This is a genomic window from Micromonospora sp. WMMD975 (assembly GCF_029581215.1).
Taxonomy (GTDB): Bacteria; Actinomycetota; Actinomycetes; order Mycobacteriales; family Micromonosporaceae; genus Micromonospora.
The window spans coordinates 6,178,555-6,236,225 of sequence record NZ_CP120739.1; the positions used below are offsets into that span (position 1 = coordinate 6,178,555).

Genomic DNA, 57,671 nt, shown 5'->3' on the forward strand with positions numbered 1-57,671 from the left:
ATCACCGGCCCGGTGCTCCGCTCGGCCGGGCTCGCCTGGGACCTGCGCAAGACCATGCCCTACTGCGGGTACGAGACGTACGAGTTCGACGTGCCGACCCACACCGACGGTGACGTGTGGGGCCGCTACCTGGTCCGGCTGGCCGAGATGCGCGAGTCGTTGAAGCTTGTCGAGCAGGCGCTGGACCGGTTGAAGCCGGGCCCGGTGATGGTCTCCGACAAGAAGATCGCCTGGCCGGCGCAGCTCGCCATCGGCGTCGACGGCATGGGCAACTCGCTGGAGCACGTCGCCAAGATCATGGGTCAGTCGATGGAGTCGCTGATCCACCACTTCAAGCTCGTCACCGAGGGTTTCCGGGTCCCGCCGGGCCAGGTGTACGTCGGCATCGAGTCGCCCCGCGGCGAGCTGGGCGTGCACGCGGTGTCCGACGGCGGCACCCGGCCCTACCGGGTGCACTACCGGGAGCCGAGCTTCGTCAACCTCCAGGCGCTGCCGGCGATGGCCGAAGGCGGCCTGATCGCCGACGTGATCGCCGGTGGCGCCTCGCTGGACCCCGTGATGGGTGGTTGTGACCGATGAGCTTTACCGAAACGACCCGCGCCCGGGCGCGCGAGATCATCGCCCGGTACCCGGCGGACCGGTCCCGCTCGGCACTGCTGCCGCTGCTGCACCTGGTCCAGTCCGAGGAGGGTTACGTCTCCCCGGCCGGCGTCGAGTTCTGTGCCGAGGTGCTCGGGCTGAACAAGGCGCAGGTCGGCGCGGTCGCCACCTTCTACACCATGTACAAGCGCAAGCCCACCGGTGACTACCTGGTCAGCGTCTGCACCAACACCATGTGCGACGTGCTCGGCGGGCAGGTGGTCTACGACACGCTCGCCGAGCACCTGGGCGTCGGGCACGAGGAGACCACCGCCGACGGGAAGATCACCCTGGAGCACGCCGAGTGCCTGGCGGCGTGCGACTACGGCCCGGTGATGACCGTCAACTACGACTTCTTCGACAACGTCGAGCCGCAGGGCGCGCTCGGCGTGGTGCAGGAGTTGCAGGCAGGCGGCCGGCCGATGCCGACCCGGGGCGCCCGGCTCTGCACGCTGAAGGAGATGGCGGTCCAGCTCGCCGGGTTCGCCGACGAGCGGAACGACGCGGTCGCCGACGGCGGGCCGGGCGAGCCGAGCCTGCGCGGCCTGCGCCTGGCCGAGCAGCACGGCATCGCGGTGGCGGGCTACGACCCGAAGACGCCGATCCGCAGCAAGGCCGAGGCCGACCGGGCCGCCGCCGAAGCGAAGGCGAAGGCCGAGGCCGAGAAGCCGGCCCCCGCCCCGGAGAAGGCAGCCGAGCCGGCCAAGGCCGACCCGACCGCCAAGGCCGACACCGCCGGCAACGCGGGTGCGGCCGAGCCGGCGACGCCCGCGGCGGCCAGCGGCAGCACCGCCCCGGACGTGAAGGCGCCGGACGACAAGTCGCCGCAGCTGCGTACCGCCGAGACCCGGCAGCCGGACGCGCGGACCGCGGTGGCGGACGCACCGGGCACCAAGGTCCCGGTGGACGGCCCCGCACCGGCGCCCCGCGACGCGCGGGCGGCGGAGGCGGCCGGCGTGGCGGCCAACCCGCCGGCCGGCGACGGCAAGCCCGCCGGCGACGACGCCGGCGCGCAGGAGCGCAACCTCAAGGACGCCGAGGCCGGTACGGACGCCGACGGCGCCGACCCGGCGGACGCGAACGGAACGGGGGTCCGCAAGTGACCACGCCTCGGCCGGAGACGCTGGCCAAGCTCACGCCGGTGCTCACGAAGCGCTGGCTGTCGCCGGACGCCTGGCGGCTCGGCACCTACGAGAAGCTGGACGGCTACGCCGCCCTGCGCAAGGCGCTCAAGGCGCACCCGGACGACCTGATCCAGCTGATCAAGGACTCGGGGCTGCGCGGCCGGGGCGGCGCGGGCTTCCCGACCGGTCTCAAGTGGGGCTTCATCCCGCAGGGCGACGGGAAACCGCACTACCTGGTGGTGAACGCCGACGAGGGTGAGCCGGGCACCTGCAAGGACCTGCCGCTGATGACCCACGACCCGCACTCGCTCGTCGAGGGCGTCATCATCGCCTCGTACGCGATCCGGGCCAACCGGGCGTACATCTACATCCGCGGCGAGGCCGTGCACGCGGCCCGCCGGCTGCGCAGCGCGGTCGCCGAGGCGTACGCCAAGGGTTACCTCGGCCGCAACATCCTCGGCTCGAAGTTCGACCTGGAGCTGGTGGTGCACTCCGGCGCCGGGGCGTACATCTGCGGCGAGGAGACCGCGCTGCTGGACTCGCTTGAGGGCTTCCGGGGTCAGCCCCGGTTGCGCCCGCCGTTCCCGGCGACCCACGGCCTGTACGCCAGCCCGACGGTGGTGAACAACGTCGGCACCATCGCCAGCGTGCCGTACATCGTGCTCGGTGGCGTCGACTGGTGGAAGACCATGGGCACGGAGAAGTCGTCCGGTCCGATGATCTACTCGCTCTCCGGCCGGATCGCCGAGCCGGGGCAGTACGAGGCGTCGATGGGCATCACGCTGCGCGAGCTGATCGAGCTGGCCGGCGGGATGAAGCCCGGGCACGAGCTGAAGTTCTGGACCCCGGGCGGTTCCTCGACGCCGCTGCTCACCGCCGAGCACCTGGACGTGCCGCTGGACTTCGAGGGGGTGGCGGCGGCCGGCTCGATCCTGGGCACCACGGCCACCCAGATCTTCTCCGACCAGGACTGCCCGGTGTACGCGACCTACCGGTGGCTGGAGTTCTATCACCACGAGTCGTGCGGCAAGTGCACCCCGTGCCGGGAGGGCAACTACTGGATGGTCCGGGTCTACCGGCGCATCCTGGCCGGCCAGGGCACCCACGAGGACCTGGACACGCTGCTCGACACCTGCGACAACATCCTCGGCCGCTCGTTCTGCGGCCTGGGTGACGGTGCGACCAGCTCGGTGACCTCGTCGCTGAAGTACTTCAAGCAGGACTACCTCGACTACATCGAGGGACGTACCGCGCCGAAGCTGTCGGACAAGCAGCTGGTGGGAGCCCACTGATGACGGACGTAGCCAAGCAGACCGAGACCGTCACGCTGACCATCGACGGGGTCGAGGTCACCGCGCCCAAGGGAACGCTGCTGATCCGGGTCGCCGAGCAGATGGGCACCGAGATCCCGCGCTTCTGCGACCACCCGCTGCTGGCCCCGGCCGGTGCCTGCCGGCAGTGCCTGGTGGAGGTGGAGGGCCAGCGCAAGCCGGTCGCCTCCTGCACCCAGACCGTCGCCGACGGGATGGTGGTGCGGACCCAGCTCACCTCGCCGGTCGCGAAGAAGGCCCAGGAGGGGGTGATGGAGCTGCTGCTCCTCAACCACCCCCTGGACTGCCCGATGTGCGACAAGGGCGGCGAGTGCCCGCTCCAGAACCAGGCGATGTCCACCGGCCGGACGGACTCGCGGTTCCACGAGCACAAGCGGGAGTACCCGAAGCCGCTGCCGATCAGCACCCAGGTGCTGCTCGACCGCGAGCGGTGCGTGCTCTGCCAGCGGTGCACCCGGTTCTCCGAGGAGATCGCCGGCGACAAGTTCATCGACCTGATGGGACGCTCCTCGCACGAGGAGATCAACATCTACCGGGACGACGCGTACGGGGAGGAGGGCGACGAGGGGGACGTTCCCTTCAACTCGTACTTCTCCGGCAACACCGTGCAGATCTGCCCGGTCGGCGCGCTCACCGGCTCGCAGTACCGGTTCCGGTCCCGCCCGTTCGACCTGGTCTCCTCGCCGAGCGTCTGCGAGCACTGCTCGGCCGGGTGCGCCCAGCGCACCGACTGGCGGCGGGGCAAGGTGCTGCGCCGGCTGGCCGGCGACGACCCGGCGGTGAACGAGGAGTGGAACTGCGACAAGGGCCGCTGGGGCTTCCAGTACGCTCGCGCGTTCGACCGGCTCACCACCCCGCTGGTGCGGGACGAGAAGACCGGTGAGCTGCGCGAGGCGTCCTGGAGCGAGGCGTTCACCCGGGCCGCCGAGGGGCTGCGCGCGGCCCGCGACGGCGCGACCGGCACGGCGGTGCTCACCGGCGGCCGGCTCACCGTCGAGGACGCCTACGCCTACGCCAAGTTCGCCCGGGTCGCGCTGCACACCAACGACATCGACTTCCGGGCCCGCCCGGTCTCCCGCGAGGAGGCCGACTTCCTGGCCAGCAGCGTCGCCGGGGTCACCGACGTGACCTACGCCGACGTGGAGGACGCGCCCGCGGTGGTGCTCGTCGGCCTGGAGCCGGAGGAGGAGTGCCCGATCCTCTTCCTGCGGCTGCGCAAGGCGTACCTGAAGAAGAAGCTCACGGTGTACGCGATCGCGCCGTTCGCCACCCGCGGCCTGGAGAAGCTCGGGGCGAAGCTGGCCCGGGTCGTGCCCGGCGAGGAGGCGAGCGTGCTGGCCGAGCACGCCACCGTCGCCGAGGCGCTGGGCCAACCCGGCGCGATCCTGATCGTCGGCGAGCGGCTGGGCGCGGTGCCCGGCGGCTTGTCCGCCGCGGCGGACGTGGCCCGGCGTACCGGCGCCCGGCTGGCCTGGGTGCCGCGGCGCGCGGGTGACCGCGGCGCGGTCGACGCGGGCTGCCTGCCCAACCTGCTGCCCGGCGGCCGGGTGGTCACCGAGCCGGCGGCCCGCGCGGAGCTGGGCGAGGCGTGGGATCTGCCGGCCGGCGTGATCCCGAGCCAGGCCGGCCGCGACACCGACGGCATCCTCGCGGCGGCTGTCGACGGAAAACTCGGCGCCCTGGTGGTGGCCGGGGTGGACCCGGCCGACCTGGCCGACCCGCGCCGGGCCGAGGCGGCCCTGGACGCGGTGCCGTTCCTGGTCAGCCTGGAGCTGCGGATGAGCGCGGTGGCGCGGCGCGCCGACGTGGTCTTCCCGGTCGCCCCGGTGGTCGAGAAGGCCGGCAGCTTCCTCGACTGGGAGGGCCGGCTGCGCACGTTCGAGCGGGTGCTGGAGACCGGCGCGATGACGGACGGCCGGGTGCTCGACGCGATCGCCGCGCAGCTCGACGTGCGGCTCGGCGCCGGTGACGTGACGAGCGTGCGCCGGGAGTTGGGCGCGTTGCCGCGTACCCGGATGGATCGGCCGTCCGCGCCCTCGGTCGAGCCGGCGGCCGTGCCGCAGCCCGGCCCGGGCGAGGCCGTGCTGGCGACCTGGCACCAGCTCGTCGACCTGGGCAGCCTCACCGACGGCGACGAGCACCTCGCCGGCACCGCCCGCCCGCCGGTGGTCCGGCTGGGCAAGGGCACCGCCGAGGCGCTCGGCGTGGCCGACGGCGACCCGGTCACGGTCGGCACCGACCGCGGCGCGGTCACCCTGCCGGCGGCGATCACCGAGATGCCGGACGCCGTCGTCTGGCTGCCGACCAACTCACCCGGCTCGACCGTGCGGCGCAGCCTCGGCGCGACGTCCGGTCATGTCGTGACGGTGACCGCGGCGCCCGTCGCCGCGGACGCCGCCGCGCGGCCGGGTCCGCTCCTCAACGCAGGGGGTGCAACCCAGTGAACGCGGTCTACCTCGCGGCGCAGGACCCGACGCTTGCGGACTTCGGCAAGGACCCGTGGTGGCTGGTCCTCGGGAAGATCGTCTTCGCGTTCGCCTTCGGCCTGCTGGCCACGCTGCTCGGCGTCTGGTTCGAGCGGCGGGTGGTCGGCCGGATGGCGGTCCGGCCCGGCCCGAACCAGGTCGGCCCGTTCGGCCTGCTCCAGACGCTCGCCGACGGCCTGAAGATGGCGTTCAAGGAGGACATCCTCCCGCGCGCCGCCGACAAGGTGGTCTTCTTCTTCGCACCGACCATCTCGGTGATCTCCGCGGTCACCGCGCTGTCGGTGATCCCGTTCGGCCCGAGCGTGAGCATCTTCGGCCACTGGACGCCGCTCCAGGTCACCGACGTGCCGGTGGCGGTGCTGGTGATCCTGGCCTGCTCCTCGATGGGCGTCTACGGCGTCGTGCTCGGCGGCTGGGCATCCGGCTCGACGTACCCGCTGCTCGGCGGCCTCCGCTCCACCGCCCAGATGATCTCCTACGAGGTCGCCATGGGGCTCAGCATCGTGGCCGTGTTCATGACCGCCGGCACGATGTCGACGAGCGGGATCGTCGCCGCGCAGGGTGACGGCACCCGGCTGAGCCTCGGCGGGTTCGAGCTGCCCACCCCGGGCTGGTACGCGATCCTGCTGCTGCCCAGCTTCATCATCTTCTTCATCTCCATGGTCGGCGAGACCAACCGGGCGCCGTTCGACCTGCCGGAGGCGGAGTCGGAGCTGGTCGCCGGCTTCATGACCGAATACAGCTCGCTGAAGTTCGCGCTCTTCATGCTCTCCGAGTACGTGGCCATGGTGAGCATGTCCGCGGTCACCACCACGCTGTTCCTCGGCGGCTGGCGGGCCCCCTGGCCGATCACGCTGTGGGCGGGCGCCAACGACGGTTGGTGGCCGATGCTGTGGTTCTTCGGCAAGGTGATCCTGCTGGTCTTCGTGTTCGTCTGGCTGCGCGGCACGCTGCCCCGGCTCCGGTACGACCAGTTCATGCGCTTCGGCTGGAAGGTGCTGCTGCCGATCAACCTGGTCTGGATCCTGGTGCTCGCCGGGCTCCGCTCGATCGAGGACTGGCAGACGAAGGACCGGCTGCTCGTCACCGCCATCGGCGCGGGCGTGCTGCTGCTGGCCACGCTCTTCTGGCCGAGCCGGAAGAAGCAGCCGAAGCCGTCGCCGCAGGAACAGGCGGACAACCGGCCGTACGGCAGCTTCCCGCTGCCACCGATGGATCTTCAGGTTCCGCCGAGCCCGCGCACCAGGCGTGTGGTCGCCGAGCGGGAGCCGGCGAACGTCGTCGCCGGCTCCGAGTCCAGGGAGGTGTGACGTGGGCGCGATCACCGGAACGTTCAAGGGCTTCGGGGTCACCTTCTCGCACATGTTCAAGAAGGTCGTCACCACCGACTACCCGTTCAAGCCGCCGGTCTCGGCGCCGCGCTACCACGGGCGGCACATCCTCAACCGGCACCCGGACGGGCTGGAGAAGTGCATCGGCTGCGAGCTGTGCGCCTGGGCCTGCCCGGCCGACGCGATCTACGTGGAGGGCGGCGACAACACCGAGGAGGAGCGCTTCTCCCCGGGTGAGCGGTACGCCAGCACCTACCAGATCAACTACGCCCGGTGCATCTTCTGCGGGCTCTGCATCGAGGCCTGCCCGACCCGTTCGCTGACCATGAGCAACGAGTACGAGTTGGCCCGGGACAACCGGCAGGACCTGATCTTCACGAAGGAGCAGCTGCTCGCGCCGCTGCTCGAAGGCATGGAGCAGCCGCCGCACCCGATGCGGCTGGGCGACAGCGAGAAGGACTACTACGTCGGCGCGCTCACCAACCCGGGCACCTCGGCCGGCGCCGAGCACTCGCCGATGGGCCCGGGCCGGTACCAGGTGGAGGAGCACCCCGGCGTGACCTTCCCCGGCGCCGAGCAGGCCGCGCAGCGGTCCGAGGCGGGCAAGGGAGCAGGGGCATGACCAGTTCTACGGTGCTCGCCGCGGCGGGCCAGGTGTCCGGGGGCGAGGAGGTCACCTTCTGGATCCTCGCCCCGCTGGCCCTGATCGGGGCGCTCGGCATGGTGTGGGCCCGCAACGCGGTGCACTCCGCGCTCTGGCTGGTGCTGACCATGCTCTGCCTGGGCGTGTTCTACGTGCTCCAGGCCGGGCCGTTCATCGGCATGGTGCAGATCATCGTCTACACCGGCGCGATCATGATGCTCTTCCTGTTCGTGCTGATGCTCGTCGGCCGGGACGCGTCCGACTCGCTGATCGAGACGCTGCGCGGCCAGCGGGTCGCCGCGGTGGTGCTCGGCCTCGGCTTCGCCGGTCTGGTCGGCACCGGGCTCTACCGCGCGCTCGACGGCGTGCGGGCGGCCGGGCTCGACCAGGCCAACGCCGAGGGCAACGTGCAGGGCATCGCCCGGCTGCTCTTCACCAAGTACGTCTTCGCCTTCGAGCTGACCTCGGCGCTGCTGATCACGGCCGCGGTGGGCGCGATGGTGCTGGCGCACGTGGAGCGGCGCAGGGAGGACCGGATGGACCAGGTCGCCACCATGAAGGCGCGGTTCCGGCCGGGCAACTACCCCGGCCCGAAGCCGGGCCCGGGCGTCTTCGCCACCTCCTCCTCGGTGGCCACGCCGGCCCGCCTGCCGGACGGCCGGCTGACCGACCGTGGCATCTCGGAGATCATGCCGGTGCGCGAGATGACGGCCGAGGAGACCACGCTGAAGGGTACGGATCGGTGAGCACGAGGAGTGCAGCGAAGCGGAGCCCCGCAGTCGCGAACGAAAGGACAGCACGGTGACGCCGGACTACTACCTGATCCTCGCGGCGGTGCTGTTCACCATCGGCGCCGTCGGCGTGCTGGTCCGGCGCAACGCGATCGTGCTGTTCATGTGCGTCGAGCTGATGCTCAACGCGGCCAACCTGACCCTGGTCACGTTCAGCCGGATCAACGGTGACCTGAACGGCCAGATCATGGCGTTCTTCGTGATGGTGGTGGCGGCGGCTGAGGTCGTGGTCGGGCTGGCGATCATCATGGCGATCTTCCGGACCCGGCGCTCGGCCAGCGTCGACGACGCCAACCTGCTGAAGTACTGAGGGGTCTGCGGTGGAACAGACTGTGGAATTCGCTACTGCGGATGGCCTGCTGGGCAGCGTCTGGCTGCTGGTGGCGATCCCGCTGGTCAGCGCGGCGGTCCTGCTGCTGCTCGGCAGGCGGGCGGACCGTTGGGGTCACTGGCTGGGCGTGGCCGCCATCGGTGCCGCGTTCGTGCTCGGGCTGACCTACTTCTTCCAGCTGCGCGGCCTGGAGAACAAGCAGGTCCAGTCCAGCCTCTGGCAGTTCATCACCGTCGGCGACCTGAAGGTGGACTTCGGTCTGCTCTTCGACCCGCTGGCCGCGGTGTTCGTCCTGCTGATCACCGGGGTGGGTTTCCTGATCCACCTCTACGCCGTGGAGTACATGGCGCACGATGAGGGCCGGCGGCGGTTCTTCGGCTACTTCAACCTGTTCGTCGCCGCGATGCTGCTGCTGGTGCTCGGCAACAACTACGTGATGCTCTACTTCGGCTGGGAGGGCGTCGGCCTGGCGTCGTACCTGCTGATCTCCTTCTGGTACGGGCGGCCGAGCGCGGCCACCGCCGGCAAGAAGGCGTTCCTGATGAACCGGGTCGGCGACGCCGGCCTGGCCATCGGCATCTTCGTCCTCTTCGCCCAGCTCGGCACCACCCAGTACGACGAGGTGTTCAACGGGGTCGGCTCGCTGACCTCCACCACGGTGCTGGTGCTCGGCCTGCTGCTGCTCCTGGGCGCCGCCGGCAAGTCCGGCCAGTTCCCGCTCCAGGCGTGGCTGCCGGACGCGATGGAGGGCCCGACCCCGGTCTCCGCGCTCATCCACGCGGCCACCATGGTCACCGCCGGCGTCTACCTGATCGCCCGCTCCAACCCGATCTTCTCGGCCAACGAGACGCTCCAGCTCGTGGTGGTCAGCGTCGGCGCGCTCACCCTGCTGATGGGTTGCGTCATCGGCGCCGCCAAGGACGACATCAAGCGGGTGCTGGCCTGGTCCACGGTCAGCCAGATCGGCTACATGTTCCTCGGCGTCGGGCTCGGCGGGGCGGCGTACGCGCTCGCCATCGTGCACCTGCTGGCGCACGGCTTCTTCAAGGCCAACATGTTCCTCGGCGCCGGCTCGGTCATGCACGGCATGAACGACCAGGTGGACATCCGCCGCTTCGGCAACCTGTCGAAGTACATGAAGGTCACCTGGCTGACGTTCATGATGGGCTGGCTGGCCATCATCGGCATGTTCCCCTTCTCCGGTTTCTTCTCCAAGGAGCCGATCATCGTGGCCGCCTTCGAGCGGGAGGGCTGGACGGCCTGGCTGTTCGGCATGGCGGCGCTGATCGGCGCCGGGCTCACCGCGTTCTACATGACCCGGCTCTTCGTGCTCACCTTCCACGGGCCGGCCCGCTGGACCGAGGACATCGAGCACCCGCACGAGTCGCCGAAGCTGATGACGGTGCCGTTGATCCTGCTGGCGATCGGCTCGGTCGGGGCGGGCTTCCTGCTCTCCACGTCCGTGCCGGACTGGCTGGAGGCGACCGCCGGTCTGGGCGGCCAGGAGGAGGGCCACGAGGCGGTCCTCGCGCACTGGTTGATCACCACGCTCTCGCTCCTGGTGACGGTCCTCGGCGCCGGGCTGGCCTGGTTCCTGTTCCGGAACGGCACGGCCACCGAGCCGCAGCCGGCCGGCGTGGCGGTCACCGCCGCGCGCCGGAACCTCTACACGGACGCCTTCAACGAGGCGGTCTTCGAGAAGCCGGGCATCTTCCTCACCCGGGCGCTCGTGTTCCTCGACAACCGGGGCGTCGACGGGCTGGTCAACGGCCTCGCCGCCGCGGTGGGCGGGGGCTCGGGCCGGCTCCGGCGGCTCCAGACCGGCTTCGTGCGGTCGTACGCGACCTCGATCCTGACCGGCGCGCTGCTCGTGGTGGCGGCCTTCCTGGCGGTGCAGGCGGGGTGGCTGGCGTGATCGACCTCAACGCGGCCGCCCCCGCCGGCGGGCCACGCAGTCACGACGGAGGTAAGGCCGAATAATGTCCAACTTCCCGTTCCTCTCGGTGCTGACCGTGGCGCCGCTGGTCGGCGCCCTGGTGGTGGCACTGCTGCCACGTAAGCGGCCGGACCTGGCCAAGCTGGTGGCGTTCGGCTGGTCGCTGCTGGTGCTTGTGCTCTCGGTGGTGATGTGGTTCGCCTTCTCCGCCGGCGGTGACCGGTTCCAGTTCCGCGAGTCGTACGCGTGGATCCCGAACTGGGGCGTGCGGTTCACCTTCGAGGTCGACGGCATCGCGCTCGTCATGCTGATGCTGATCGCGATCCTGGTGCCGCTGGTGATCCTGGCGTCGTGGCACGACGCCGAGTCGTCGAAGCGTTCGGTGCCGGTCTACTTCGCGCTGCTGCTCGTCCTCGAGTGCACGATGATCGGCGTCTTCGCCGCGTCCGACGTCTTCCTGTTCTACGTGTTCTTCGAGGTCATGCTGGTCCCGATGTACTTCCTGATCGGCAGCTACGGCGGCCACCAGCGGCAGTACGCGGCGGTGAAGTTCTTCCTCTACTCGCTCGTCGGCGGTCTGTTCATGCTCGCCGCGGTGATCGGGCTCTGGGTGGTCGGCGGGAAGACCTTCGACTGGCAGGCGCTGAGCCAGGCGGAGTTCGCCACGAACACGGCCCGCTGGCTGTTCCTCGGCTTCTTCCTCGCCTTCGCGATCAAGGCACCGTTCTTCCCGTTCCACACCTGGCTGCCGGACGCCGGTGGCGCCGCTCCGGCCGGCGCGGCAGCGCTGCTCGTCGGCGTGCTGGACAAGGTCGGCACGTTCGGGATCCTGCGCTACTGCCTGCCGCTGTTCCCGGAGGCGTCGCGCTGGTTCGCGCCGTGGGCGCTGGCGCTCGGCGTGATCGGCATCATCTACGCCGCGTTGCTGGCGGTCGGGCAGAAGGACCTGAAGCGGCTGGTGTCGTACACCTCGATCGCGCACTTCGGCTTCATCGGCGTGGGCATCTTCGCCTTCACCACCCAGGCCGGCACCGGCGCGGTGCTCTACATGCTCAACCACGGGCTCGCGACCGGCCTGCTCTTCCTGGTGGTCGGCATGCTCATCGCCCGGCGCGGCTCGTCGCTGATCAGCGACTTCGGCGGGGCGGGCAAGCTGGTGCCGGTGCTTGCCGGCGTGCTCTTCTTCGCCGGTCTCGCCTCGCTGGCGCTGCCCGGCACCGCGCCGTTCGTGTCCGAGTTCCTGGTGCTGATCGGCACGTTCACCGTCAACAAGCCGGTCGCGGTGATCGCCACCGTCGGCATCATCCTGGCGGCGGCGTACGTGCTGTGGATGGTGCAGCGCACCACCCAGGGCACGCTGAACCCGGCGCTGGCCGAGTCCGAGGGCATGCGTCGGGACCTCAGCCTGCGCGAGAAGGTGGTGGTGGCGCCGTTGATCGCGCTGATCGTGCTGCTCGGCTTCTATCCCAAGCCGGTCACCGATGTCATCAACCCCGCCGTCCAGGCGACCATGCAGGACGTCGGCAAATCCGATCCCGCCCCTGAGGTCGGCAGCGTCCAGGAGGCCGCAAAATGACCGAGCTCAAGCTGCCGTCGATCGACTACGCGGCGCTCGCTCCCATTCTGATCATGTTGGGCGTCGCCCTGCTGGGCGTCCTGGTCGAGGCGTTCGTGCCGCGTCGCCTGCGCAACGCGGTGCAGCTCGCGCTCGCCCTGGTGGCGGTGCTCGGCGCGATCACCATGGTGATCCTGAACGCCGACGATCGGCTGATCACGGCCGGCGGGGCGCTCGCGGTGGACGGGCCGACGCTCTTCCTCCAGGGCGCCATCCTGGTCCTGGCCGCGATGGCGCTGCTGCTCGTCGGTGAGCGCACGGTGGAACGGGGCGGCGCGTTCGTGGCGCACGCCGCGGTCACCGCCGAGTCGCCGGAGGACCGGAAGCAGGCCGAGGGCGTCGGCGGGGCCACCGAGGTCTACCCGCTGATGACGTTCGCGATCGGCGGCATGCTGATCTTCGTGGCGGCGAACGACCTGCTGACCATGTTCATCTCGCTCGAGGTCTTCTCCCTGCCGCTCTACCTGCTCTGCGCGCTGGCCCGTCGCCGGCGGCTGCTGAGCCAGGAGGCGGCGATGAAGTACTTCCTGCTCGGCGCGTACGCCTCGGCGTTCTTCCTGTTCGGCGTCGCCCTGATCTACGGCTTCACGGCCGGGATCCCGGGTCGTGGCGCGGGCGTCGACTTCGCCACCGTGCACGCCGCGGTCGGTGAGTCCGCATCCAGCCAGGTGCTGCTCTTCGCCGGCATGGCGCTGCTCGCCATCGGCCTGCTGTTCAAGGCCGCCGCCGCGCCGTTCCACGTCTGGACGCCCGACGTCTACCAGGGCGCGCCGACGCCGGTGACCGGCTTCATGGCCGCCTGCACCAAGGTCGCCGCGTTCGGCGCGCTGCTGCGCGTGTTCCACGTCGCGTTCGCCGGGGCCTCCTGGGACTTCACGCCGGTGATCGGCGTGGTGGCGGTGCTGACCATGCTGGTCGGCGCCGTGCTGGCGGTGACCCAGACGGACATCAAGCGGCTGCTGGCATACTCGTCGATCGCGAACGCCGGCTACCTGCTCGTGGGCGTGCTGGCCCCGAGCAAGGAAGGGCTCTCCGGCACGATGTTCTACCTGGCCGCGTACGGCTTCTCGGTGCTCGCCGCGTTCGCCGTGGTGACGCTGGTGCGGGACGCCGACGGCGAGGCCACCCACCTGTCCCGCTGGGCCGGGCTGGGCCGACGCTCGCCGTTCTTCGCGGCGATCTTCACGTTCATCCTGCTGGCCTTCGCCGGTATCCCGCTCACCAGCGGGTTCACCAGCAAGTTCGCGGTCTTCGCTCCGGCGCTGGAGGCGAACCAGGCCTGGCTGGTGATCGCGGGCGTGCTCACCAGCATGGTGCTGGCCTTCCCGTACCTGCGGGTCGTGGTGATGATGTGGCTCTCCGAGCCGGGTGAGGCGACCCCGACGGTGACCGTGCCGGGCGCGCTCACCTCGGCGGCGCTCGTCATCGGCGTGCTCGCCACGCTTGTTCTCGGCGTGGTCCCCGGCCCGTTGCTCGACCTCACCACGGGCGCGGCCGAATTCGTCAGATGACAGAGGCGGTTCCACCCGGGGGCCGGCACGCCGTGGCGTGCCGGCCCCCGGTCCGTATCCCCCTCACCGGGCCTGTCGAACGGGTGTGGCATGGTTGAAGACGTGGTGAACCCGGCTGGCGAGCATTCAGGTCAGTTCGGCGCGCTCGGCCTGCACCTCGCCGACCCGCGCGTCGAAGCCTCCGTGCTGGGCGTGCTCGACCGGGTCGAGACGGAGCTGCGGGCGAGCGTGGCGAGCGCGGACCCGTTGGTGACCGACGCGGCCCGGCACCTGCTGGAGGCCGGCGGCAAACGGTTCCGCCCGCTGCTGGTGGCGTTGTGCGCCCAGTTCGGTGACCCGGACACCGCTCAGGTCGTGCCGGCGGCCGTGGTGATGGAGCTCACCCACCTGGCGACGCTCTACCACGACGACGTGATGGACGAGGCGGCCGTGCGGCGGGGCGCACCGAGCGCCAACTCCCGCTGGACCAACTCGGTGGCGATCCTGGTCGGTGACTATCTCTTCGCCCGGGCCGCGGACGTCGCGGCCGACCTGGGCCCGGAGGCGGTACGACTTCAGGCGCGCACCTTCGCCCGCCTGGTGCACGGCCAGATCGCCGAGACGGTCGGCCCGCGGGACACCGATCCGGTCGCCCACTATCTGCACGTGATCGCCGAGAAGACCGGCTCGCTGATCGCCACCTCGGCCCGCTTCGGCGGCATGTTCGGCGGTGCGCCCGCCGCGCACGTCGAGGCCCTGGCCGGTTATGGCGAGATCATCGGCGTCGCCTTCCAGCTCTCCGACGACCTGCTCGACATCGCCAGCGAGTCGATGCAGTCCGGCAAGACACCCGGCACGGACCTGCGGGAGGGCGTGCCCACCCTGCCGGTGCTCTACGCGCTGGCGAGCGACGACCTGGACGCGGCGAGCGTACGCCTGCGGGAGATCCTGGCCACCGGCCCGCTCGTCGACGACGCGCTGCACGCCGAGGCGCTCACCCTGCTCCGCGAGTCCCCGGCGCTGAAGCGGGCCCGGGAGACGGTCCGCAGCTACGCCGAGGACGCCCGCGCCCGTCTGGCCCCGCTCCCGGACACTCCCGCGCGCCGCGCCCTGGAGTCCCTCTGCGACTACATAGCCGACCGCACAAGCTGACCCCCACCCCACCCCCCACCCCCGGGCTCCGGCCCCGGTGATCATGAAGTTGGCGCTCTCGGGATCGGCGTGTCGCGCCGCTAACCTCATGATCGACGCGAGGTCGGGCCGGGCGGGGTCGGGCCGGGCGGGGTGGGTGAGAGGGTGCGGCGGGTGGTCAGGAGCATGAGCAGGGCGGCCAGGAGCATGGCTATCGCCGCCGTGAGCCACATCGTCGGGTAGCCGGCCGTGCCGGCAAGCGCGCCCAGGCCGAGCGGGCCGACGCAGCCGCCCGCGTACACGCCGGTCTGGGTGATCGAGGTGGCGGCGGCCGGGGCCTGTGGGTGGAGCCGGACCACGGCGAAGTTCAACAGCCCGGGCCACGACCAGCCCAGACCGAAGCCGAGCACCACGCCCACGACCAGCGGCGCGGTGCCGGCCACCGCGAGCAGGACCAGCCCCACCGAACCTGCCACCAGCAGCCCGGCGACCACCACGACGTGCCCGCCGGTCCGCCGGTCGGCGAGCCAGCCGACGCCCACCCGCGCCGCCACGCAGACCGCGCTGCCGAGCGTCAGGGTCAGGCCGGCGAGCCCGGGGGAGAGCCCGCGGGCGGCCGACGAGTCGACCAGGAACGTGCCGAGCGCGTTCGCCGCGCCGGCCGCGAGCGTCGCGGCCAGCCCGACCACCACGAGCGCGGCCGTGCCGCCGCCCCGTCCGGCGGAGGCGGTGCGGGTGCGGCGGTCCCGGCCGGATCGAGGTACGGCCGGGAGCGCGGCCAACGCGGCTGCGGCGGCGGCCACGAACGCCCAGCGCCAGCCGGCGGTCAGGGCGACGGTGGGCACCGCCGCGCCGGCCAGCAGCGTGGAGACCGGGATGGCGGCCTGCTTCACGCCGAAGGAGAGCCCCTGCCGGTGGGCGGGCACGTGCTCGGCCAGCACGGCGTTGCTGGCGAGTTGGCCGAGGGCGTTGGCTGCGGCGCTGAGCGCCAGCAGCGCCACCAGCACCGGGTACGACCGGGCGAGGCCCGCCACGGCCAGCAGCGAGCCGGCGGAGAGCCCGATGGCGGCGCGGGCGATCGGGGTCGGTCCGTACCGCTCGACCAGGGCGCCGGAGGGCACCGAGGCGAGCGCGCTGATGCCGAAGTAGACCGAGACGGCCAGGCCCAGCCCGGTCGGGCTGAAGCCGAGTTCGTCGCCGAGCTGCACGGCCAGGCCGCCGACCAGGAAGACCGGCAGGACGCAGGCGATCGTGGTGGCGGTGGCGCCGGCGCCGACCCGGACCGCGCGCCTCGGCACCGGAGGGCCGGATCGTGAAATTGTTTCGGTCATCGTCGGCAAACCTACGCCGGCCGAGTTTTCGCTGCTGATCGTGTCTGTCGGAGCACGTTCTGTGTCCGCCGATCTGGCATCCTCCACCCGAACAGGCATTTCGCACTCGGCCTCTTTTTCATATGGTGTATGTCCCCGGCGGCGGAGGTGGTTGTGCGCGACCCCTTGGCGGAACCTTCGGATCTGATCCGGAGCGTCTCTCGGGCGCTTCGAGTGCTCGAGTCGGTCGGCCGTGCGCCGAGGGGCCTGACCGTGAAGCAGATCGCCCGACGCTGCGAGCTGACCGTCGCCACCACCTACCACCTGGTGCGGACGCTGGCGTACGAGGGCTACGTGATCCGACGCGAGGACGGCACCTACATCGTCGGGCTGGAGATCGCCGACCGCTACCGCGAGCTGGTCACCGCGTTCCGGGGTCCGCCCGCCGTCGGTGAGGCGCTGCGCCGGGCCGCGGCGGACACCGGCTGGAGCCACTACCTCGGTCGCTTCGTGGGCGGGCAGGTGGCGGTGACCGCCTGCGCCGAGGGGCCGCGCTCGCCCTACTTGGAGGAGATGGTGCCGGGCTTCGACGAGGGCGCGCACGCCACCGCGCTCGGCAAGAGCCTGCTCGCCACGCTCACCGCCGAGCAACGCTTCCGCTACCTGCGCGAGTACGGGATGCGCCCGTTCACCACCGCCACCCTCACCTCGGTCGAGGCGTTCGAGGCCGACCTGGCCGCCGGTGACCGGCGCGGCATGCAGTTGGAGCTGGGCCAGTTCCGGCAGGGCGTGGCGTGCGCAGCGGTCCTCGTCGCCCCGGACAAGGACATCGAGCGCCGGGTGGTGCTTGCCTGCGCGCTGCCGGCCAGCGAGATGATGACCTCGGCCCGGGTGGTCCGGGCGAAGCTGCTCACCGCCGCCCGGGCGATCGCCGACGGGATCGCCACCGAACACTAGAACGGCCGCGGCGCGCGGGCTCGGCCCGACCTGCGGCTGAACCGTTCGGCGTCACCGCACGTATGGAAGGGCGGACGCAACGCCTGGAAGGGCGGACGTAACCCCCGGTCTCCCGCCGCCGGAAGCGAGGTACCGCCATCAGTGACCACGACGCCCAACTGCTGCGCGCGCTGCACGACGAACATGCCGACGCGCTGTACGCGCACGCCCTGAGACTGGTCAACGGCGATCGGCCGCGGGCCGAGGACCTGGTGCAGGAGACGCTCCTGCGGGCCTGGCGGCACCCCGAGTCACTTGATCCGCGACGCGGCTCGGTCCGCGCCTGGCTCTTCACCACCGCCCGGAACCTGGCCATCGACGCCTGGCGTCGCCGCTCCGCCCGGGTCGGCGAGGTCTACACCGACGAACTGCCGGAAACCGCCGAGACGGTCGACGAGACGGAGCGCGCGGTGGAGGCGTGGACGGTGGCCGAGGCGCTCAACCGGCTCAGCCCGACCCACCGCGAGGTGCTGGTCGAGTGCTTCTACCAGGGCCGGTCGGTGGCGGAGGCGGCGGCCCGGCTGGGCGTGCCGCCGGGCACGGTGAAGTCGCGCACCCACTATGCGCTGCGCTCACTACGGTTGGTGCTGGCCGAGATGGGGGTGACCGGATGACCCGCTGCGAGTTCGCGCACGACGACGGGGCGTACGTGCTGGGCGCCCTCGCCCCGGCCGACCGGGTCGCCTACGAACGGCACCTGTCCGGCTGCGCCGCCTGCCGGGAGGCGGTGGCCGAGATCGCCGTACTCCCCGGCCTGCTGGGCCGTCTCGACCCGGCCGGGCTGGAACAGTTCCTTGAGGTCGGGCCGGAAACCTCCCGGGTGCCCGCGCTGCTCGACGCCGCGCGGGAGCGGCGGCGCCGCGACCGGTCCCGCTCCCGGCGGCGGTACGCGCTGACCGCGCTCGCCGCCGCCGCGCTCGCGGTGCTCGCCGGCGTCGGGGTGACCGTGTTCCGACCGCCCGCGGAGCCGGCCACCCGGCCGGTGGCGCTCACCTCGATGCGGCCGGTGGCCGGGACGGCGCCGGTGCACGCCGAGGTGGGCCTGACCGAGACGCCGTGGGGCACCGAGGTCACCATGCACTGCGGCTACGACCGGCGGGCCGGGCACCGCGAGGCGTACACGTTCCGGCTGGTGGCGCACGGCCCGGACGGCGCGACCGAGCAGATCGGCTCCTGGCTGGCGGCCCCCGGCGACGACCTGCGCTTCTCCGGCGTCACCCGATTCACGAAAGGCGAACTGGTCCGCCTGGACCTGATGCGCGGCGAAGACGCCCCGGTCCTCTCCTACGACCTCCGCTGACGGTCCCCCACACCCCTCTGTCGCACGCTGATGGGCGGAACTGGGGCGGGGATGAGGGCGGCGGCCCGCGCGGCGGCGCGGGTGCGGCGGGCTTGGCGCAGCGCATCCACGGTGAAGACCGCCAGGGCGAGCCAGACCAGGGCGAAACCGGCCAGCCGGGCCGGGGGCATCGGCTCGTGGAAGATCAGCACGCCGCAGCCGAGCTGGAGGATCGGCGCCAGGTACTGCAACATGCCGAGGGTGGACAGCGGCAGCCGGTTCGCCGCGCCGGCGAAGAGCAGCAGCGGGATCGCGGTGGCGGCGCCGGCCAGCACCAGCAGCGCCGTGTGCCCGGCCGAGACGTGGCCGAACGTCGAGTCGCCGCGGGTCGACAGCCAGGCCAGGTAGGCCAGGGCGGGCAGCGCCAGCACCGCCGACTCGACGAAGAGTCCCTCGACGGCGGGCAGGCCGAGCCGCTTCTTGACCAGGCCGTAGCCGGCGAAGCTGAACGCGAGGGTGAGCGCCAGCCAGGGCAGCCGCCCGTAGTCGACGGTGAGCACCGCCACCGCGAGCGCGCCGACGACGAGCGCCCCCCACTGCGCCGGGCGTAGCCGTTCGCGCAGCGCGACGACGCCGAGCAGCACCGACACCAGCGGGTTGATGAAGTAGCCGAGCGCGGTCTCCACCACCCGGTCGGAGGTCACGCCGTAGATGTAGGTGCCCCAGTTGACCGCGATCAGCGCGGCGGCGAGCGTGATGCCGGCCAGCGCCCGGGGTCGTCGGGCCAGCGTCCGCAGGAAGCCGACGTGCCGCATGGCCGCCAGCAGCAGCGCCACGAACGCCACCGACCAGATGATCCGGTGCGCGAGGATCTCCACCGGCCCGGCCGGGCGGAGCAGCTTGAGGTAGATCGGGAAGAAACCCCAGAGCAGGTACGCGCCGATGCCGTACAGGTAGCCGAGGCGGAGCTGGTTCACCCGTCCACCGTAAGCGGTCGATGCGTTACTGGTCCTTTCCGGTGACCGGCGTCACCGCTGGTCCAGCTCCAGGTAACGGTCCGCCGCGACGGGTTGGAAGCCGAGCTTGCCGTACACCCCGTGCGCGTCGAGCGTCGCCAGCAGGATCCGGCGTACGCCCAGCTCGGCCGTGTGGTCGCGGACGCCGGCCGCCAGCCAGGTGCCCAACCCGCGACCCCGCTCGGCCCGTTCCACGTAGACGTCGCAGAGCCAGGCGAACGTGGCCCGGTCGGTGACCACCCGGGCGACCGCCACCTGCCGGTCGTCGCCGGGCCGGTAGACGCCGTAGCCGATCGATCCGGCGAACGCGCGCTCGACCGTCTCCCGGTCCCGCCCGAGCGCCCAGTAGGCGTCCCTGGCGAGCCAGGTGTGCACCCGGGCGAGGTCGAGCCGGCCCGGGTCGGTGCTGAGCTGGTAGCCGTCCGCGCGGGTCAGGGTGAACACCCGGCCGAGCGTAGTGCCTCTCCCCGCGCCGGACACCTGCCAATTCCCGCCCGTTGGACCGCCCGCCCGTTGGACCGCCCGCCCGTTGGACCGCCCGCCCGTTGGACCGCCCGCCCGTTGGACCGCCCGCCCGTTGGATCGCCCACGCGCCGGGCCGGTCGGTGGCCGGGCCGGTCGGTCGCCGGATCGCAGGTACCGGCGACCGACCGGGACCGTCAGTCGCGGTCGAGGACGGCGCCGAGGATCCAGGTGACGATGCCGACGAAGAGCGCGCCCAGCACCGCCGCCGGCCAGAACCCGTCGACGTGGAACGGCAGCCCGGCCTCTCCGGCGATCCAACTGGTCAGCAGGAAGAGCAGGCCGTTCACCACAAGCGCGATCAGGCCGAGGGTGAGCAGGTAGAAGCCGCACCCCACGGTCTTGATGATCGGCTGGAGCACCGCGTTCACCACGCCGAAGATCACCGCGACGAGCACCAGGGTGGTCACCGTCTCGGTGGCCGAGTCCGAGTCGAGCGTGATGCCCGGGATGAGCAGGGTGGCGAGCCAGAAGGCCACCGCCGTCGTGCCCACCCGGATCAGAAGGCCCTTCAGAAAATCCATGGCCGGGATCGTGCCACGCCGGTTCCACGGGCGGAACCCTGTCCGCTTCAGCGGCGGACCGGGTGACCGACCAGTTGCGACTCGACCGGGGTCGGCGAGAGCAGCGCCCACCGCAGTGCCCGGCGGTTGACCACCGCCACCATGTCGTCGCGGATCCGGGTGAGCCAGTCGGCGGACGGGCCGAGGCCGAGCGCCGCGCCGGCAAGCGCCGCCTCGGCCGGGTCGAGGGGCTGGAGGACAGCCAGGTCCGCGCGGGCCAGCGCGGGCGCGTCCGCCGAGGTCAGCTCGTCGCGGACCACGAGCACCGACTGCCACGCCGCCGCCGGACCGACCTCCGGCGGCACCGGACCGGCGTCGACCACGAGCAGCGCCGGCCGCAGCGGCGAACCGGGCGCGCCACCGACCGGCCGCCCCGGCGGGAGCAGCGGCATCACGCCGCCCGGCCCCCCGGCCCCGCGGACGAACGCCTCCCACGCCCGGGGCCGGGCGGTCTGCACCGCGACCCGGGCGCCGAGCGCCAGCGCCCGCAACACGAGCAGCTGCGCGGCGGGCACGCCGCCCACAAGCAGCACCCGGGTCGTCGCCGGCCGGAACAGGCGCACGGTGAGCGGGCCGCCCCGCCGGTCGGCACCCACCATCAGGCCGGACCCGCCGACCCGCAGGTCCGGCGCCGCCGGCGGTGACCCGGCCGGGGGCGCACCCGAACCCGCAACCGCCAGTGGCAGGGTGGCGGCCAGCCCCGCCAGGTGCTCGCCGTCGAGGCGGCACAGCTCGCCGCCGGCACCGCCGGCCACCCGGTTCAGCGCCCGCTCGGCCACCGACAACTCCGCCGCGCTCGCGGCGGCCACCCGTACCGTCAGCTCGGCCGGGACCGGCGCGGAGTCGGCGCGGGGGCCGACGCGGAGTGCGACTGTGGTGGCGGTGGCCGGCACGGCCAGCAGCCGGGGAACCAGCCCTCGGGCGGCCTCACCGCGCGGATCCGGCCACCGGCGCAGCCGCCAGGTCGCCTGCGCCAGCCCACCCACGGTGAGCAGCGGCCAGGTCTCCCGGGCCGGCGCGCCGGCCTCGTGGTGGGCCAGCTCGGCGATCACCCGCAGTGCCGCCGGCACGCCGAGCGGCGTGCCGGTGAGCGGGCCGAGCCGGCGGACCGTCCGCCGGACCGTGCCGGAGAGCGCCCGCAGCAGCTCCTCGTCCGACCAGCCGTCGGCCCGCAGCACCCGCAGGGCCAGCACCACCCGGGCGCGCCCGGCCACCCGGCCGTCGGTGAGCTGACGGTACGACGTGCCGGCCGGACCGGCCGCGACGCCCGGCGCGGGCGCGGGCGACGCCGAGAAGAGCAGCTGGAGCCGGACCGGCGGGCTCTCCGGTCCGACGGTGGGAAGGAGGTCGAGCGGCGCCGGCAGCGCCTGTGGGCGGTCACCGAACAGGTCGTCCGGGTCGCCGAGCTCCAGCAGCGCGGTCAGCCCGCCGGCGTCGTGCAGCACGGCGGCCGGGCCGCCGGCCAGCTCCGCCGCGTGCGCCACCGTGCCCGGCCCGACCAGCTCCAGGACCGCCGCCGGATCGGCCCCGGCCGGCAGGGCGCGGCGACGGCCGAGGTACGCCAGCCCGACGCTGAGCCATTCGTGCAGCCAGCGGCCCCGGTAGCGGACCCACGCGGCGGGTAGCAGCAACGTCGCCGCCAGCACCGCGACGGTGGTGAACGCGACGCCCCGCCCGGCGGACGCCACGAGCACGGCGCCCGCGACCTGCGTCATCACGACCTGACCGGCGCGGAACCGGGTGCGGGTGCGGCGTCTCCACGGCGACGCCGGCACGGATGCGGGCGGGGGCCGTTCCGCCGTGGTCGCGGTCACCGCACCTCCTCGCCCGGCTGCCGGGTGACGTCGCCGTGGCTCATCGTAGTGGCCTCGTTGTCCACAGGGGAGGGCTGGGGGGTAGCAGAACCGGAGTGATGCGGCTACCGTCAGCGACGAAAACCGTCGACGCGTGCGCCCGCCGTCTCCCTCCCCTCCGGCGGCCGCGAGCGCCGCGCGACGAGTCCACGGTGGCCACACGGTGGCCAGCCACGACCGAGGAGACGAGGTGACGTCCGGGATGTCCCAGACCCAGGCAGAGGCCGCGGTGATGCATCAGACCGCCGCGAAGTTCGAGCAGGCCGATCAGTCGCTCCAGACCATGCTCAGCGGCCTGATGGCCGAGCTGGAGGTGTTGCAGCAGGCCTGGCGGGGCGCCGGTGGGCGTTCGTTCGAGCAGGTCAAGCAGCAGTGGGCGCAGGACCAGACGGCCCTGCAGCGGGCGCTGCGCGAGACGGCCACCGCGATCCGCACCGCCGGGCGGCACTACGACGCCTCCGACACCGAGGCCGCCGGCCGGGTGTCGGGCACCAACCGCGGCATCCAGCTGCCGCTCTAGACCTCCGGAAAGGAACGAACCGATGGAGCATGGTGTGCTGGTCGTCAACTTCGCCGCCCTGCATCAGGCCGGCGCCGACATCCAACGGGCGCTGACCACACTGGAGAGTCAGCTCGGGCAGCTCGAACGGGACGCGGCGCCACTTGTGGCGAGCTGGAACGGCGCGGCCCGCGAGGCGTACGAGCAGCGACAGTCCCGGTGGCGGGCCGCCTCGCAGGACCTCCAGGCGATGCTGCGCGACATCAAGCTCGCCGTGGAGGATTCCGCGTCCGACTACCTCGACACCGAGAAGCGCAACGCCAACCTGTTCCACTGACTCCGGTGTGGCCCGGGCGCCGCGCCCGGGCCACGAGCCGGCGGTCCGACCGGTCAGACCGGCCCGGCCGGACGCCAGCGCCGGCGCGCCCCCCGGGGCAGCACCACGGCGAGCAGCGCCACAAGTGCCGTCGCGCCACCGGTCACGCCGGCCACCAGCAACGCCCGCTCCCGCACCGCGGCGCGGCGGGCGCGACGGTCGAGCGCCGCCGGATCAGGCCGGTCGGCCGGGAGCGCGACGCCATTCCGGCGAGCGGCGCCCGCCCCGCCGGGCGACTCGGTCACCGCGCGGTACGGGTTGAGCACCCCGGCGCCGTAGCCCTCACCGCGCCCCGGGGCCGGGTACGTGCCGCCGACGATGCGTGCGGCGACCTCGGCCGCGCTCAAGCCGGGACGATACTGGCGCAGCAACGCCGCGGTGCCGGCCACGAACGGGGTGGCATAGCTGGTCCCCTCGGCCCGGTGGTGGCCTTGCCGGGGCGCGGCCATCAGCACCTCGCTGCCGGGAGCGACCAGATCGACGTACGGGCCGGTCTGGGAGAACGCGGCGCGCACCCCGTCCCGCCCGATCGCGCCGACGCCGAGCACCCCGTCGTACGCCGCCGGGTAGGGCCGGGGATCGCCGTTGTCGTGCAGGTTGCCGGCGGCGGCCACCACCACCACGTCCCGCCGCACCGCGTAGGCGACCGCGGCGCGCACGGCCGGGTCGTCCGCGTACAGCACGACCGAGAGGTTGAGCACGTCGGCGTCGTGGTCCACGGCCCAGCGCACGGCCCGGGCGAAGTCGGCCGCGTCGACCGTGCGCCCGGACTCCCGTCCCTCGACCACCTGCTGCTCGCTCACCCGCACCGGCAGGATGAGCGCGCCCGGCGCGAGCCCGTGGAATGCGACGCCCGGTCGCGGCGTGGCGGCGATGATGCTCGCCACGCCGGTGCCGTGCCCGGCGCAGTCGCGGGTGCCGTCCCCGCCCGGGTCGAGGAAATCGGCGCCCGCCAGCACCCGGCCGGCGAGCTGCGGGTGCGACCGGTCCACCCCCGAGTCCACCACCGCCACCACCACGCCGGCGCCGGTCGCGAGCGGGGCGAGCCGGTCCGGCGCGTACCGTTGCTGGGGCCACGGCTGCTCGACCACCGGGCGGGCCGGCGCGGGCGGGGCGGCGCAGCCGGACGGCGCGCGAGCCGCCGCCGGCGCCGCGGGCAGGCCGGTGACGAGGAAGGTCGCCAGAGTGGCCACGGTCCGGTGGGTGAACGGCCGAGGCATCGACGACCTCCGTAACATGTCGACTCCGGAACGCGATGTTAGCGCCTCATCGAGGCCGGGGCCGACCGTCGATGGCCAGGGATTGTGATCTTGTTACCACCTTGTAGGTTGTAGGCGATACCTGTGGCCGGTGCACGGAAGGAGAGGTGGCCGTGACCGGATGGGAGCCGGCCACCGAGGCCGAGGTGGCGATGCGGGACGCGCTGCACGCGCAGGACCAGCAGCAATACTTCCGCGTCCTGGCCCACGTCGATCTGGTGCTGCCGGTCGCCGGCGGGTCGACCGCGGGGTGGGGCACCTGGACCTCCGGGGGCCGCACGCACGTGTTGGCGTTCACCTCCGTCGCCGCGCTGCGGGCCAGCCTGGGTGAGAACGCGGGCGCCACCCGCCGGGTGCCGTACGTGGACCTGGCCGCCGGATGGCCCGACCCGGAGTGGTGGCTGGCCGTCAACCCGGGCCTGCCGATCGAGGGCTACCTGCCCGCCTGGTATGTCGCGCAGCTCTCCCGGGGGGATGTCCGGCTGCCCGGCCGGACCATGGGTGCCCGGGCCCGGTTGCAGCGGGTGGAGAGCGCCACCCGGGCCGCCCGCAACGGCACGCCCGAGCCCGCCCCCGAGGCGCCGACCGTCCCGGTGCCCGCCGCTTCCGTTCCGGCAGCTCCGGTGCCGCCGCCGTCGGTGCCGCCGCCCTTGGTCCCGCCGCCCTTGGTCCCGCCGCCGTCGGTGCCGCCGCCGTCGGTGCCACCGTCCCTGGGTCCACCGCCGTCGGTCCCGCGGGGCCGGGGCGGGTGGGCGGCGGAGCCCGACGAGCCCGCCACCGTGCCGATGCGCACCGCTCCCGGGCCGGGCCGCCGCGTGCCGACCGTACCGCCTCGTCGTCCGCGGCCGGCGGCCGGCGACGGTGGCGACCGGGCCGGGGTCGGCGAGGGCGCCGACTCCGACGCGCTTGACGGCTGGCTCACCGACCTGCGCCACCGGCCGGACGAGCCGGATCCGTTCGCCGCCGGCCGGGCCGCGGCGGTCGACGAGACGCCGACGGTGGCAGCGCCGCCACCAGCCCGATCCTTCTTCGAACCCACCTCCGGCCGCCCGTCCCGGCGGTCCTCCCCGCTCGACACGTCCCGCCGGTCCGCCGAGCGGGGCACGCCGCCCTCCCGGTTCGCCGGTGGTCAGCCGTTTCCCCGACGCCGGCCGCTGAACGAGCCGGTGCCCGAGGACCCGACGCGGGCGTTCCCGACGGGGGCGGACGTGCCGACGCCGGCACCGCGGCCGGCCGATCCGGCACCGTCGTTCCGGCCGGCCCGCCCGGCCGAGGACCCCACCCGGACGCTGCCCCGCCGGCAGCCCGCGCCGGCCGCCTCCGCGCCGCCGGACGAGTGGGCTCCGACCCCTGCGGACCGCTGGGAGTCCCTCGACGCCCCCGCGGAAACGGAGGAACTGCCGCCGTCGATCGTCGAGCCGGTGTCCGCGCCGCCCGCGTCACGTCGTGACTTCACCCCGATAGTCATCGAGGGCACCGTCATCGAGGCCCGCGACCTCACCATTCCCGGCCAGTTCGGGTCCACGCCGCCGGCCGCCGACGGGTACGCTGCCGGCCCCGCCGCGTCGTGGGCGACCCCCTCCGGGCCGACCGTGCCCCGACCGGCAGACCCCCCGGTAACGTCCCCGGTCGGCGCGGCCGATCTCAACGAGCCCGCCCGGACCGACGACCGCCCGACGGCCGAGTCGCTCCAAGCCGAGTCGTCCCGTGCCGAGTCGCTCCGTGCCGAGTCGCTCCGTGCCGAGTCGCTCCGTGCCGAGCCGTTCGGTCCTGAGCCGTCTGGGGCCGAACCGGCAACGGCGACTTCCGGCTGGCCGGACCCGCCGCCGAAAGCGGGTTGGGCGGCGGCCGAGCCGGGCGACCTGACCGGGCCACCCGTGTCCTCCGATGGACCGACGGTGTCGCTGTTCCAGCCGACCACGCCGCTGTTCGAGCCGACCACCCCGTCGTCCGAGCCGGCCCCGGCCGAGCCGGCCCCGACGGCGTCAGTCGCCGACGAGCGCACCGCATCGTTGTTCGAACCGGTGTCGCCGGCCGAGCCGACGGTGCCGCTGTTCGCGCCGTCGGCGTCCGGCGAGCCGACCACCGCGCTCTTCGCGCCCGCCTCGCCCGGCGCGCCGTCGGCGTCGCTGTTCGATCCGGTGGCGTCGTCCGGTGAGCCGACGGTGGCGTTGTCCGAGCCCGCGTCGCCCGGCGAACCCACTGCGTCGCTGTTCGATCCGGTGTCGTCGCCCGACGAGCCGACGGTGTCGCTGTTCGAGCCCGCGTCGCCCGACGAGCCGACCACCGCGCTACGCCCACCCGCGTCGCCGGCCGAGCCGACGGTGCCGCTGTTCGCGTCGGCGTCCCCGGACGAGCCGACCACCGCGCTGTTCACGCCTGCGTCGCCCGGCGAGCCGACCACCGCGCACTTCGCGCCGGGGTCGTCGGGCGAGCCGACCGCGTCGCTGTTCGCTCCGTCGGCTGCGCCGACGGAGCCGCCCCACGTCCCCGGCACTGCGGAGCGGACCGTCGACCAGCGGGTGACGGCTCCCCGGGCGGAGCCGGCGGAGCCGGACTTCGTGCCGGCGAACACGGTGGAGGAGGAGTTGCTGGCGGCGACCGGCAGCGGGAACGCGGACGGGTTCCTCACCACGCTGCTGCTGGCCCGGGTGATGCTGCCGGTGGCGTTCGACTCGGCACCGGGCAGCCGTCCAGGTGACCCGGGTTTCGCCTGGCGCACGGAGACCGTCGACGGGGTGCGCTACGTGGCGGTCTACACCTCGCCGGAGCGGCTCGCCGAACACACGGAGGGACCCGTCGACACGATCCGGGTCAAGTTCGTCCAGCTGATCCGGTGCTGGCCGGACGAGAACTGGTCGTTCCTCATCAACCCGGGCAGCCTGGTCGGCGCGGCGTACCCGGGGGAACAGGTGCTGGCGCTCGCGAACTGGGCCGCCGAGGTGGGGCTCGGCGACGACCCGGAGACCGAGCCGGAACCGTCCGCCTCCGGGCCGGCGCCGGCCGCCGAGCCCCGCCGGAATACGGCGGCGACGCCGCCGAGCCCGCCGGTGACCATGCAGAAGGCGGTCGCGGCGAGCCAACTCGCCTACTACCTGGAGCGCGGCTACGACCGGGTCTCCGGCTTCGTGCACCGGGCCGGCGAGCTGGCGCACCTGCGTACCCCGGCGGAGCTGTACGACGCGCTCGGTCTCGGCCATCCCGGTTCCCCCTTCTCCCGCGCCGACGAGGAGCTCTACCTGCTGCGCTGGCCGGCCTACCGGCCGAGCCTCTACCGGATCCCGTACGGCGGGCAGAACGAGGCCGCGATGCGGGCGATGGAGGGCTGGGTGATCGAGCGTCCGCCGTTCCGCGGCAACGGCTTCGCGCCGAGCGAGAACAGCGACGTGATCGCCGAGTTCAAGGTGGACAGTGCCCGGCTGCCGCACGGTGCGCAGCTGTGGCGGATCGGCGCCGACGGGGACGCCCGGCTCGTCGCGACGCTCGACTCCGACGCGCTGCGCTGGCAGAAGGCGGACCAGGCGTGACCCGCGACGGCTACGTGGCGCGCTGGCGGGGCCGGGAATACCAGGCCAGCCCGGACGGCGACGACATCCGTCTCTACCAGCCCGACCCCGACGAGGGTTTCACCGAGGCACGCCCCGGCCGGTACGTCCGGGTGGTGCCGGCGGCCGAGGTCGACGATCTGGCGTACGTGCGGACCACCTGCACCTGGCAGGGGCAGCCGTTCATCGTGCTGGCCGAGCACGAGGGCTGGCTGCGGGTCGAGTACACAGGTGGGCGTTGGCCGGTGGCGGAGGCGATGGGCCTGGAGGCGTTCGACTTCGGCGTCTACCAGGGTTGGGCGCCCGCGACCGAGGTGGTCGGGCTGGGCGAGCAGCGGGTCTGAGTCAGGACTTCGCCCACCGCAGGATCTCGCCGAGCACCACGTCCCGGGCCTCCACGTGCGGGAAGTGGCCCACGCCGTCGAGCAGCCGCCACTCGTACGGCGCGCTGACGTAGCGGCCGGAGCCCTGCGCGGTGCGGGGGAGGGACGCGCGGTCCAGCGCGCCGTGCAGTTGCAGGGTCGGCGTGACGAGCGGCTTCTGCATCAGCTTGACGAACCGGTAGCCGTGCAGTCGCAGCGCCGAGCGGAACGCCCAGCGGTAGCCCTCCAGCGCGCAGAACGCGGCCTGCGGGATCTGCATCGCCATCCGGCAGCACCTGGCGTAGTCGGCGAAGTCGGGGCCGTCCACCCAGCGCGGCCCGCCCCAGCGGCGCAGCATCTCCGTCACCTCGGCGGCGCCGTCCCGGGTCAGCACGTGCTCGTAGCGGGGGAGCTGGAACTTCAGCGTCGCGGTGGCCGAGGCGAACTGCCCGCGCGGGTCGGCGACGATGGCGGCCCGCAGCCGGAGCGGGTGCGGCGCGCCGAGCACCACGAGTCGGCGTACCAGGGTGGGGTGGAACGATGCGGCGGTCCAGCCGATCAGCCCGCCCACGCCGGTGCCGACCACTGTGGTCGACCGCTCGCCCAACGCCCGGATCAGGCCGGCCACGTCGGCGGCGAGCGTGTAACCGTCGTACCCCCGGGGTGGCTTGTCGCTCGCGCCGTAACCGCGCAGGTCGACGGCGACCGCGCGGAAGCCGGCGTCGGCGACGGCCGGCAGCATCTCGTGCCAGGCGTACCAGTATTCCGGGAAGCCGTGCAGGAAGAGCACCATCGGGCCGGTGCCCGCCTCGACGACGTGGAACCGGCTGCCGTTGGCGCCGACGAACCGGTGCGTCCACGGCCCCTCGGGCAGGACGCAGGACTCGTCGGCGGGTCCGCCGCGCTGGTCGGTCATGAGGCACAGCCTAGGGCCGCCGGCTGCCCACCGGCCCCGCAGGTGGGCAGGATCAGGGGTTTCTCCGGGCGGAGTCGGGGTGCGCGGTCAGGCCACGCGTTCGATGCGCAGCAGGCCGACCAGCCGGCCCGGTCCGCATGCGACGCCCTCCGGCGCCGGGCCGACCGTGACCCGGACCCAGGTGCCGGCGGGCCAGGTGCCCTGGTCCGGGCCGTACAGGGCGTGCTCCTGGCCGTCGTCGGTGACGAGCGTGTAACAGGGGCCGGCACCGCCGTCGCTGATCCGGCCGGCGAGGACGTTGGGCTTCCGCTGGTCGGTGGGGTGCCGTGGCGGCCCGGTCGGTGGCCGGAGCGTCGGCAGGTCGGTGGTGGAGAGCGGGGGCCGGCCGGAGGAGGCGGCCGGGGCCGGGGTTGCCGGGGCCGGGGTTGCCGGGCTCGATACGGCCGGGCTCGGCGCGGTTGGGGAGGGCTCCGGCGCGGCGCCGGTGGATCCGGTGGGGTCGGGCACGGCGGCTTCCTTCTCCGGGCTCGCGCAGCCGGCCAGGGCCAGGGCCAGCACGAGGACCGCGGCCAGGCGGCGGTCGAGGCTTGTGGTCACCCGTCTCAGACGCGCGGCGGGTCGCGACGGTTCCCACCTGGAACACGGGCGAGGCCCGGGCAGGTGACCTGCCCGGGCCTCGTCGTGGTGTCGCATGGATCAGCGGTTCAGGAGAAACGGACCTTCATCGAGGTGCCGTTCTGCTCCAGGACCTTGATCTTCGTGCCGGTGGCCGGGAGCTTGACGCCGTGGTTCGGCAGCTCCGGGTACCAGTACTGCTTGGTGTCGTTGAACAGCGGCTCCGCAGCCTGACCGCGGATGTACTGCGGCTGGCTGTTGATGTGGAGCGTGAACGAGTCCGCCTTCTTCAGGCTGAACGGCGCGTCGTAGACCTGGACGCGGGCCCGCCAGGGCTGCCCGGTCAGGTTGTAGATCGGCCGCGGGTGAGCGTCGATGTAGAGGTTACGACCCTCACCGGGGTGCGCGAACGTGTCGTTGTCCGCCCACCGGAGGTTCCAGTAGGAGATCAGCAGACCCTCCTGGTACGCGTAGTGGTCCACGTAGTCCGGGCGGGTGTTCGCGTAGCCGAAGTAGTACGGGCCGGTCTTGAGGTACTTGTCGTACGAGGTGTACGACCGGTTGCCGGCGATGTAGTAGTTGTCGAACTTGCGGGTGTAGGTCTCCTCGACGATGCTCCAGCCGCTGAGCGTCCAGCCGGCGGCGCCGGCCTCGGCGCCATCGGTGAGCAGCGTCTGACCGTCGGCGGTCACGGTGATGGCGTCACCGTAGAAGCCGCCCTCGGAGACGCCACCGTCGGTCTGGTAGCGGAGCCGGAACTGCACGGCCTTGCCGACGACCGAGTCCAGCGAGACGTTGACGTCGACCCACTTGTCGTCGCTGGAGCCGTCCAGGGCGTACCGCCCGGGCGAGATCTCCTTGAGCGCCTTGCCGTTGGCCGTGCCCGGGAGCGAGACCCAGCTCTGGCCACCGTCGGTGGAAGCCTCGAAGAAGAGGTAGTCGTAGTCCTCTTCGATGCTGTAACGACCCTTCATCGACACCGCGGCGCTGCTCTTCCCGGTGAGGTCGATGGCGCGCGTCATCGTGGTGTTCAGGTCGTCCTCGTTACCCGAGAAGAACTGCTTCGTCCCCTCGAACGGCTTGCCGTTCTGGAACGAGTACTCCCGCTGCGGCAGCACCACCACGGCGCCCTGGGCCTTGGGGGAGTTGTACTCCTGCGGGCCCAGTTGCAGCGTGCGCTTCTGACCGGCGACGACCACCTCGTAGTCGAGCCAGCCGAGCTGGAGCTTGTTCCAGGCGCCCAGGTCGCCACCGCGGTCGCCGATGCCGGCGTCGTTCTTGGCGCCGAGCCGGCTCTGGGCCATCAAGGTCCAGTGCTCGTTGTTGTTGTCCCCACCACTGACCACGTTGTAGTCGTCCGGCAGACCGAGGTCGTGGCCGTACTCGTGGTAGAAGACGCTCCGGCCACCGTTCTCCGGCTGGATCGTGTAGTCGCCGATCCAGACCCCGGTGTTGCCGATCTCGGTGCCGCCACCCGGGAAGGTGGACGGGCCGGTGCTGCCCTGGTCGCTGGCGAACGCGTACCAGCGGTGGCTCCAGATGGCGTCCTCACCCTGGATCGGGTCACCGTCGGCCTGGTCGCCGCCGGCGTGGACGATCTGGAAGTGGTCGATGTAGCCGTCCGGCTCGTTGAAGTTGCCGTCGCCGTCGTAGTCGTAACGGTCGTACTCGTCCATCGACTTGACGTCGGCGGCGATCTCCGCGTCGGAGCGACCCTGCGCCTTCTGGTCGGCGACCCACTGGTTGGCGGCGTCGCGGACCAGGTTCCAGGTGTTGGTGCAGACGTTCGAGGCGCACGGGTAGCCGTCGGAACGGCCGTAGCGCGCCTCGTTGTACTTCACCTTCACCCAGTTGGTGACCTCGCCCTCGACGCTGTACCGACCGGAGGACTGGGCCTCGTAGTACTGCTTCAGCGACTCGTCACCCGGGTTGGTGCCGAAGTACATCTGCCGGAAGTGATCGGCGCTGAAGTCCGGCTGCCAGATCGTGGAGTTGTCCACCGCCCGGTTGGGCTGGGGGATCTGGTTGACGCGCGGCCCGTCGAACCGGGTCGGACCCGCGGTGTCCGGGTCGGTGTCCTGGTCCGGGTAGTTCGGGTGCCGCTCGTCGCCGAACTCCGCGAGGATGACGAAGATCTTGTCGGTCCGCTCGCGGGAGAGCTCGACGTACTGGTCCTTGGTCGGACCCTTGCCGGCCTTGGTGCTCTTGGCGGACTTGCCCGCCGCGGCACCCTCGGCAGCCGTCTCGCCAACCTTGACGACGGTACTGCCGTTGATCTTCTGGGCCTTCGCCCTGCCGGACAGGACCTCGCTGAGGCCTTCCTGGCGCAGTGCGCGCCGCTTGTCCTCGAGCGGGTTGGGCAGGTCGTGATCAGTCTGCGCAGGCTCGGCCACCGACGGGGCGGTGGTCGGCAGCTTCGGCGTCGGCGCGGCGCTGGCGGACGTACCTGCCATCAGCCCCGTCGCGGTCAGCGAAAGCCCGAGCAGACCCACTGCGACTTTGCGCACGTGGTACCTCCGGTGTTAGGGAACCGGCCCCATGGGGGTACGGGCCGGTGGAACGTCCCACAAGTGGGACCCTTGGTGAACATAGACACTGCTGGGACTGGTGGGAAGATGTGCGCGTCGATTTGTTGCAACTTTTTGTTGGACAGGTCTTTCCCCGTCACACCCCGGACCGCCGCCGAGTCGTTGACCAGTGCGGACGTTCCCGTATCACGACGCAGCGACACCGATGGATATGCGTAAGGGTCGGGAGCGCGGTGGCTCCCGACCCTTACCTCATCCGGTCCCTTCAGCCCATTTTCCGGTCATTCCGGTTCCGGTTTCGCGCTGTCGTTCAGCTCCTCGGCGGGACCACGTACACCATGGCGTACGCGTTGTCCCGGGGGGCCCACTTGATCACGATCGAGGTGCCGTACGCGACACCCGCGTCCCGCGGGTTGCCGGTGCCCAACACGATCGCGCCGCCACTCAGCTCGGTGCCGTAGTAGTCGGTCGCCGGCGTGCCGTCCGGGTTCACCACCCGGGTGGTGTACTGCTGGTTCCCCTTCGACGGGACCACCACCGAGGCGTCGTTGTCCCGCGCGTACGGCGAACCGTCGCGGATCTCGATGCCCGGGTACCAACCCTTGCTGTCGGTGAAGCCCTTCACCGGCGCCTGGGCCTTGAACTTCGTGCAGTACTCGCTGTACGGCTCGTCGGCCGCCTCCAGGCACTCCTTGAACGGGTACGTCGGCTTCAGCCCGAAGGCGGCGTTCGACGACTGCGGGCGGCTGGGCAGGTTGTCCAGCACCGACGGGTCCTTCTCCGCCGCGGTGCCCTTACGGCGCAGTGGGTCGTTGTGCGAGTCGACGATCAGCAGCCCGCCCTTGGCGCCGTAGCTGGGCAGCGCGGTCATCTGCCCGGTGACGTGGTTGACGTCGCCGAGCTGGGTGTCCCGGTACCACACAAGCATGCCGGGCGCGTTGTACGCGATCCGGTCGACCTTCCACGCCTCGTGCGAGTAGACCGTGTCGTAGGCGTACTTCAGGCCCTTGTCGAAGCCGTCGAAGTTCCGCCACTCGGCCAGGTAGTAGTGCGACTTGACCTGGGTGCCCGAGTCGACGTGCCAGCCCGCGCCGCTGGTGTCGGTGAACGTGCCGCCGGTCTGGGTCCAGCCGGCCGTGCCGCCCTCGACGTCGTCGCTCCACGTGGTCGCGCCGCCGCCGGTCACCGAGAAGTCGTCGGCGAACCAGCCGCGCTCCACGAACGCCTCGTCGGTGGCGTACCGCAGCCGCACCTGCACGGTCTGCCCGGCGTACGGCGACAGGTCGACGTAGTCGTGCCGCCAGCCGCCGGTGCTGCCGGTCAGGCCGTACTTCTTGTTGCCGAAGTCGACCATCCGCCCGTTCGGGTCGTTGTAACCGTCGTCGGTGGAGACCAGCGCGCCGGACTCGTCGTACACCTTGCGCTCGGTCCAGGTGGCGCCGCCGTCGGTGGAGACCTCGACGAAGCCGTAGTCCCAGTCCTCCTCGATGACGTAGTCGTTCCACATCCAGAACTTCGCGTCGGCGGCGTCCGGGACCTCCACCGTGCGGCTCAGCTTGACGTCGGCCCAGTTCTGGTCGGCGCCGGAGTACCACATGTTCCCGCCGCTGTGCGGCTCGGCCAGCGCGATCACCTTGTCCGGCAGGTCGATCTTGATGCCGTCCTCGGTGCCGACCGGCGTACGCGAGCTCTGCCCGAGCTTGACCAGCTTGGCCCGGTCGCCCGGCCCGAACGTCTTGGGCTCGGCCCAGCCGAGCACCCACTTGTCCCAGATGCCCATGTGGGTGGGGAGCGCCTGGAAGATCTCGCCGGAGTGCGAGCCGGACGCCATCAGGTCCCAGAAGTCCACGTCGGAGTCGGCGTTGCCCGAGGTGTCGTAGAGGTCGGGCAGGCCGAGGTCGTGCCCGAACTCGTGGGCGAAGACGCCGACGCCGGCGTCCTCCGGCTGCACGATGTAGTTGGACACCTTCAGGTTGGTGCCGGGGATGGTGTAGCCGCCGGCCACCGTGGAGGAGTGCGCCCAGACCGAGTAGACGCCGATGTCGCCGCCGCCACGGGACTTGCCCTGGTTGGCGTGCACCAGCACCAGGTGGTCGATCACGCCGTCCGGCTCGTGGAAGTTGCCGTCGCCGTCGCGGTCGCTCTGGTCCTCGATGTCGTAGTCGGCCCACGGGAAGTTCGGGTCGGCGGCGGCCAGCGCGTCGATCGCGTCGGTGGCGAGCCGGCCGGCGCCCTGCGGGTTGTCCGGGTGGCCGTTCATCGACTGCTCACGCCCGGCGACCCAGTCGCCGTTCTCGTCCTGGAAGCAGCGCGACGCCGCGTACCAGCCCTCCGAGTGCGGCACCGTGATCCACGGGCTCGCCTGCCCGTCCACCGTGTACGCGCCCTTGGACATCTCCAGGTACATGTTGTGCATGGTCCGCCCGGCCAGGCTGATGCCCGGCCTGCCGTCCGGCCCCTTGAGGTCCTTGCGGACCCGCTCGGTGATGCCCTTCTTGGTGTAGAGCATCTTGTCGTAGTGGGCCGGGGAGAAGTCCGGCACCCACATCGAGTTGTTGTCCTTGTGCGGCAGCGTGGCCGGGTTGGGGATGGTGTTGTGCCGTGGCCCGTTCTGCACCGTGCCGGGCACGCAGGTGCGGTCCTCGAAGACCGTCTTCGGGACCATCACGTTCGTGAAGTCGTCGTTGGCGTTGTCGTTGAACTCGACGAGCAGCGTCAGCAGCTTGGCCGTCTGGGTGCTCTTCGCCTTCTTGATCTTGCGCGGGCTCTGGCCGGTCCGGATGGACTTCGCCTCCAGCTTGGCCAACTCCCGCGCCGTGGCCGGGTTGCCCCCGGCGTACTTGCGGTCGTAGGCGCGCGCCTCGTCCGCGGGTGACGAGAAGACCCCGTCCCGGCCCCGGGTCTCCTTGCCGCCGGTGTCCGGCTGCACCTCGGGCTCGGCATAGTTGATGTAGTACTCGTCCGCCCCGATCGTGGCCGACGCGGGCCGGGACGGTTGGGCAGCCGCGCTGCCTGTCACGGTCAGTGACGAGGCCGCGAGGGCGATGGCGGGCAGCGCGACGAGTAGGCGTCGGCGCGCCCTGGACTGCGAAACGGGGAGCATGCCACTCCGTTCGTAGGGAATGGTGAAGGGCCGGCCGTCTCAGTGACGCTTGTCGAAATCCGCCGGTTCCGGCTGAAGGTAGCCGACCGGACGTGCCATCGACAGGGGCGAACTGGTTAGTGCCTCCTCCGCCGATCGACCGGCATGATCCCCGCGTACGCCGAAGGGGGCGGGCCGCCGCGCGACCCGCCCCCTTTCGTACCGATGTGGTCAGTCCTCGTCGGACTTGCCGCCACTCATCCCCGAGGAGATCAACTCCATCACCGAGGAGTCCTGCAACGTGGTCACGTCGCCGAGCGACCGGTTCTCCGCCACGTCCCGCAGCAACCGGCGCATGATCTTGCCGGACCGGGTCTTCGGCAGCTCCGGGACCAGCATGATCTGCCGCGGCTTGGCGATCGGGCCGAGCGTCTTCGCCACGTGGTTGCGCAGCTCCGCGATGAGCTGCTCGCCCGCGTCCCCGGAGGTCTCCGCGCTGCCACGCGGGATGGCGAACGCCACGATCGCCTGCCCGGTCGTCGGGTCGGTCGCGCCGACCACCGCCGCCTCCGCCACCGACGGGTGGCTGACGAGCGCCGACTCGACCTCCGTGGTGGAGATGTTGTGCCCGGACACCAGCATCACGTCGTCGACCCGGCCGAGCAACCAGATGTGCCCGTCGTCGTCCTTCTTGGCGCCGTCACCGGCGAAGTAGACCCACTTGTCGCCCATGTTGGCACCCGCGCCGAACCGCGACCAGTACGTGTCCAGGAACCGGTTGTCGTCGCCCCAGATGGTGCGCAGCATCGACGGCCACGGCTCGGTGAGCACCAGGTAGCCACCGCCCCCGTTGGGCACCGACTCACCCTGGTCGTCGACCACGTCGGCCACGACACCTGGCAGCGGCGCCATCGCCGAACCGGGCTTCGCCTCGGTCACGCCCGGCAACGGCGAGATCATCATCGCCCCGGTCTCGGTCTGCCACCAGGTGTCCACGACCGGCAGCTCACCCCGGCCCACGAACTGCCGGTACCAGATCCACGCCTCCGGGTTGATCGGCTCACCGACGCTGCCGAGCAGGCGCAGCGACGACAGGTCGTACCCGGCCGGGACGTCCTCGCCCCACTTCATCATGGTGCGGATCAGCGTCGGCGCGGTGTACAGGATCGTCACCCCGTACTTGTCGACGATCTCCCAGAACCGGCCCTTGTGCGGGGTGTCCGGCGTGCCCTCGTACATGACCTGGGTGGCGCCGTTCGACAGCGGGCCGTAGACGATGTAGGAGTGCCCGGTCACCCAGCCGATGTCGGCCGTGCACCAGTAGACGTCCGTCTCCGGCTTCAGGTCGAAGACCGCGTGCGTGGTGTACGACGCCTGGGTCAGGTAGCCGCCGGTGGTGTGCAGGATGCCCTTCGGGCGGGCGGTGGTGCCGCTGGTGTAGAGGATGAACAGCGGGTGCTCGGCGTCGAACGGCTGCGCCTCGTGCTCCGGCGACGCGGCCTCCACCGCCTCGTGCCACCAGTGGTCCTTCGCCGACCAGGCGACCTCCTCGCCGGTGCGGCGGACCACGAGCACGTGCTCCACCGACGGGCAGTTCGCCACCGCCTCGTCCACGGTCGGCTTGAGCGCGGACGGCTTACCCCGCCGGAATCCGCCGTCGGCGGTGATCACCACCTTGGCGCTGGCGTCCTGGATCCGGTTGGTCAACGCGTCCGCGGAGAAGCCGCCGAACACCACGCTGTGGGTGGCGCCGATCCGGGCGCAGGCGAGCATCGCCACCGCCGCCTCCGGGATCATCGGCAGGTAGATCGCCACCCGGTCGCCCGCCGTCACGCCCAGCTCGGTGAGCGCGTTGGCCGCCTGGCAGGTGAGCCGGTGCAGGTCCGCGTAGGTGACCGTGCGGGTGTCGCCCGGCTCGCCCTCCCAGTGGATCGCCACCTTGTCCCCGTGGCCCGCCTCCACGTGCCGGTCCAGGCAGTTGTACGCCACGTTGAGCCGGCCGCCGGTGAACCACTTCGCGAACGGCGCGTTCGACCAGTCGAGCACCTGCTCCCACGGCTGCGCCCAGGCCAGCCGGCCGGCCTGGCGCTCCCAGAAGGCGAGCCGGTCACCGGCCGCCTCGTCGTACGCCGCCGCGGTCACGTTGGCGTTGGCGGCGAGTTCGGCCGGTGGCGGGAACTGGCGCGTCTCGTTCAGCAGATTGGCCAATGCCTCGCTCATACGGTGACTCCTTCGTCGCGTGACCTGCGTCTCCCTACTCCGGGGAAGGTTAGCCCCGCCGCCGGGCACCCGCGACCGCGCCGCCGCCCCGCCGCGCCCAGCGGCACCCCCACCGCGCTGAGGTGTAAGGCGGGGGCCCCGCTTAACGCATCCGGTATAGGAAGGGCCCCCGCTTAACACCCCGTACCGTGTCAGGGTGACCACCGATCCGCTCGCGCCGCTGCTCGCGCTCGCCGACGTCGCGCCCGCCGCCGAGCAGGCCCGCGACCTGGTCGACCAGGCCCACCGGCACCGGGCGCTGCGCCGCCACGGCGGCCAGCTCGCCGCCGAGGTAAGCCTCCGCTCGGCCGTGGCCAGCGCCGCGCTCGAAGGCCGGAAGCACGACCGCGAGGAGGTACGCGCCGGCACGGTCACCGAGCCGGTGCTCCAGGGCGCGCTGCGGGTGGCCGGCGCGCTGCCCGGGCTGAGCGACCTCTGGCCGAAGGCCCCCCGACAGGTGCTCGCCCGGCTGCACGTACTCGCCGCCCGCGACGTGGTGACCGGGGATGAACTGGGCCGGCCGGTGGCCGACCCGGTGGTGGCGGCCCGCCTCGACAGCCTGTCCGGCCTGGTGGCCGGCGGCACGAAGGTGCCACCGCTGGTGTTGGCCGCCGTGGTGCACGGCGAACTGCTGAACCTGCGCCCGTTCCCCGGCCCCTCCGGCGTGGTGGCCCGGGCCGCCGCGCGGCTGGTGCTGATCTCCACCGGGCTCGACCCCCGCGGGTTGGTCGCGGTGGACGTCGGGCACCAGGAGCGGGAACCGGAGTACGTCGGCGCGGCCGGCGCCTTCGCCACCGGCACCCCCGACGGCCTGCGCTCCTGGCTACGGCACTACATGAGCGCGGTGGAGGTCGGCGCGGAGCAGATCACGCTCATCGGCGACGAGATCCTCGCCGCCTCCTGAGCCCACCGCCTGGGTTTAGCTCGCCCTGCCGCCCTGCCGCCCTGCCGCCCTGCCGCCCTGCCGCCCTGCCGCCCTGCCGCCAGCGCGTTGGCCGAGGATTTTCGCAGCGAGCCGGCCGTTGGTTGTCGGCCGTCAGGCGGTGGGCGCGGCGGTCCGGGTGCGGCGGTGCCGCCCGTACCAGGCGATGCCGATGGCGACCCCGACACCCACGCCGAGCGCCGCCGCCGCGACCGGCACCGCCGGCCGCTCGCGCAGCCGGCGCCCCAGCGGGATCGGATGCCGGAACTCCAGCACCGGCCAGCCGTTCTCCACCGCCAGCTTGCGCAACGCCCGATCCGGGTTGACCACACTCGGGTGCCCCACGCACTCCAGCAGCGGCCGATCACTGTAGGAATCGGAGTACGCGTACGAGTCGGCCAGGTCGTAGCCGCGCTCCCGGGCCAACTCGCCCACGCCGTCGACCTTGCTCGGCCCGGCCGCGTAGAACTCGACCTCGCCGCTGTACCGCCCGTCGACGACCGCCATCCGGGTGGCGATCACGTCGGTCACCCCGAGCAGCTCGCCGATCGGCCGGACCATCTCGTCGCCCGAGGCGGAAACCAGCACCACGTCCCGCCCGGCGGCCTGGTGCTCCTCGATGAGGGCGGCTGCCTCGGCGTACACATAAGGGTTGATCAGCTCGTGGAGCGTCTCCGCGACGATCTGGCGGACCTGTTCCACCGGCCAGCCCTTGCAGAGCGCGGCCAGATAGTCCCGGGTGCGGGCCATGGTCTGCTCGTCGGTGCCGCCCAGCCGGAACATCAGCTGCGCGTACGCCGACTTGACCACGTCACGCCGGGTGATCAGCCCGTCCCGGTAGAACGGCCGACCGAACGCCAGAGCGCTCGACTTGGCGATGACGGTCTTGTCGAGATCGAAGAAAGCGGCACCACGGCCCACGGCGCGAAAGTCTAGCCGGACGGACCGCCAACGGCCGCCCACCCCGGGGTCCGGAAGCCGCAGTGCACCCGCCGGAGTGACGGCGGTCACATAGCAGTGCGAGAAATTAGCTTTGCGTGGAGTGAACAACACTCGACGTATAAGGGTCGGCTGCGGCATGCTTGTCCTCGCGACGGGAGTTCGCCTTCGGTCGCTGCTCAGACCCTCGGCGGTTGCACCCCCCGTGACCGCTGAGTCGGTTCGGCTCGACCCCCCCCGGAGCCGAACCACACGACGACCCCCGTCTCCCCCCGACGGGGGTCGTCCCTTTCCGGGGAGCGCTCCCGCCCAGATGGAAGCACCTTTTCCGGCTCGGCCGGGCCGGACGTAGGGCGGAGCGTCAGCGAACGTCAGCCGGACCCGGTCGGCATAGTCCTCGGACCGTGAGGCGCGAACAACCGGATGGGTACGAGGATCTGAGTGCGTTCGCCCCGCTGACTGCGCGGTGCCACCTTGGTCCCCTCGACCCAGACCCACTGCTCGCGCTCCGGCCGATTGAGCACCAGGCGAACGCCGGTCACCCGGAGCACCACCGGGCCATCGGATGGTCGGTAGCGGTCGGCCGCGTCCACCCGGAGCACTGTGCCGAGCCGTACCCGAAGGTCAAACACGACGCCTCCTTGCCGTCCGCGCCAGGGCCGCGACGGCACGCTCGATGAGGGGCTGATCTGAAGCCCGGCGATCTGCGCGAGGACTTCGCGCCGGACCAACGCTTGCCCGTCGGTCGGGTTGATGACGTAGCCGGACAACCACACCCAGCCGTCATACGCCGGCCAGTCGCCGACCCCGGCCACCCGTAGCCACAACGCCCGGTCGCCGCCGAACTGCACCGAAGCGCGACCGTCAAGCAGTACGAGATCACCCGGCTTGGGTACGCCTGACGGAACCGGCTGCGATCTGCGGGGCGCAGGGGTGGGCGGGCTCTCCTGGGACCGCCGCTGCGGTCTCATGCCAGCGCCCACCCCCGGCCAGCCTCAGCAGGTCGCCGCGCGACCGGAAGCCGCACAGTCCTTGTAGGACCGGCGGGTCATCGAAACGTTCAGTTCCGTCATGAAGACAGGCTGTGGCCTAAGCCGTCCTTTGACCCGGAAAATCCTTCCGGGGTCGCAGCCGGTCGAGGGGAGAAGGTGAAACGGTGCACGGGACAACCAACACCCTGACCATCGGCGAGCGCGTTGCCTGGTACCGCCGCCGCCGCGGCCTGTCGCAAGAAGTTCTCGCCGGGCTAGTCGGGCGCACCGCTGACTGGCTCGGAAAGGTCGAGAACAATCGCATCGAGCTGGACCGGCTCTCCGTCATCAAGTCCCTCGCCGAGGTCCTGGACGTGTCGCTCGGTGACCTACTCGGCGAACCCGTACTGCTCGACTGGACCGCCGACACCGGCACGGAAACCGTCCCCGCTCTCCGCGCGGCGCTGATGAACTACCGCGCCATTGCCCCGTTCGGCGGCACTCCCCACGGCGAGCCACCGACCGTAGCCGTGCTCCGGCGAGACGTCGGCACGCTCTGGGACGCCTACCAGGACTCCCGATTCGGGTACGTCACCGGCCGACTTCCCGACCTGCTCCACCGCGCCCAGGCCGCCGCCGACCACCACGACGGCGACTACCAGGACCAAGCCCGCCGGCTCCTCGGCCTTGCCTACCAACTGACCGCCACCCAGCTCACCAAGCTCGGAGAGGCCGACCTCGCCTGGATCGCCGCCGACCGCGGCTTGGCAGCCGTCCGGCCCACCGGTGACCCACTCATCACCGGCTCCCTGTTCCGGTCCGTCGGTCACGCCCTACACGCCACCGGCCGCTACACCGAAGCCGTACGCCTCACCGAAGACGCCGCCGGCTACCTTGAGCCCCACCTGACACACGCAACGCCGGCCCTGCTCTCCGTCTACGGAACCCTGTTCCTGTCCGGCTCCATGGCCGCCGCCCGCTCCAACGACGCCGGCACCACCCGTACCTTCCTCGCCGCAGCAGAGCACGCCGCCGGTCAGCTCGGAACCGATGCCAACCATCTCTGGACGGCGTTCGGCCCGACCAACGTCGCCATCCACCGCGTCGCCACCGCAGCCGAGCTGGGCGATGTCCAGGTGGCCGTCGACCTCGGCCCGCGCGTCGACACCACCGGACTGCCCATGGAACGGCGGGTCCGGCACGCCCTCGAAGTCGCCCGCGCCTACAGCTCGTGGAACCGCGTCGACCACGCCCAAGCCGTGCTGCTCGAAGCCGAGCAAATGGCGCCCGAGCAGGTGCGGCACCACTTCCTCAGCAGGCAACTGGCGCTGACCTGGATCCGCCGGCAGCGCGGCAGGCCGCGAGCCGAGCTGGTCGGCCTGGCTCGCCGGCTCAGGGTGCTCGGCTGAACCGAGCACATTTAGGCTGCCATGGTGACGGCCAACGAGATGCCACCCGTGGCGACCCCACGCGTCGCCGCCGGTGCCCTCTTCTTCGATGACGAAGGCCGGGTGATGCTCGTGCGGCCCAGCTACAAGGAGCACTGGGAGATCCCCGGCGGCTACGTCGAACCCGGCGAGTCACCGCGGGCAGCCTGCGTCCGGGAGATCCGCGAGGAACTCGGCCTCACGCCCGCACTCGGACCGATGCTGGTCGTGGACTGGGCACCGGCCGAGCACGAGGGCGACAAACTGCTCTTCATCTTCGACGGCGGGACACTCGGACCTGACAGCGAGCGCGATATCCGCTTCGCGGACGGTGAACTCACCGAGTGGCGCTATGTAAGCGAAGAGTCCTTGGAAGAGCATGGCCCGTCGCGGCTGGCCCGCAGGATCCGTACCGCAATCGCGGCGCGTCAGGGCGGAGCGTCCGCCTACGCCGAGCACGGCAACGCCGTCTGGGGGGGCCGGCAGCGCGCAACCTGACGCAGCTTGCGACAGGTTGCGCAAACCGCCGATGAGGGCCGGGGGCGCACTCCGCAGCCGCCACTCGAACTCGCCCGACAGGCCGCCGTCTACCCATGCGTCCATGCCGACACCATTTCCGCCGATCCTCTCCGTCAACGACTGACCGAACAGATCTTGTAGGGAACGCGGCGGGACGCAAGTGTCAAGCATGTCCCGTGATGGGACACAACGGCTACCCCTGCTGGAGTGCTAAGAGCTGATGAACAGATCGGAGTGCGCGCTTTCTAAGGCTTCGATCTCGTTCAACCAGCCAAGGAGAAGGCCTCGTAGGTCGGCCATGCGAAGGCATGCGCGCTGCACGGCTTTGAGAGGGATATCGAGCGCCTTAGAGAAACCAATTACCCCTGACACAGAGCCGTTCAGTTGCTCGACTTGGCCAAGCGAATCAACTCCAGAAGTGGCCATCTCGCGGATTGACGATAAAAACGACACTGAGTCCGCGTCCTCAATCGCGCCGAGATCTGCCTTGATGGCCTCAAAAATGTGATTTACCAAGTAATTCCAGTCCCCGAATCCTGTAACGAGCCGGTCTGCTGTGGCGACCATGTCATTAGCGATTGGGGTCAAAGCCTGAGCGAGGTTCCTGGATACAGCGAGCTTCTGCCCAAACGAAGTCGCCCGCTCCATGGCAGGGCTTGCTAATCTCGTCTGTTCTCCCAGTTCCTCAATCAGATGTGCAAACGATTCGAGGTCGCTCTGCACTTGAGGCATCTTGCCCTCTGCCTCGCCGAGTCGGTCCAGAACCCAGTCTCCATCCTCATCCTCAGTGGCAGGGATGGGAGAGTCCGGTTGCTGTTGTTTCTCCCCGACAGCGGCGAAAGCGCTTAGCACCTCATCAATCCGGTCGCTAATCAGTTCTACGTTTTTAATCCAAATTGCAGAGCCGATGTCTGCTGAGCGTAAGGTCGAGGCGTCAACCCAGTTGAGATTGGAAATCCTTTGCCACAGGTTGTCATCGGAGAAAGTCCGGCCGATCCGGTCGGAACTTGCAAAGAGAAGTGGCAGTATTAGGCGAACGCTGGAATTCGCGTTTAGGAAGCCAAAAAACTCGCTCAACTCTTCCCTGCATGGGGCGCTGCGGAGATAGGCTGGCGATACGAAAGCAAGAAGGATGGAGGAAGAGGAAAGGCCGAGGCGGATCCGGTCCCGCCAGTCCTCCCCCGGCGCAATCGAATCAACGTCCTTGAAGACGCCAACAACTTGGCCGGTCATGCTGTGATAAGTGTTGGCGATATCTTTGATCAATTGGGTGATGCGTCCATGCGTTGCCTCATCGTCAACGCGGGCATAGGAGACGAAAACCGAAACCTCTGCCCGAGGTGCTGTGGGTGCGGGCTCTACTCGCTCTTGGGTCTCAACCCACAATTGGCGGAAGCGTTCGACGTCGCCGCCGAGATGCTCAACAATCTTGGCCGTGATCGGCCAGGAAGGGACTTTTGCCCCTTTGATTGCGGAATTAACCGTCGTATGGCTTATGTCGCCAATGGCGGTCGCGACGGCTCGACTGCTCGGCTTGCCTGCCCGAAGATAAAGATCTTGAAGCGCCGCATAGAATGCCCGTTCTGCAGCGCTTTGGGTACCGGGTGCCGTGGTCATCCTAGTTCTCCTTGGCTCCGCTGGCTGCGATCCCGTATCTTCTTGGAAGTCAATGTAAAGTTGACATAAGCTGACGAGGTGATCTAGGCAAGGTGGCCTGGTGCCCGGCGCGAGGAGCGGCCTGATGGCCGCAGGAGGCGGTGTACACGGATGTATATTACCGTAAAGGCGACCTGGATTCTGTTCGCCGTCGTCGTCCTCGGGCTGACATGGTGCGCGTGGAGGTACCCGCGGAGCGTCGTTCCGATCACCATCGGGATCGCCGCGGCTGGTGCGATGGCGATGATCGTCCGGCTGTAGACGACGGCGCTCGCTACCCTGCTCGTCGACGCTGGTGAGGCGTCAGGCAGCGAGGCAGCGGGAAGGCAGCGCGAGCACCCGGTACGGTTCGACCCCGAACGCGAACCGACGATCCCCGGCACCTGCCTCGCCAACGCGGACCACACCAGTTGGCACCGGCTAGCACTCTGAGACCGCATCCCCCTCGACGGGGGTCGCCCCTTTCTGGCACTCGATGTGGCGGGGCGGCCGACCCGTTGCCGGGCCGGCCGCTCCGCTCAGCAGGTCAGGACTTGACCAGCTTGACGACCGTGGTGTCGTTCACCTCGACGTACTTGTCGTACTCGCTGTCGTACCCCTGGGCCCTGGTGTCGACCTCCACCTTGCCCTTGACGAACGGCACGGTGCCGATCGGTACGGCGGTGGCGGTCCAGGCCGCCGGCGTACCCGGAACGCAGTTCACCCGGGTGCTGAAGTCGCCCCGGACGATGGTCTTCTTGACGATCTCCGTGACCGTGCCGTTGAGCGACACGGAGGTCGGCTGGTTGCAGGTCACGGTGCCGTGCACGACGGCCTTGCCGCTCACCGAGCTGGCCGTGCCGTCGGTGGCCACCGCCAGCGCGAGGTCAAGCGGCGCCGGCGCCGGCGGGTTGGCGATGTGCACCTCGCCGCGGGCCGCCGCGGTGCCGCCCTCGCAGTGCTGCTCGAAGGTCGCGTCGAACGTCTGGACGTAGCCGTTCGGCCCGAAGACGGCGTTGAGCACCGTGAACGTGCCGGTCAGCTCGTTGCAGCCGCGCCCGTTCCCGTCCAGGCTGAGGCCCGGACCGGCCCCGTTGAACGGGTAGCGCGTCGCGTTCTGGTAGGTGCCCGGGGCCAGCGGCGTGCTGCCCGGGGCGTCGAAGTCCACGGACCACCAGTCGCCCTGGTAGCCGTTGACGCCTACCGACACGTGGCTCGTGTCGGCCGACGCTGAGGTGGTGAGCTGGTCGCCGTCGGCGACCGAGTAGGCGTACGACCGGCCGCCGGTGATGTAGTCGCCCGGGTCGCCGCCGAAGGTGACCGATCCGGACGTCACCGGTTGCGCCTGTGCCGGCGCGGCGGCGACCAGCCCGCCGAGCGCCCCCGTGAGCGTCAGGCCGGCCGCCAGGGCCGCCCTCCGCCAGGATTTGTGCATCCCCGCTCCTCTCTGCTGAGACGGCTGGGCGCTTCCGCGCCCGAAAATCGCCGTCGGTCAATTACCGCACAGAGGTGTGACACTGATCGGCCGTGCCGACAGAGCCGTCCATGAAGGACGGCGGTCAGCGGATCACCGCGCGCATGGTGCGCGGCTCGGGCCGGAAGCAGACAAGCGCCCGGCCGCGCTCGTCGGTCACCACCCACGGGTGGCCCACGTACGTCTGCTGCCGGTGGGACCGACCGGCCTGGAGCACCGCGTACCGCTGGCGGCGGCCGTGGTAGTCCAACCAGTAGATGACCACCGGCCTGGTCCGGGCGTTGACGAAGTCGATGAAGGTCGACGGCCCGCCACCGCCGGACCGCAACCGCCACTCCCAGGACGCCGGGAGCGGGGTGAGCTCGTCGGTCCGGGGCGCGGGCCGCTTCGTCCGGGTAGCCGTCGGTTTCGGGCTGGGCCGGGCGGCCGGCGTGGTGCGACGCGGCGGCGCGGGCGGACGGGTACGCGGCGCGGCGCGGGCGGAGAGCGACACGGGCGCCGGGGAGTACGACTCGGCCGCCACCTCCGCGGTCGGCGAGGCGTATGCCGGGGACGCCAGGATCGCTTCGCTGCCGATCGGCGGTGGCAGGTCGGGGCGGCGGGGCATGGCGAAGAAACTGAGCGTACCGACCAGCACCACGATCACGATCCCGAGCGCCACCGAGGCGAGCGTGGCCGGTGACGGGTCGCGGAGCAGAACCTGGTCGTCAGGTGAACCGGTGCGGGCGTGACGTCGGACGGGCGGCGTTCCGGTGCCGTGTGATGACTCGGTCATGGCCTCGATTTCACGAGCCGGTGCCGTCCGTTTCGCGGCGAGAGGATCCGATTATGCGGGATGGATGATCCCTTTCGTCAATGGCTGACGGTCCAACCGGTTCGATCCGGTGGGCCCGGATGGGTCAACTGCCTGGTCAGCCGCTCCGAACGGTCGTCACCACCGCGCGGATGCCGCCGTTCGCCGGCCGGTCGGGCCCCATAGCAGATCGATTCGATCGCCGAGGTCTGTCCACAACCGCCTCGTTATCCACAGGCGGGTGGCTGCGATCCCTCCGTCCGGACGGCTGAGTGGGCAGGCTCGATCGCGGCACGTCCGAGTCCGACCGTTGGAGGCCGCATGCCGCCCCGCACCCCGCTCCCGCCGTACCCTCGACTGCCCCTGCTCGTCACGGCCGACGACGACCTGCTCGACGAGCTGTTGCGGCTCGCCGCGGCCGGCGGCGTCGAGGTCGAGCTGGCGGCCGACCCGGCCGCCGCCCGCGCCCGCTGGGGGCCGGCGCCGCTGGTGCTTGTCGGCGTCGACCAGGCGGCGGCCTGCCTGCGGGCCCGCCTCCCCCGACGTTCCCGCACCGTCCTGGTCGGACGCTCCGGCCAGCTTGATCCGGGTACGGAGCTGGCCGAGCTGATCGGCGCCGAGCACGTGGCCACCCTGCCCGCGGCGGAGCCCTGGCTGGTCGACCGCTTCGGCGAGTGTGCGGCCGGGCCGGTCGGCGCGGGCCCGGGGCGGATCGTGGCGGTGCTCGGCGGGCGCGGCGGCGCCGGGGCCAGCGTGCTCGCCGGTGGGCTCGCCGTCAGCGCGGCCCGAGCCCGGCTGCGTACGCTGCTCGTGGACGCCGACCCGCTCGGCGGCGGCCTCGACCTGGTGCTCGGCTGGGAGCAGCTCGACGGGCTGCGCTGGCCCGAGCTGGCCGGCGCCGACGGTCGCGTCGACCCGCCGTCGCTTGTCCGCGCCCTGCCCAGCCGGGGTGACCTGGTGGTGCTCTCGTGGGACCGGGGCGACCTGCGGCACCTGCCGGCCGAGGCGATGGCCGCCACGGTCGACGCCGGCCGGCGAGGTCGCGACCTGGTCGTGCTCGACCTGCCCCGCCACCTCGACGACGCGGCCGTGATCGCGCTCCAGGCCGCCGACCGGGCGTTCCTCGTGGTGCCCGCGGAGCTGCGGGCCACCGCCGCCGCGGCCCGGGTGGCCGCCGTGGTGGCCCCGCACTGCGAAGACCTGTCGGTGATCGTGCGCGGCCCGGCTCCCGGGCGGCTCCGGGCCGCCGAGGTGTCCCGCGCGCTCGGCCTTCCGCTGGCCGGCACGCTCCGCCCCGAGCCCGGCCTGTGCCGAGGGTTGGAACGCGGCGAGGCGCCGGGCGCCACCGGCAAGGGTCCGCTCGCCGTGCTGTGCCAGCGGCTCGTGGACGAGTTGACCGGCCGATCCGCGGCGGGTGCGGCGTGAGCGGGCCGACGAGCCCGGGCGAGCTGGCCGTCCGGGTCCGGCACCGGTTCGCCGCCGACGCCACCCCGGTCACCTCCGCCGCGGTCGTCTCCGCGGTACGCGCCGAGCCGGCCGCCGGCGTGCTCGGCGACACCACCCTGCTGCGGATCGCCGACCGGGTGCACGACGACCTGGTCGGTGCCGGCCCGCTCGCGCCCTTCCTGGCCGACCCGGAGGTCACCGACGTGCTGGTGAACGGCGTCCGGGTCTGGGTCGACCGGGGGCGGGGGCTGCACCAGGTGGCCGTGCCGCTCGGCACGGTCGACGACGTACGCCGGTTGGCGCAGCGGCTGACCGCCGCCGCCGGTCGCCGGCTGGACGACGCCTCGCCCTACGCCGACGCGCGACTGCCCGACGGCACCCGGCTGCACGCCGTGCTGCCACCGGTGGCGACCGACGGTCCCTACCTGTCCCTGCGTACCTTCCGGCAGCGTCCGTTCACCCTGGACGAGCTGGTCGACCACGGCACCGTGCCCCGGCCGGTGGCCCCGCTGCTCGACGCGGTGGTGGCCGCCCGGCTGGCATACCTGGTCACCGGCGGCACCGGGTCCGGCAAGACGACGCTGCTCAACACGTTGCTCGGCCTGGTGCCCGGCACCGAGCGGATCGTGCTTGTGGAGGATGCCGCGGAGCTGCGCCCGGTGCACCCGCACGTGATCGGGTTGCAGGCGCGTACCGCGAACGTCGAGGGCGCCGGCGTGGTCGGGCTCGGCGACCTGGTCCGGCAGGCGCTGCGGATGCGACCGGACCGGCTGGTGGTGGGCGAGTGCCGGGGCGCCGAGGTGGTCGACCTGCTGGCCGCGTTGAACACCGGCCACGACGGCGGGGCGGGGACGCTGCACGCCAACGCGCCGACGGACGTGCCCGCCCGGCTGGAGGCGCTGGGCATGCTCGGCGGGCTGCCACGGGCCGCGCTGCACGCCCAGGTCGCCGCCGCGTTGCAGGTCGTCCTCCAGGTCCGCCGGACCGGCGAGGGGCGGGTCCTCGACTCGATCGGCCTGCTCCTGCCGGAAGGGAGCGACCGGCTGGTGACGGTGGTTCCGGCCTGGATACGCGGCCGTGGTCTCGGCCTGGCCGCCCGGCCGCTCGGCAACCTGCTGCGCGAGCGTGGAGTGCCCGTGCCGCCGGTCCTCCGCGTGGTCTGGCCGGGCTCGGCGGGCCCGTCGTGACCGGTCAACTCTGGCTCGTGGTCGTGCTCCTGGCCGGTGCCGCGGTGGCGGTTGCCTGGCCGGTACGCGCCGGCCGCGCCCGACGCCGCTCGGTCCTCGACCCCGGGCGAGATGTCGGCCGTCTGCCTGGTTCGAGGCCCCATCTCGGCGGTCCGCCTGTTTCGGGGCCGGATCTCGGCGGTCCGCCTTCCACGGGTGGCCGGGGCGATGCACGCCCGGCGCTGCCCGCGCGGCGTGCCCTGCCGACGGCCGCGCTGCTCGGCGGTGGGGCCGGAGCAGTCCTCGGTGGTCCGGTGGCCGCGCTGGCGCTGGCCGCCTACGGGACGCTCGCGGCCCGTGCCGCGCTGCGTCGGCGTACCCGCCGGGCGGCCGACCTGGCTCACCGCCACGACCTCGACCGGCTCGGTGCCGCCGCCGCCGACCTGCGGGCCGGCCTGCCCGTCGACGGGGTGTTCGACAGCGGCACCGGCCGGATGGTCCGGCTGGCCCGGGCCGCGGTGCGGCTCGCCGACCGGACCGGGGCGCCACTGGCCGATCTGCTTGAGCGGATCGAGGCCGACGCACGTACGGCCGATCGAGGTCTCGCCGCTGCCGCTGCCCAGGCTGCCGGCGCTCGGGCGACCGCCTGGCTGCTCGCCGCCCTGCCGCTCGGTGGGATCGGCCTCGGCTACGCCATCGGGGTCGATCCGGTGGAGGTGCTCCTGCACACGCCGGTCGGCGGCGGTAGCGCCCTGGCGGCAGTCGCCCTGCAGATCGGTGGGTTGCTCTGGGCGGAGCGGCTCGGTGCGGGGCCGGGGCGGGCGGTCTGATGTCCCGCCAGGCGATGGCCGCCGCCTGCCTCAGCGCCGCCGCGTCGCTCCTCGTCGTCGCCGGCCCGGTCGTCCGCCCGGCCCGGCGACTGCGCCGGCTCGCGTCCACCCCTCGGCGTGGCCGTCCCAGCTGGTGGCCGGACCGGGTCCGGTGGGGTGCCGGCCTGGCTGGCGTGGCCGTGGCGGTGGTCGTCGGCGGGTGGGCCGGCCTGGTCGCCGGGCCGCTCGCCGGCGTGGTCGCCGACCGGCTGCTACGCCGGATCGAGCCGCGTGCCGTGCGCGATCGGCGGCTGCGCGAGACCGCCGACCTGCCGCTCGCCGCGGACCTGCTGGCGGCGGCGCTGCGGGCCGGCGCGCCTGTCGACCGCTCGGCGCTCGCGGTCGCGGAGGCGCTCGGCGGGCCACTCGCGGACCGGCTCGGCCGGGTGGGCCGCACGCTGGGCCTGGGCGGTACGGCGATCGAGGCGTGGGAGCACCTGCGACCCGTGCCCGGTGCGGGGAGTTTGGTCGCCGCCGCGGTCCGCTCGTCGAACAGCGGAGCCGCGCTGGCGGGCGCGCTCACCCGGCTCGCCGACGACCTGCGGGCCGAACGCTCGACGGCGGCCGAGGCCACCGCCCGGCGCGCGGGCGTGCTCATCGTGTTGCCGCTCGGGCTGTGCTTCCTGCCCGCCTTCATTCTCGCCGGTCTGGTGCCGGTGATCGTCGCCGTTCTCGGCGACGTCCTGTGAACCATCGAGAAGGGACGTACGACATGCGCAAGCTTCTCACCCGCCTCCGCGGCGACGCCGGCATGAACACGGCGGAGTACGCGGTGGGCACCCTCGCGGCGGTCGCCTTCGCCGGAATCCTGCTGAAGGTGCTCACCTCCGGAAACGTGCAGTCCGCGTTGACCGCCGTCATCGACCGGGCCCTGAAGTGACCGGACGCCGGTGGGCCGGCCGGTGCACCCGCCTCCACCCGGCCCCGGGGGTCGACGGTGCGGTCCACCGGGGCGGTGTCGTCCGGGGGCGCCAGGGGGAGCGGGGGTCGTTCACGGCCGAGTTGGCGGCCGGCCTGCCGGCGTTGGTGCTCCTCCTGGTCGCCGGGCTCACCGCGGTCGACGCGGTGACCACGCGGGCGGGCTGCGTCGACGCGGCCCGGGAGGCGGCGCTCGCCGCCGCCCGGGGCGAGCCGGGCACGGCTGCCGGCGCCCGGTACGCCCCCGCGGGCGCGGAGGTGACGGTGACGGTGGCCGGTGACCGGGTGACCGCGAGCGTCCGGGCGCCGGTCCGGACGGTCGGTGCGCGGCTGCCCCGGACGACCGTGTCGGGCGTGGCGGTGGCCGCCGTGGAACCCGGCGCTCCCGGCCCGGTGCCGTGACGCCGGGCCGGGAGCCGGCCGAGCGGGGTGGCGCGACGGTGTGTCTGCTCGCGATCGGCCTGGTGTTCGTGCTCGTCGGGCTGTTCGGCGCCGGGATCGGCGCTGCCCGGTGCGCGCGTCATCAGGCCCGGGTCGCGGCCGACTTCGGCGCGTTGGCGGGCGCGGGCCGTGTGCTCGACGGGACGGATACCGCATGTGCGTCGGCCGCCGCGCTGGTGTCGGCCAATGACGGTCGGCTGACCGGCTGCCGGGTCGACGGCCTCGACCTGATCGTCACGGCGGAGGTGCGGGTCGCGCCGTTGCCCGGGCTGGCCCGCGTCGCCACCGCGACTTCGCGCGCCGGCCCGGCCCGCATCGCCACCGCGACATCGCGCGCCGGCCCGGCCCGCGTCGGCGACCCCTGACGTCAGCGTGGCGCGTCCAGCGGGTCCCCGCCGGCGGCTTTGGGTGCGGTTGTTGTCGCTGGGGGCGACCATAACCGCACCCAAAGCCATCGGCCCTCCACCCACCGGGCCGCTTGCAGCGTTGTGCGGACCCCGGTGCGCGAGTACGAACCGCAGTCAGGTCGTCGCCTGGCCGGCCGGCGATACCGGACGTACGGGCGTCGCCGGCCGGCCGCACGGTCAGCGGGACTGGAGGGCGTCCAGACCCACGGCCATGGCGATGACCAACCGGCGGTCGATGTGCGGGTGCTGGATGTCGACGACGTACCGGTCGCGCAGGCCCCACTTCTTGTCGACGGAGAACACCGGCTGACCGCCGGCCACGAAGTCGAAGTGGTACGGCAACCAGGAGAGCGAATCCACGAAGCGTCGTAGCAGCGCCACCGGCATGCTGCGCTCCTGCCCGACCGCCGGGGGCAGGCCGGGCTGCTCGACGTGCCAGGTCGAACGCAGCAGCGACTGGGCGAAGTCCTTACGGAACAGGCCGATCGGGTTGCCGGCGTGGTCGGTCACGTCATAGGTGGCACCGAGGTCGAGCCGCTGACGGGCCTTGAAGCCGAGGAGAGGGTACTGCTTGGTGTCATCGGTGTAGATGGTGACCTGTTCCTTGAAGGCGAGCCGCTTCTGCTGCGCGAACGCGAGCAGCCCACCCTCGGAGCCGTCCGGTGCCACGGCATGCACCTCGTACTGGTTGACCATCATCCGAATCCGCTGCCGGACGATGAACCGGTGCTGAGCCTGCAGGTTGTCGAGCGACATCTGATCTCCTTTGAGGGGTCGCCGGAGTCTTGCACAGCGGCGCCACCGTCGCGCGCTCGCACAGTGCTTCCGGGCAGCTCCGACGTCGCCTCGTCTCCGTCGCAGCGGATGCGTGATCGGCTCCAGTTCGCTGCGGTGGCGGTGTCGACCGCCAACCGATACCGCTCCCCGGCCGGCAGCTCGAACGAGAACCGGTCCGGCGGCTTGAGCGGCGGTGGCGTGCGGATCAGCGTCCGCCGTCCACCGTCGCCTTCAACGCCCAGGTGTTGAGCACCTGGTGGATGCCGCGCAGACGTTCGTTGATCTGCTCCAGCCGCTCCGCCTGGGCCAGGTGCGCCAGCGCGGTGCCCAGCGCGATCTGCTGGTCCGCGGTCAGGTTCTCCTGGTCGATGGCATAGAGCAGCTCGACGGTCTCGGCGATAGTGTCGGCCACGGCGGCACCTCCGGCGGACGGGTCTCGGGGTCACGTCTGCGCTACCGGAATGATGCATGGAAGCGCTCCCATGTATCAATGCCCCGACGCCGCCGACCTCATGCACCCGTCCCATCCACCAGACGCCGGCACCCCACCGATCGAGCCTCGACCAGCACTCGGGGCCGCCATTTCGGCGATGTGGCGGGGTCCGGCACCCGCCGATGCCACCACTTCGCCGAACTGGCGAGCGAGACGGCGTGCGGGCACGGGAGACGGCGTGCGGGCACGGGCCCGGGGCGAACGGCAGGCGACGAGCAGCAAAGGCGAGGGGCAAAGGCGAGCAGCAAAGGCGAGGGGCAAAGGCGAGCAGCAAAGGCGAGGGGCAAAGGCGAGGGGCAGGGACGAGCGGCAAGGACCCGAGTCAGGGACGAGCGGCGGGAGGGCCGCCGGGGTCAGTCCGTCGGGCCGCCGGCCGTCGACCGTCGCGCCGTCCGGTCGTCCTGCCGCGGCAGCGCTCCGCCGCGTCCCGCGCCCGGAGCAACCCCACCGCCCGCCCCGGTACCGTCGGCAACGCCACCCGTACCCGGACCGCCCGCCACACCGCCGCCAACCCCGGGACCGTCGGAAGCGTCGCCAACCCCGGGACCGTCGGAAGCGTCGCCAACCCCGGGACTGTCCGCCGCGCCGCCAGCCCCGGAGGCGCCGGGCGAGCATCCGGCGAGGTGGGCCAGCACCACGTCGAGGATCTGCACCGCTTCCGGCTTGGCCAGCGGGTTGTTGCCGTTTCCGCACTTCGGGGACTGGACGCAGGACGGGCACCCGGTCTCGCACCCGCACTCGACGATCGCGTCCCGGGTGGCGCGCAGCCAGGCGGCGGCCGTCCCGTACGCCCGCTCGGCGAAGCCCGCCCCGCCGGGGTGACCGTCGTAGACGAAGACGGTCGGGGCCTCGGTGTCGGGATGCAGGGCGGTGGACAGCCCGCCGATGTCCCACCTGTCGCAGGTCGCGATCAGCGGCAGCAGGCCGATCGCGGCGTGTTCGGCGGCGTGCAGCGCCCCGGGGACGTCCGCCGCGTCCACGCCGGCGCGGGCCAGCGACTCCGGGGAGAGGGTGAACCAGACCGCGACGGTACGCAGTTCCCGCGCCGGCAGGTCCAGCGGGCGGGTGTCGATCACCTCGCCGGTGGCGATGCGCCGCCGCTGGTACGACACCACCTGGCTGGTCACGTCCACCTCGCCGAGGAAGAGCCCGACCGGGCCGGCGTCGGTGTACGAGCGGACGGAGACCACGGAGAGCGAGGTGACGTCGCGGGCGTGGGTGGACCAGTCCGGCTCCTCGGCGTGCACGAGCGCGCACCCGTCGGCCAGGTCGAGCGCGTCGACCAGGTAGGAGACGCCCTGGTGCAGGTAGACCGCGCCGGTGTGGAGCAGGAAGTGGGCGGAGCCGCCGTCGACGGTGCCGAGCAGCCGGCCGGTGGACTCCTCCACCACGCAGACCGGGGCGCCGCCCTCGCCGCGCAGGTCGACCTCGGGGCGTTCCCGGTGCCGCCAGTACCAGCCGGTGGGCCGTTGCCGCAGCGCGCCCGCCTCGACGAGGGAGTCCACCGCCTCCTTCGCGCCCTCGCCGAAGAGGTCCAGGTCGGCCGGGGTGAGCGGGGCCTCGTGGGCGGCGCAGGCGAGTTGCGGCGCGAGCACGTACGGGTTGGCCGGGTCGAGCACGGTGGCTTCGACGGGACGCCCGAACAGCGCCTCCGGGTGGTGCACGAGGTAGGTGTCGAGCGGGTCGTCGCGGGCCACCAGCACCGCCAGGGCCTCGTCCCCGCCGCGTCCGGCCCGTCCGGCCTGTTGCCACAGCGAGGCGCGGGTGCCGGGCCAGCCGCAGATCAGCACCGCGTCCAGCCCGACCAGGTCGACGCCGAGTTCGAGCGCGTTGGTGGAGGCGAGCCCGAGCAGGTCGCCGCGCAGCAGCGCCCGTTCCAGCTCGCGGCGTTCCTCGCGCAGGTAGCCGGCCCGGTAGGCGGCCACCCGGTCGCCCAGCCCGGGCACCGCCTCGTCGAGCGCCCGCCTGGCGTTCGCGGCGACCACCTCGGCGCCCCGGCGGGACCTGACGAAGGCGAGCGTGCGTACCCCCTCGACGACGCTGTCGGTGAGCAGGTCGGCGGTCTCCCGCAGCGCCGAGCGCCGGACCGACACCAGGTCGGCGACCTCGCCCTCCGAAGAGGGCAGCAGCGGCGGCTCCCAGAGCGCGAACGTCACGCCGCCGCGCGGGGAGGTGTCCTCGGTGACGGCGGTGACGGGCAGGCCGGTGAGCCGCCCGGCCGCCGCCGCCGGGTCGCCCGACGTGGCCGAGGCCAGCAGAAACACGGGGGTACGACCGAAGCGGGCGCACTGCCGGCGTAACCGTCGCAGCACGTGGGCGACGTGTGAGCCGAACACGCCCCGGTAGGTGTGACACTCGTCGACCACCACGTACGCGAGCCGGCGCAGGAAGCCGGACCAGTGCGCGTGCCCGGGCAGGATGCCGTGGTGCAGCATGTCCGGGTTGGTCAGCACGAAGCGGGCGTGCCGGCGGATCCACTCCCGTTCGGCGCGCGGTGTGTCCCCGTCGTAGGTGGCGGGGCGTACCCCGTCGAGTTCCAGGCCGGCGACGGCGCGGAGCTGGTCGGCGGCGAGCGCCTTGGTCGGGGCCAGGTAGAGCACTGTGGCGCGCGGGTCGGTGAGCAGGGTGCTCAGTGCCGGGAGCTGGTATGCCAGGGACTTGCCGGACGCCGTGCCGGTGGCCACCACGACGTGCTGTCCCGCGTACGCCAGCTCGGCGGCCTCGGTCTGGTGCCGCCACGGCGCGACCACGCCGCGTCGCGCGAACGCCGCCCGCAGGTCGTCCGGCGCCCAGCCGGGCCACGGCGCGGGTTCGCCCGCGCGGGCCGGCACCCGCTCGACGTGGGTGACCGGGTCGGTGGCGTGGCGCAGCCGCAGCCGACGCAGCAGCTCGGCCGGCGCCCGCGTCGGGCCGGGCCTGTCGTCGGTCACGTCCTGCACTCTCGCACTGGTGTTCGGAATTGGGAACCGCAGGGTGGGGGTATGGGGAGGGTCGGGCCGGTGACCCGAAGTGGTCGCACGCCGGGATGGTTAGATGCCCAGGAGAGTTTACCGAGGAGGAGTCGATGGAGCTGTCGCTGGCGACCAGCACCGTGGGAGAGCACACGGTGCTTGAGGTCGGCGGTGAGGTGGATGTCTACACCGCCCCCCGCCTGCGGGAACGGCTCATCGAGCTGATCGACGGCGGGGCCCGCCACGTGGTGGTGGACCTGGGTCGGGTGGACTTCCTCGACTCGACCGGGCTCGGTGTGCTTGTCGGCGCGTTGAAGCGGCTCCGCGCGGCCGGTGGCTCGTTCGGCCTGGTCTGCGACAAGGAGCCGCTGCTCAAGATTTTCCGGATCACCGCCCTGGACCAGGTCTTCCCGCTGCACCCGACGGTCGACGCGGCCATCGCCGCCGACTCCACCGGCGCGTGATGGCCACCGTCAAGCTTTCCTTCTCTCCGGCGCCGGTCCACGTGCGCACCGCCCGTCTGGTCGGCGTCGCGGTGGCCCGGCGGGCCGGCGTACGGGAGGATCTGCTCGACGAGGTGCGCCTGGCCATCGGTGAGGCGTGTACCCGGGCGGTCGCGCTGCACCGGCAGTACGGGTTGGCGGAGCCGGTGTACGTGGAGATGTCCGACGGCGGGCCGTACACGGTGCGGGTGGTGGACCGGGCCCCGATCGAGGCGGGTCTCGGGCTGGCCGCGCTCGGCCCGGACGAGTTGGCCAAGGAGTCGCTCAGCGAGGACGCGCTCACCACCGGCGTGGGGTTCGCCCTGCTCGCCGGTTTCGTGGAGGATCTTCAGGTCCGCCCGGTGGACGAGGGCGTCGGCACCGAGGTCCGGATGGCCTGGCCGGCCGGCCGCCTCTGACCGTTCCTCCCGCAGGCCGCGTTCCCCGCCCGGGGGGCGCGGCCTCGTCGTGTTGACCGGCCCATATATCAGATTTCCTCGCCTAACACAGTTACGAAGATCATCGGCGGCGGGTGGCCCCTCGATGTGACCCTCACCACGCCGGAGGGCTACAGTACCCGGGTTGTCAGCAAGTGGTCGCTCCCCGCAGCCAGCGGGACCGGGTGGATGGCGCGCGCTGGCGAGTTCGCTTCCAGGCGTCGGCCCGTGCGTCTCCACGAGCCGACGCGAGTGTTCGGTACAGGAGGACACAGATGTCCGGGACCTTGGCCGCCGACGGCGGCGCACTGTCCCTTACCGGAGCCAACGTGACGTACGTCGTCATCGCCGCGGTCATCGCGCTGGTGGCGCTCGTCTTCGCCGCCGCCTTGACCAAGGCGGTACTGGCAGCCGGTACGGGAACCACAAACATGCAGGAGATCTCCGGGGCGGTGCAGGAGGGCGCGTCGGCGTACCTGCTGCGGCAGTTCCGCACCCTGGCGATCTTCGTGGTGATCGCCGTCGTGCTGCTGTTCCTGCTGCCGGTGCACGACACCGACGGCAACCAGACGCTGGTGAAGATCGGCCGGTCGGCGTTCTTCGTGGTGGGTGCGCTGTTCAGCGCGTTCATCGGCGGCGCCGGCATGTGGCTGGCCACCCGCGCCAACCTGCGGGTCGCCGCCGCCGCCCGGGAGCGGGAAGGCGGACGCGAGGGCGCCATGAAGATCGCCTTCCGCACCGGCGGCGTGGTCGGCTTCCTCACCGTCGGCCTCGGC

51 protein-coding genes (2 of these 51 only partly in view) are annotated in these 57,671 nt (G+C 72.1%); 32 read left to right on the forward strand and 19 right to left on the reverse strand.

Going from position 1 to position 57,671, the window contains the following annotated elements; genetic code table 11:
* From O7613_RS27755 to O7613_RS27810, 12 genes are all read left to right on the forward strand, one after another.
* Nucleotides 1-579: the end of an NADH-quinone oxidoreductase subunit D gene (locus O7613_RS27755; RefSeq protein ID WP_281585437.1), read on the forward strand. Its footprint begins 747 nt before the window's first position; 579 of the gene's 1,326 nt are visible here — the last part of the coding sequence; its start codon lies beyond the left edge, outside the window; its stop codon occupies nucleotides 577-579.
* Nucleotides 576-1,742, forward strand: a complete 1,167-nt coding sequence (nuoE, locus tag O7613_RS27760; RefSeq protein WP_282290837.1) for an NADH-quinone oxidoreductase subunit NuoE — start codon at nucleotides 576-578, stop codon at nucleotides 1,740-1,742. Before O7613_RS27755 ends, nuoE begins: the two co-directional genes overlap by 4 nt.
* Nucleotides 1,739-3,055 carry an NADH-quinone oxidoreductase subunit NuoF gene (gene nuoF / locus O7613_RS27765; RefSeq protein WP_281585435.1) on the forward strand — a complete coding sequence of 439 codons (1,317 nt, stop codon included), beginning with the start codon at nucleotides 1,739-1,741 and terminating at the stop codon, nucleotides 3,053-3,055. The genes nuoE and nuoF overlap by 4 nt, the downstream gene beginning before the upstream one ends.
* Nucleotides 3,055-5,538: an NADH-quinone oxidoreductase subunit G gene (locus O7613_RS27770; RefSeq protein ID WP_282290839.1), complete on the forward strand. Its 2,484-nt coding sequence runs from the start codon at nucleotides 3,055-3,057 to the stop codon at nucleotides 5,536-5,538. Before nuoF ends, O7613_RS27770 begins: the two co-directional genes overlap by 1 nt.
* Nucleotides 5,535-6,890 carry an NADH-quinone oxidoreductase subunit NuoH gene (gene nuoH / locus O7613_RS27775; protein WP_281585433.1) on the forward strand — a complete coding sequence of 452 codons (1,356 nt, stop codon included), beginning with the start codon at nucleotides 5,535-5,537 and terminating at the stop codon, nucleotides 6,888-6,890. Before O7613_RS27770 ends, nuoH begins: the two co-directional genes overlap by 4 nt.
* 1 nt (nucleotide 6,891) lies before the next feature.
* On the forward strand, nucleotides 6,892-7,533 hold the full coding sequence (gene nuoI, locus O7613_RS27780) for an NADH-quinone oxidoreductase subunit NuoI (RefSeq protein WP_281585432.1): 642 nt from the start codon (nucleotides 6,892-6,894) through the stop codon (nucleotides 7,531-7,533).
* The gene (locus tag O7613_RS27785; protein WP_281585431.1) at nucleotides 7,530-8,300 is read left to right on the forward strand and encodes an NADH-quinone oxidoreductase subunit J; all 771 of its coding nucleotides are present in this window, start codon (nucleotides 7,530-7,532) and stop codon (nucleotides 8,298-8,300) included. Before nuoI ends, O7613_RS27785 begins: the two co-directional genes overlap by 4 nt.
* A gap of 55 nt (nucleotides 8,301-8,355) precedes the next feature.
* Nucleotides 8,356-8,655, forward strand: coding sequence for an NADH-quinone oxidoreductase subunit NuoK (nuoK, locus tag O7613_RS27790; protein ID WP_089154544.1), 300 nt, complete (start codon nucleotides 8,356-8,358; stop codon nucleotides 8,653-8,655).
* Between the two features lie 10 nt (nucleotides 8,656-8,665).
* Nucleotides 8,666-10,591, forward strand: a complete 1,926-nt coding sequence (gene nuoL / locus O7613_RS27795) for an NADH-quinone oxidoreductase subunit L (RefSeq protein WP_281585430.1) — start codon at nucleotides 8,666-8,668, stop codon at nucleotides 10,589-10,591.
* Between the two features lie 64 nt (nucleotides 10,592-10,655).
* Nucleotides 10,656-12,188, forward strand: a complete 1,533-nt coding sequence (locus O7613_RS27800; protein ID WP_282290842.1) for an NADH-quinone oxidoreductase subunit M — start codon at nucleotides 10,656-10,658, stop codon at nucleotides 12,186-12,188.
* Entirely contained in the window at nucleotides 12,185-13,738 is a 1,554-nt protein-coding gene (gene nuoN, locus O7613_RS27805) for an NADH-quinone oxidoreductase subunit NuoN (RefSeq protein ID WP_282290844.1), read from the forward strand. The genes O7613_RS27800 and nuoN overlap by 4 nt, the downstream gene beginning before the upstream one ends.
* Before the next feature lie 90 nt (nucleotides 13,739-13,828).
* Nucleotides 13,829-14,869 carry a polyprenyl synthetase family protein gene (locus tag O7613_RS27810; RefSeq protein ID WP_282290846.1) on the forward strand — a complete coding sequence of 347 codons (1,041 nt, stop codon included), beginning with the start codon at nucleotides 13,829-13,831 and terminating at the stop codon, nucleotides 14,867-14,869.
* A gap of 86 nt (nucleotides 14,870-14,955) precedes the next feature.
* Here the strand turns inward: O7613_RS27810 and O7613_RS27815 are convergent, their stop codons facing one another.
* A complete protein-coding gene (locus tag O7613_RS27815) occupies nucleotides 14,956-16,179 on the reverse strand; it encodes an MFS transporter (protein ID WP_282290848.1) in 1,224 nt (407 codons plus the stop codon).
* A gap of 153 nt (nucleotides 16,180-16,332) precedes the next feature.
* On the opposite strand from O7613_RS27815, the gene O7613_RS27820 reads away from it, so the two are divergent.
* The 3 genes from O7613_RS27820 to O7613_RS27830 all read left to right on the forward strand — a co-directional run bounded on the left by O7613_RS27820 (nucleotide 16,333) and on the right by O7613_RS27830 (nucleotide 18,454).
* Entirely contained in the window at nucleotides 16,333-17,115 is a 783-nt protein-coding gene (locus O7613_RS27820; RefSeq protein WP_281585425.1) for an IclR family transcriptional regulator C-terminal domain-containing protein, read from the forward strand.
* A 137-nt stretch (nucleotides 17,116-17,252) separates the two neighbouring features.
* Nucleotides 17,253-17,768 carry a sigma-70 family RNA polymerase sigma factor gene (locus O7613_RS27825; RefSeq protein WP_282294631.1) on the forward strand — a complete coding sequence of 172 codons (516 nt, stop codon included), beginning with the start codon at nucleotides 17,253-17,255 and terminating at the stop codon, nucleotides 17,766-17,768.
* Complete coding sequence (locus O7613_RS27830; protein ID WP_282290851.1) at nucleotides 17,765-18,454, forward strand: zf-HC2 domain-containing protein; 690 nt, start codon at nucleotides 17,765-17,767, stop codon at nucleotides 18,452-18,454. The genes O7613_RS27825 and O7613_RS27830 overlap by 4 nt, the downstream gene beginning before the upstream one ends.
* Here O7613_RS27830 and rarD read toward each other — a convergent pair.
* The 4 genes from rarD to eccE form a co-directional block, all read right to left on the reverse strand.
* Nucleotides 18,439-19,410, reverse strand: coding sequence for an EamA family transporter RarD (rarD, locus tag O7613_RS27835; protein WP_282290853.1), 972 nt, complete (start codon nucleotides 19,408-19,410; stop codon nucleotides 18,439-18,441). The two genes, O7613_RS27830 and rarD, sit on opposite strands and share 16 nt — an antisense overlap.
* A gap of 51 nt (nucleotides 19,411-19,461) precedes the next feature.
* Nucleotides 19,462-19,893, reverse strand: a complete 432-nt coding sequence (locus tag O7613_RS27840) for a GNAT family N-acetyltransferase (RefSeq protein ID WP_281585422.1) — start codon at nucleotides 19,891-19,893, stop codon at nucleotides 19,462-19,464.
* A gap of 215 nt (nucleotides 19,894-20,108) precedes the next feature.
* Nucleotides 20,109-20,495 carry a phage holin family protein gene (locus tag O7613_RS27845; RefSeq protein WP_281585421.1) on the reverse strand — a complete coding sequence of 129 codons (387 nt, stop codon included), beginning with the start codon at nucleotides 20,493-20,495 and terminating at the stop codon, nucleotides 20,109-20,111.
* 47 nt (nucleotides 20,496-20,542) lie between these two features.
* Nucleotides 20,543-22,348, reverse strand: coding sequence for a type VII secretion protein EccE (gene eccE, locus O7613_RS27850; protein WP_282290855.1), 1,806 nt, complete (start codon nucleotides 22,346-22,348; stop codon nucleotides 20,543-20,545).
* Between the two features lie 241 nt (nucleotides 22,349-22,589).
* On the opposite strand from eccE, the gene O7613_RS27855 reads away from it, so the two are divergent.
* Nucleotides 22,590-22,907 carry a WXG100 family type VII secretion target gene (locus tag O7613_RS27855; protein WP_281590557.1) on the forward strand — a complete coding sequence of 106 codons (318 nt, stop codon included), beginning with the start codon at nucleotides 22,590-22,592 and terminating at the stop codon, nucleotides 22,905-22,907.
* 22 nt (nucleotides 22,908-22,929) lie between these two features.
* Nucleotides 22,930-23,223 (forward strand): WXG100 family type VII secretion target, encoded by a 294-nt coding sequence (locus O7613_RS27860; protein ID WP_281585419.1) that lies wholly within the window; start codon nucleotides 22,930-22,932, stop codon nucleotides 23,221-23,223.
* A gap of 53 nt (nucleotides 23,224-23,276) precedes the next feature.
* On the opposite strand, the gene mycP is transcribed toward O7613_RS27860, so the two are convergent.
* Complete coding sequence (mycP, locus tag O7613_RS27865) at nucleotides 23,277-24,482, reverse strand: type VII secretion-associated serine protease mycosin (protein ID WP_282290857.1); 1,206 nt, start codon at nucleotides 24,480-24,482, stop codon at nucleotides 23,277-23,279.
* A gap of 152 nt (nucleotides 24,483-24,634) precedes the next feature.
* Here mycP and O7613_RS27875 point away from each other — a divergent pair, with 152 nt between their 5' ends.
* Complete coding sequence (locus tag O7613_RS27875; protein WP_348775389.1) at nucleotides 24,635-28,048, forward strand: SseB family protein; 3,414 nt, start codon at nucleotides 24,635-24,637, stop codon at nucleotides 28,046-28,048.
* A complete protein-coding gene (locus O7613_RS27880; protein ID WP_281585417.1) occupies nucleotides 28,045-28,410 on the forward strand; it encodes a hypothetical protein in 366 nt (121 codons plus the stop codon). The genes O7613_RS27875 and O7613_RS27880 overlap by 4 nt, the downstream gene beginning before the upstream one ends.
* A gap of 1 nt (nucleotide 28,411) precedes the next feature.
* On the opposite strand, the gene O7613_RS27885 is transcribed toward O7613_RS27880, so the two are convergent.
* From O7613_RS27885 to acs, 5 genes are all read right to left on the reverse strand, one after another.
* Nucleotides 28,412-29,344: an alpha/beta hydrolase gene (locus tag O7613_RS27885; protein ID WP_282290860.1), complete on the reverse strand. Its 933-nt coding sequence runs from the start codon at nucleotides 29,342-29,344 to the stop codon at nucleotides 28,412-28,414.
* 87 nt (nucleotides 29,345-29,431) lie between these two features.
* A complete protein-coding gene (locus O7613_RS27890; protein ID WP_282290862.1) occupies nucleotides 29,432-29,941 on the reverse strand; it encodes a hypothetical protein in 510 nt (169 codons plus the stop codon).
* 107 nt (nucleotides 29,942-30,048) lie between these two features.
* Nucleotides 30,049-32,451 carry an immune inhibitor A domain-containing protein gene (locus O7613_RS27895; RefSeq protein WP_282294633.1) on the reverse strand — a complete coding sequence of 801 codons (2,403 nt, stop codon included), beginning with the start codon at nucleotides 32,449-32,451 and terminating at the stop codon, nucleotides 30,049-30,051.
* Between the two features lie 346 nt (nucleotides 32,452-32,797).
* Nucleotides 32,798-35,590 carry an immune inhibitor A domain-containing protein gene (locus O7613_RS27900; protein ID WP_281585414.1) on the reverse strand — a complete coding sequence of 931 codons (2,793 nt, stop codon included), beginning with the start codon at nucleotides 35,588-35,590 and terminating at the stop codon, nucleotides 32,798-32,800.
* Between the two features lie 210 nt (nucleotides 35,591-35,800).
* Nucleotides 35,801-37,789 (reverse strand): acetate--CoA ligase, encoded by a 1,989-nt coding sequence (gene acs, locus O7613_RS27905; protein ID WP_282290864.1) that lies wholly within the window; start codon nucleotides 37,787-37,789, stop codon nucleotides 35,801-35,803.
* Nucleotides 37,790-37,985: 196 nt separating this feature from the next.
* Between acs and O7613_RS27910 the strand changes: the two genes are divergently transcribed.
* Entirely contained in the window at nucleotides 37,986-38,732 is a 747-nt protein-coding gene (locus O7613_RS27910; RefSeq protein ID WP_282290866.1) for an oxidoreductase, read from the forward strand.
* A 132-nt stretch (nucleotides 38,733-38,864) separates the two neighbouring features.
* Here O7613_RS27910 and O7613_RS27915 read toward each other — a convergent pair whose 3' ends face one another.
* Both O7613_RS27915 and O7613_RS27920 read right to left on the reverse strand, forming a co-directional pair.
* Nucleotides 38,865-39,671, reverse strand: coding sequence for an HAD-IB family hydrolase (locus tag O7613_RS27915; protein WP_281585411.1), 807 nt, complete (start codon nucleotides 39,669-39,671; stop codon nucleotides 38,865-38,867).
* Between the two features lie 389 nt (nucleotides 39,672-40,060).
* Complete coding sequence (locus O7613_RS27920; protein ID WP_282290868.1) at nucleotides 40,061-40,540, reverse strand: hypothetical protein; 480 nt, start codon at nucleotides 40,538-40,540, stop codon at nucleotides 40,061-40,063.
* Between the two features lie 305 nt (nucleotides 40,541-40,845).
* Between O7613_RS27920 and O7613_RS27925 the strand changes: the two genes are divergently transcribed.
* Both O7613_RS27925 and O7613_RS27930 read left to right on the forward strand, forming a co-directional pair.
* Entirely contained in the window at nucleotides 40,846-42,069 is a 1,224-nt protein-coding gene (locus O7613_RS27925; RefSeq protein ID WP_282290870.1) for a helix-turn-helix transcriptional regulator, read from the forward strand.
* Nucleotides 42,070-42,093: 24 nt separating this feature from the next.
* On the forward strand, nucleotides 42,094-42,585 hold the full coding sequence (locus tag O7613_RS27930; protein ID WP_282290872.1) for an NUDIX hydrolase: 492 nt from the start codon (nucleotides 42,094-42,096) through the stop codon (nucleotides 42,583-42,585).
* Between the two features lie 231 nt (nucleotides 42,586-42,816).
* Here the strand turns inward: O7613_RS27930 and O7613_RS27935 are convergent, their stop codons facing one another.
* The 3 genes from O7613_RS27935 to O7613_RS27945 form a co-directional block, all read right to left on the reverse strand.
* Complete coding sequence (locus tag O7613_RS27935) at nucleotides 42,817-44,223, reverse strand: toll/interleukin-1 receptor domain-containing protein (protein WP_282290874.1); 1,407 nt, start codon at nucleotides 44,221-44,223, stop codon at nucleotides 42,817-42,819.
* Between the two features lie 565 nt (nucleotides 44,224-44,788).
* Complete coding sequence (locus tag O7613_RS27940) at nucleotides 44,789-45,676, reverse strand: hypothetical protein (protein ID WP_282290876.1); 888 nt, start codon at nucleotides 45,674-45,676, stop codon at nucleotides 44,789-44,791.
* Between the two features lie 124 nt (nucleotides 45,677-45,800).
* A complete protein-coding gene (locus O7613_RS27945) occupies nucleotides 45,801-46,490 on the reverse strand; it encodes a hypothetical protein (RefSeq protein WP_281585409.1) in 690 nt (229 codons plus the stop codon).
* A 339-nt stretch (nucleotides 46,491-46,829) separates the two neighbouring features.
* Here O7613_RS27945 and ssd point away from each other — a divergent pair, with 339 nt between their 5' ends.
* From ssd to O7613_RS27980, 7 genes are all read left to right on the forward strand, one after another.
* A complete protein-coding gene (gene ssd / locus O7613_RS27950; protein WP_281585408.1) occupies nucleotides 46,830-47,933 on the forward strand; it encodes a septum site-determining protein Ssd in 1,104 nt (367 codons plus the stop codon).
* Nucleotides 47,930-49,141, forward strand: a complete 1,212-nt coding sequence (locus tag O7613_RS27955) for a TadA family conjugal transfer-associated ATPase (protein WP_281585407.1) — start codon at nucleotides 47,930-47,932, stop codon at nucleotides 49,139-49,141. Before ssd ends, O7613_RS27955 begins: the two co-directional genes overlap by 4 nt.
* Complete coding sequence (locus O7613_RS27960; protein WP_281585406.1) at nucleotides 49,138-49,950, forward strand: hypothetical protein; 813 nt, start codon at nucleotides 49,138-49,140, stop codon at nucleotides 49,948-49,950. The genes O7613_RS27955 and O7613_RS27960 overlap by 4 nt, the downstream gene beginning before the upstream one ends.
* On the forward strand, nucleotides 49,950-50,678 hold the full coding sequence (locus tag O7613_RS27965; protein WP_281585405.1) for a type II secretion system F family protein: 729 nt from the start codon (nucleotides 49,950-49,952) through the stop codon (nucleotides 50,676-50,678). Before O7613_RS27960 ends, O7613_RS27965 begins: the two co-directional genes overlap by 1 nt.
* 23 nt (nucleotides 50,679-50,701) lie before the next feature.
* On the forward strand, nucleotides 50,702-50,869 hold the full coding sequence (locus O7613_RS27970; protein WP_013283643.1) for a DUF4244 domain-containing protein: 168 nt from the start codon (nucleotides 50,702-50,704) through the stop codon (nucleotides 50,867-50,869).
* Between the two features lie 122 nt (nucleotides 50,870-50,991).
* Nucleotides 50,992-51,309: a TadE family type IV pilus minor pilin gene (locus tag O7613_RS27975; protein ID WP_282294634.1), complete on the forward strand. Its 318-nt coding sequence runs from the start codon at nucleotides 50,992-50,994 to the stop codon at nucleotides 51,307-51,309.
* Nucleotides 51,306-51,713, forward strand: a complete 408-nt coding sequence (locus tag O7613_RS27980; protein WP_282290878.1) for an Rv3654c family TadE-like protein — start codon at nucleotides 51,306-51,308, stop codon at nucleotides 51,711-51,713. Before O7613_RS27975 ends, O7613_RS27980 begins: the two co-directional genes overlap by 4 nt.
* 219 nt (nucleotides 51,714-51,932) lie before the next feature.
* Here O7613_RS27980 and O7613_RS27985 read toward each other — a convergent pair whose 3' ends face one another.
* The 3 genes from O7613_RS27985 to O7613_RS27995 all read right to left on the reverse strand — a co-directional run bounded on the left by O7613_RS27985 (nucleotide 51,933) and on the right by O7613_RS27995 (nucleotide 55,955).
* The gene (locus tag O7613_RS27985; protein WP_281585403.1) at nucleotides 51,933-52,511 is read right to left on the reverse strand and encodes a hypothetical protein; all 579 of its coding nucleotides are present in this window, start codon (nucleotides 52,509-52,511) and stop codon (nucleotides 51,933-51,935) included.
* A gap of 226 nt (nucleotides 52,512-52,737) precedes the next feature.
* Entirely contained in the window at nucleotides 52,738-52,944 is a 207-nt protein-coding gene (locus O7613_RS27990; RefSeq protein WP_281585402.1) for a hypothetical protein, read from the reverse strand.
* A gap of 434 nt (nucleotides 52,945-53,378) precedes the next feature.
* Nucleotides 53,379-55,955, reverse strand: coding sequence for a DEAD/DEAH box helicase (locus tag O7613_RS27995; protein ID WP_282290879.1), 2,577 nt, complete (start codon nucleotides 55,953-55,955; stop codon nucleotides 53,379-53,381).
* A gap of 134 nt (nucleotides 55,956-56,089) precedes the next feature.
* Here O7613_RS27995 and O7613_RS28000 point away from each other — a divergent pair, with 134 nt between their 5' ends.
* The 3 genes from O7613_RS28000 to O7613_RS28010 form a co-directional block, all read left to right on the forward strand.
* Entirely contained in the window at nucleotides 56,090-56,440 is a 351-nt protein-coding gene (locus O7613_RS28000) for an STAS domain-containing protein (protein ID WP_281585400.1), read from the forward strand.
* Entirely contained in the window at nucleotides 56,440-56,877 is a 438-nt protein-coding gene (locus tag O7613_RS28005) for an ATP-binding protein (protein ID WP_281585399.1), read from the forward strand. The genes O7613_RS28000 and O7613_RS28005 overlap by 1 nt, the downstream gene beginning before the upstream one ends.
* A gap of 293 nt (nucleotides 56,878-57,170) precedes the next feature.
* A protein-coding gene (locus O7613_RS28010; protein WP_282290880.1) for a sodium-translocating pyrophosphatase crosses the window boundary here: on the forward strand, nucleotides 57,171-57,671 show its beginning. Its footprint extends 1,851 nt past the window's final position; only the first 501 of its 2,352 coding nucleotides appear in the window; it begins with the start codon at nucleotides 57,171-57,173; the stop codon falls past the right edge of the window.

Coding starts and splice junctions, on each gene's coding strand:
- nuoE (WP_282290837.1), top strand. CDS start 576: ATGAGCTTTACCGAAACGACCCGCGCCCGGGCGCGCGAGATCATCGCC.
- O7613_RS27770 (WP_282290839.1), top strand. CDS start 3,055: ATGACGGACGTAGCCAAGCAGACCGAGACCGTCACGCTGACCATCGAC.
- O7613_RS27785 (WP_281585431.1), top strand. CDS start 7,530: ATGACCAGTTCTACGGTGCTCGCCGCGGCGGGCCAGGTGTCCGGGGGC.
- O7613_RS27800 (WP_282290842.1), top strand. CDS start 10,656: ATGTCCAACTTCCCGTTCCTCTCGGTGCTGACCGTGGCGCCGCTGGTC.
- nuoN (WP_282290844.1), top strand. CDS start 12,185: ATGACCGAGCTCAAGCTGCCGTCGATCGACTACGCGGCGCTCGCTCCC.
- O7613_RS27810 (WP_282290846.1), top strand. CDS start 13,829: ATGGTTGAAGACGTGGTGAACCCGGCTGGCGAGCATTCAGGTCAGTTC.
- O7613_RS27815 (WP_282290848.1), bottom strand. CDS start 16,179: ATGACCGAAACAATTTCACGATCCGGCCCTCCGGTGCCGAGGCGCGCG.
- O7613_RS27830 (WP_282290851.1), top strand. CDS start 17,765: ATGACCCGCTGCGAGTTCGCGCACGACGACGGGGCGTACGTGCTGGGC.
- O7613_RS27845 (WP_281585421.1), bottom strand. CDS start 20,495: ATGGATTTTCTGAAGGGCCTTCTGATCCGGGTGGGCACGACGGCGGTG.
- O7613_RS27855 (WP_281590557.1), top strand. CDS start 22,590: ATGTCCCAGACCCAGGCAGAGGCCGCGGTGATGCATCAGACCGCCGCG.
- O7613_RS27860 (WP_281585419.1), top strand. CDS start 22,930: ATGGAGCATGGTGTGCTGGTCGTCAACTTCGCCGCCCTGCATCAGGCC.
- mycP (WP_282290857.1), bottom strand. CDS start 24,482: ATGCCTCGGCCGTTCACCCACCGGACCGTGGCCACTCTGGCGACCTTC.
- O7613_RS27885 (WP_282290860.1), bottom strand. CDS start 29,344: ATGACCGACCAGCGCGGCGGACCCGCCGACGAGTCCTGCGTCCTGCCC.
- O7613_RS27900 (WP_281585414.1), bottom strand. CDS start 35,590: ATGCTCCCCGTTTCGCAGTCCAGGGCGCGCCGACGCCTACTCGTCGCG.
- acs (WP_282290864.1), bottom strand. CDS start 37,789: ATGAGCGAGGCATTGGCCAATCTGCTGAACGAGACGCGCCAGTTCCCG.
- O7613_RS27935 (WP_282290874.1), bottom strand. CDS start 44,223: ATGACCACGGCACCCGGTACCCAAAGCGCTGCAGAACGGGCATTCTAT.
- O7613_RS27940 (WP_282290876.1), bottom strand. CDS start 45,676: ATGCACAAATCCTGGCGGAGGGCGGCCCTGGCGGCCGGCCTGACGCTC.
- O7613_RS27945 (WP_281585409.1), bottom strand. CDS start 46,490: ATGACCGAGTCATCACACGGCACCGGAACGCCGCCCGTCCGACGTCAC.
- ssd (WP_281585408.1), top strand. CDS start 46,830: ATGCCGCCCCGCACCCCGCTCCCGCCGTACCCTCGACTGCCCCTGCTC.
- O7613_RS27965 (WP_281585405.1), top strand. CDS start 49,950: ATGTCCCGCCAGGCGATGGCCGCCGCCTGCCTCAGCGCCGCCGCGTCG.
- O7613_RS27970 (WP_013283643.1), top strand. CDS start 50,702: ATGCGCAAGCTTCTCACCCGCCTCCGCGGCGACGCCGGCATGAACACG.
- O7613_RS27985 (WP_281585403.1), bottom strand. CDS start 52,511: ATGTCGCTCGACAACCTGCAGGCTCAGCACCGGTTCATCGTCCGGCAG.
- O7613_RS28000 (WP_281585400.1), top strand. CDS start 56,090: ATGGAGCTGTCGCTGGCGACCAGCACCGTGGGAGAGCACACGGTGCTT.
- O7613_RS28005 (WP_281585399.1), top strand. CDS start 56,440: ATGGCCACCGTCAAGCTTTCCTTCTCTCCGGCGCCGGTCCACGTGCGC.